Annotated in this window: 36 protein-coding genes and 2 pseudogenes (1 of these 38 cut by a window edge); 25 read left to right on the top strand and 13 right to left on the bottom strand. The window is 73.2% G+C overall.

Annotation, left to right across the window (positions count from 1 at the left end):
- The first annotated feature begins 67 nt into the window (after window positions 1–67).
- Window positions 68–1,042 carry an acyl-ACP desaturase gene (locus GV126_RS04225; RefSeq protein WP_159662804.1) on the top strand — a complete coding sequence of 325 codons (975 nt, stop codon included), beginning with the start codon at window positions 68–70 and terminating at the stop codon, window positions 1,040–1,042.
- A 131-nt stretch (window positions 1,043–1,173) separates the two neighbouring features.
- Here GV126_RS04225 and GV126_RS04220 read toward each other — a convergent pair whose 3' ends face one another.
- The gene (locus GV126_RS04220) at window positions 1,174–1,422 is read right to left on the bottom strand and encodes a WhiB family transcriptional regulator (protein ID WP_185947212.1); all 249 of its coding nucleotides are present in this window, start codon (window positions 1,420–1,422) and stop codon (window positions 1,174–1,176) included.
- A gap of 285 nt (window positions 1,423–1,707) precedes the next feature.
- Here GV126_RS04220 and GV126_RS04215 point away from each other — a divergent pair, with 285 nt between their 5' ends.
- Entirely contained in the window at window positions 1,708–2,502 is a 795-nt protein-coding gene (locus GV126_RS04215) for a VOC family protein (protein WP_159662800.1), read from the top strand.
- An 88-nt stretch (window positions 2,503–2,590) separates the two neighbouring features.
- Here GV126_RS04215 and GV126_RS04210 read toward each other — a convergent pair whose 3' ends face one another.
- A complete protein-coding gene (locus GV126_RS04210) occupies window positions 2,591–3,631 on the bottom strand; it encodes a LacI family DNA-binding transcriptional regulator (protein ID WP_159662798.1) in 1,041 nt (346 codons plus the stop codon).
- A gap of 100 nt (window positions 3,632–3,731) precedes the next feature.
- The gene (gene ligD, locus GV126_RS04205) at window positions 3,732–4,760 is read right to left on the bottom strand and encodes a non-homologous end-joining DNA ligase (protein ID WP_159662796.1); all 1,029 of its coding nucleotides are present in this window, start codon (window positions 4,758–4,760) and stop codon (window positions 3,732–3,734) included.
- Window positions 4,761–4,835: 75 nt separating this feature from the next.
- On the opposite strand from ligD, the gene GV126_RS04200 reads away from it, so the two are divergent.
- Window positions 4,836–5,915: an ATP-dependent DNA ligase gene (locus tag GV126_RS04200; protein WP_159662794.1), complete on the top strand. Its 1,080-nt coding sequence runs from the start codon at window positions 4,836–4,838 to the stop codon at window positions 5,913–5,915.
- A 42-nt stretch (window positions 5,916–5,957) separates the two neighbouring features.
- Here GV126_RS04200 and GV126_RS04195 read toward each other — a convergent pair whose 3' ends face one another.
- Both GV126_RS04195 and GV126_RS04190 read right to left on the bottom strand, forming a co-directional pair.
- Window positions 5,958–7,148, bottom strand: coding sequence for a zinc-dependent alcohol dehydrogenase (locus tag GV126_RS04195; RefSeq protein ID WP_159662792.1), 1,191 nt, complete (start codon window positions 7,146–7,148; stop codon window positions 5,958–5,960).
- A gap of 98 nt (window positions 7,149–7,246) precedes the next feature.
- Window positions 7,247–7,711 carry a MarR family winged helix-turn-helix transcriptional regulator gene (locus GV126_RS04190; RefSeq protein WP_159662790.1) on the bottom strand — a complete coding sequence of 155 codons (465 nt, stop codon included), beginning with the start codon at window positions 7,709–7,711 and terminating at the stop codon, window positions 7,247–7,249.
- A gap of 233 nt (window positions 7,712–7,944) precedes the next feature.
- Here GV126_RS04190 and GV126_RS04185 point away from each other — a divergent pair, with 233 nt between their 5' ends.
- The 8 genes from GV126_RS04185 (at window position 7,945) to GV126_RS04150 (ending at window position 15,308) form a co-directional block, all read left to right on the top strand.
- Window positions 7,945–8,727, top strand: a complete 783-nt coding sequence (locus tag GV126_RS04185; protein WP_159673299.1) for a CoA transferase subunit A — start codon at window positions 7,945–7,947, stop codon at window positions 8,725–8,727.
- Window positions 8,727–9,371, top strand: a complete 645-nt coding sequence (locus GV126_RS04180; RefSeq protein ID WP_159662788.1) for a CoA transferase subunit B — start codon at window positions 8,727–8,729, stop codon at window positions 9,369–9,371. Before GV126_RS04185 ends, GV126_RS04180 begins: the two co-directional genes overlap by 1 nt.
- A complete protein-coding gene (locus GV126_RS04175; RefSeq protein ID WP_159662786.1) occupies window positions 9,368–10,570 on the top strand; it encodes a thiolase family protein in 1,203 nt (400 codons plus the stop codon). The genes GV126_RS04180 and GV126_RS04175 overlap by 4 nt, the downstream gene beginning before the upstream one ends.
- A gap of 20 nt (window positions 10,571–10,590) precedes the next feature.
- Window positions 10,591–11,364 (top strand): protocatechuate 3,4-dioxygenase subunit beta, encoded by a 774-nt coding sequence (gene pcaH, locus GV126_RS04170; RefSeq protein ID WP_159662784.1) that lies wholly within the window; start codon window positions 10,591–10,593, stop codon window positions 11,362–11,364.
- A 6-nt stretch (window positions 11,365–11,370) separates the two neighbouring features.
- The gene (gene pcaG / locus GV126_RS04165; protein WP_159662782.1) at window positions 11,371–11,976 is read left to right on the top strand and encodes a protocatechuate 3,4-dioxygenase subunit alpha; all 606 of its coding nucleotides are present in this window, start codon (window positions 11,371–11,373) and stop codon (window positions 11,974–11,976) included.
- Complete coding sequence (gene pcaB / locus GV126_RS04160; RefSeq protein ID WP_159662781.1) at window positions 11,973–13,322, top strand: 3-carboxy-cis,cis-muconate cycloisomerase; 1,350 nt, start codon at window positions 11,973–11,975, stop codon at window positions 13,320–13,322. The genes pcaG and pcaB overlap by 4 nt, the downstream gene beginning before the upstream one ends.
- Window positions 13,319–14,452: a bifunctional 3-oxoadipate enol-lactonase/4-carboxymuconolactone decarboxylase PcaDC gene (pcaDC, locus tag GV126_RS04155; RefSeq protein WP_159662780.1), complete on the top strand. Its 1,134-nt coding sequence runs from the start codon at window positions 13,319–13,321 to the stop codon at window positions 14,450–14,452. Before pcaB ends, pcaDC begins: the two co-directional genes overlap by 4 nt.
- Window positions 14,453–14,516: 64 nt before the next feature.
- Window positions 14,517–15,308, top strand: coding sequence for an SDR family NAD(P)-dependent oxidoreductase (locus GV126_RS04150; protein WP_159662779.1), 792 nt, complete (start codon window positions 14,517–14,519; stop codon window positions 15,306–15,308).
- 117 nt (window positions 15,309–15,425) lie between these two features.
- Here the strand turns inward: GV126_RS04150 and GV126_RS04145 are convergent, their stop codons facing one another.
- Complete coding sequence (locus GV126_RS04145; RefSeq protein ID WP_159662778.1) at window positions 15,426–18,095, bottom strand: ATP-binding protein; 2,670 nt, start codon at window positions 18,093–18,095, stop codon at window positions 15,426–15,428.
- A 250-nt stretch (window positions 18,096–18,345) separates the two neighbouring features.
- Between GV126_RS04145 and GV126_RS37590 the strand changes: the two are divergent.
- Window positions 18,346–18,429 (top strand): annotated as a pseudogene (locus tag GV126_RS37590) (DUF2510 domain-containing protein); the annotation flags it as partial.
- 306 nt (window positions 18,430–18,735) lie between these two features.
- A complete protein-coding gene (locus tag GV126_RS04135) occupies window positions 18,736–19,893 on the top strand; it encodes a hypothetical protein (protein ID WP_419796023.1) in 1,158 nt (385 codons plus the stop codon).
- A 145-nt stretch (window positions 19,894–20,038) separates the two neighbouring features.
- Here GV126_RS04135 and GV126_RS04130 read toward each other — a convergent pair whose 3' ends face one another.
- Window positions 20,039–20,656: a TetR/AcrR family transcriptional regulator gene (locus GV126_RS04130; protein ID WP_159662777.1), complete on the bottom strand. Its 618-nt coding sequence runs from the start codon at window positions 20,654–20,656 to the stop codon at window positions 20,039–20,041.
- Between the two features lie 224 nt (window positions 20,657–20,880).
- On the opposite strand from GV126_RS04130, the gene GV126_RS04125 reads away from it, so the two are divergent.
- Both GV126_RS04125 and GV126_RS04120 read left to right on the top strand, forming a co-directional pair.
- Window positions 20,881–21,684, top strand: coding sequence for a phosphatase PAP2 family protein (locus GV126_RS04125; protein ID WP_159662776.1), 804 nt, complete (start codon window positions 20,881–20,883; stop codon window positions 21,682–21,684).
- Complete coding sequence (locus GV126_RS04120; protein ID WP_236569873.1) at window positions 21,681–22,910, top strand: DMT family protein; 1,230 nt, start codon at window positions 21,681–21,683, stop codon at window positions 22,908–22,910. Before GV126_RS04125 ends, GV126_RS04120 begins: the two co-directional genes overlap by 4 nt.
- Here the strand turns inward: GV126_RS04120 and GV126_RS04115 are convergent.
- Both GV126_RS04115 and GV126_RS04110 read right to left on the bottom strand, forming a co-directional pair.
- Window positions 22,893–23,750 carry an LURP-one-related family protein gene (locus GV126_RS04115; protein ID WP_159662775.1) on the bottom strand — a complete coding sequence of 286 codons (858 nt, stop codon included), beginning with the start codon at window positions 23,748–23,750 and terminating at the stop codon, window positions 22,893–22,895. The genes GV126_RS04120 and GV126_RS04115 overlap by 18 nt on opposite strands.
- A gap of 53 nt (window positions 23,751–23,803) precedes the next feature.
- Window positions 23,804–24,403, bottom strand: a pseudogene (locus GV126_RS04110) (phospholipase domain-containing protein); the annotation flags it as partial.
- An 89-nt stretch (window positions 24,404–24,492) separates the two neighbouring features.
- On the opposite strand from GV126_RS04110, the gene GV126_RS04105 reads away from it, so the two are divergent.
- Window positions 24,493–26,430, top strand: coding sequence for a glycoside hydrolase family 2 protein (locus GV126_RS04105; protein ID WP_500304198.1), 1,938 nt, complete (start codon window positions 24,493–24,495; stop codon window positions 26,428–26,430).
- Window positions 26,431–26,537: 107 nt separating this feature from the next.
- Window positions 26,538–28,199 carry a sialidase family protein gene (locus tag GV126_RS04100; RefSeq protein WP_159662773.1) on the top strand — a complete coding sequence of 554 codons (1,662 nt, stop codon included), beginning with the start codon at window positions 26,538–26,540 and terminating at the stop codon, window positions 28,197–28,199.
- A gap of 373 nt (window positions 28,200–28,572) precedes the next feature.
- On the opposite strand, the gene GV126_RS04095 is transcribed toward GV126_RS04100, so the two are convergent.
- The gene (locus GV126_RS04095) at window positions 28,573–29,007 is read right to left on the bottom strand and encodes an Rrf2 family transcriptional regulator (RefSeq protein WP_159662771.1); all 435 of its coding nucleotides are present in this window, start codon (window positions 29,005–29,007) and stop codon (window positions 28,573–28,575) included.
- A 129-nt stretch (window positions 29,008–29,136) separates the two neighbouring features.
- Between GV126_RS04095 and GV126_RS04090 the strand changes: the two genes are divergently transcribed.
- The 4 genes from GV126_RS04090 (at window position 29,137) to GV126_RS04075 (ending at window position 32,873) form a co-directional block, all read left to right on the top strand.
- A complete protein-coding gene (locus GV126_RS04090) occupies window positions 29,137–29,892 on the top strand; it encodes an SDR family NAD(P)-dependent oxidoreductase (RefSeq protein ID WP_159662769.1) in 756 nt (251 codons plus the stop codon).
- 258 nt (window positions 29,893–30,150) lie between these two features.
- Window positions 30,151–30,846 (top strand): response regulator transcription factor, encoded by a 696-nt coding sequence (locus GV126_RS04085; RefSeq protein WP_159662767.1) that lies wholly within the window; start codon window positions 30,151–30,153, stop codon window positions 30,844–30,846.
- The gene (locus GV126_RS04080; protein ID WP_159662765.1) at window positions 30,824–31,993 is read left to right on the top strand and encodes a sensor histidine kinase; all 1,170 of its coding nucleotides are present in this window, start codon (window positions 30,824–30,826) and stop codon (window positions 31,991–31,993) included. Before GV126_RS04085 ends, GV126_RS04080 begins: the two co-directional genes overlap by 23 nt.
- A gap of 154 nt (window positions 31,994–32,147) precedes the next feature.
- Window positions 32,148–32,873, top strand: coding sequence for a VanZ family protein (locus GV126_RS04075; protein WP_159662763.1), 726 nt, complete (start codon window positions 32,148–32,150; stop codon window positions 32,871–32,873).
- 110 nt (window positions 32,874–32,983) lie between these two features.
- Here the strand turns inward: GV126_RS04075 and GV126_RS04070 are convergent, their stop codons facing one another.
- Complete coding sequence (locus GV126_RS04070; RefSeq protein ID WP_159662761.1) at window positions 32,984–35,545, bottom strand: polysaccharide lyase family 8 super-sandwich domain-containing protein; 2,562 nt, start codon at window positions 35,543–35,545, stop codon at window positions 32,984–32,986.
- A gap of 331 nt (window positions 35,546–35,876) precedes the next feature.
- On the opposite strand from GV126_RS04070, the gene GV126_RS04065 reads away from it, so the two are divergent.
- Window positions 35,877–36,731, top strand: coding sequence for an alpha/beta fold hydrolase (locus tag GV126_RS04065; protein ID WP_159662759.1), 855 nt, complete (start codon window positions 35,877–35,879; stop codon window positions 36,729–36,731).
- 112 nt (window positions 36,732–36,843) lie between these two features.
- On the opposite strand, the gene GV126_RS04060 is transcribed toward GV126_RS04065, so the two are convergent.
- The gene (locus GV126_RS04060) at window positions 36,844–37,989 is read right to left on the bottom strand and encodes an FAD-dependent oxidoreductase (protein ID WP_159662757.1); all 1,146 of its coding nucleotides are present in this window, start codon (window positions 37,987–37,989) and stop codon (window positions 36,844–36,846) included.
- A gap of 247 nt (window positions 37,990–38,236) precedes the next feature.
- Here GV126_RS04060 and GV126_RS04055 point away from each other — a divergent pair, with 247 nt between their 5' ends.
- Window positions 38,237–38,845 (top strand): TetR/AcrR family transcriptional regulator, encoded by a 609-nt coding sequence (locus tag GV126_RS04055; protein ID WP_159662755.1) that lies wholly within the window; start codon window positions 38,237–38,239, stop codon window positions 38,843–38,845.
- Between the two features lie 117 nt (window positions 38,846–38,962).
- Here the strand turns inward: GV126_RS04055 and GV126_RS04050 are convergent, their stop codons facing one another.
- On the bottom strand, window positions 38,963–41,350 hold the full coding sequence (locus tag GV126_RS04050; protein WP_159662753.1) for a glycoside hydrolase family 65 protein: 2,388 nt from the start codon (window positions 41,348–41,350) through the stop codon (window positions 38,963–38,965).
- Between the two features lie 357 nt (window positions 41,351–41,707).
- Between GV126_RS04050 and GV126_RS04045 the strand changes: the two genes are divergently transcribed.
- Window positions 41,708–42,163, top strand: a complete 456-nt coding sequence (locus GV126_RS04045; RefSeq protein ID WP_159662751.1) for a Crp/Fnr family transcriptional regulator — start codon at window positions 41,708–41,710, stop codon at window positions 42,161–42,163.
- Window positions 42,164–42,420: 257 nt separating this feature from the next.
- Window positions 42,421–42,931, top strand: partial view of an MBL fold metallo-hydrolase gene (locus GV126_RS04040; RefSeq protein ID WP_159662749.1) — the 5' end (the start) only. 878 nt of this gene lie beyond the right edge of the window; the window shows 511 of its 1,389 coding nt (coding positions 1–511); the start codon lies at window positions 42,421–42,423; the stop codon falls past the right edge of the window.

Genomic DNA, 42,931 nt, shown 5'->3' with positions numbered 1-42,931 from the left:
ACCCACCCGTTCCCCCGCTCGCAGTCCGCTCCGGCGTCCGCCGGGGCGCGTCCCCCTGGAGTTTTGCGTGACGATCACTTCCCCTTCTCTCGCCGGCCCGTCCGTGTGGACCGACGCCCGGCTGCTGTACGCACTGGAAGAGGTGGTCGAAAAGGAACTCGACCGTCATCTGCGGGTCGCCAAGGACTGGATGCCGCACGAGTACGTCCCCTGGAGCGACGGCCGCAACTTCCCCGGCTTCTTCGAGGACGGCGAGTCCTGGGACAAGGAGCAGTCGAAGGTCACCGAGATCGGCCGCATCGCGCTGGTGGTGAACCTGCTGACCGAGGACAACCTCCCCAGCTACCACCACGAGATCGCCACGCTGTTCGGCCGCGACGGCGCCTGGGGCACCTGGGTGCACCGCTGGACCGCGGAGGAGGGCCGGCACGGCATCGTGATGCGCGACTACCTGCTGGCCTCGCGCGCGGTGGATCCCGACCAGCTGGAGCGCTTCCGCATGGCGCACATGAGCGAGGGCTTCCAGTCCGACAACCGGCACTCGATGCTGCACTCCGTCGCCTACGTCGCCTTCCAGGAACTGGCCACCCGCATCTCGCACCGCAACACCGGCCGCCAGTCCGGCGACCCGGTCTGCGACCGCATGCTGGCGCGCATCGCGACCGACGAGAACCTGCACATGGTCTTCTACCGCAACCTGCTCCAGGCGGCCTTCGAGATCGCCCCCGACCTGACGATGCGGGCGGTGCGGGACGTGGTGGTGAACTTCCGCATGCCGGGCCACGGCATCCCCGGCTTCGAACGGGCGGCGGCCCAGATGGCCATCGGCGAGGTGTACAACCTGCGCATCCACCACGACGACGTGCTGCAGCCGGTGCTGCGCTTTTTGAAGGTGATGGAGATCGACGGGCTCGGCCCCGAGGGGTGCCGGGCGCAGGAGGAACTGGGCCTGTTCCTGGGCGGCCTGGACACGGAGGCCAGCCGCTTCGACGAGAAGCTCGCCGCCCGCAAGGCCCGGATGGCGGCCCGCGCGGGCGCCTGACGCAGCACGGGCGCTTGACGCAGCACCGGTGCTTGACGCGGCACGGGTGCTTGACGCGGCACGGGTGCTTGACGCGGCACGGGTGCTTGACGCGGCACGGGTGCTTGACGCGCCGTGGGCGCGCCGGGCCGTCAGCGTGCCGCCGGGCGGCGCAGGTGCAGGCGTTCCTTCTCGGACAGGCCGCCCCAGACACCGAAGCGCTCGTCGTGGGCGAGGGCGTACTCCAGGCAGGCCGAGCGTGCCTCGCACATGCCGCAGATGCGCTTGGCCTCGCGCACGGAGCTGCCGGGTTCGGGGAAGAAGAAGTCGGCTCCGGTCTGCGCGCACAGGGCCTGCGTCTGCCAGGCGGGAAGGGCCGGGGTGAGGGTCTCGGTGTGCATGACCGACAGCGTGCCGAACGGCGAAAAACGTTCGCTCAACGCCGCATCAACACCGCCCGCCCGAACGGCCTGTACCGCCCCGGACCTCCGCGGTACCGCGCCCGGAACGCCGCGGACGGGGCCTGCGCCCCGGCCGGCAGCCCCGCCGTCGCCCCGCATGATGGCCCACGGGCCGGCCGGGGCGCACGGCGGCGCGCCCGAGGCGGGCGCTTCGGCGGCGGTTGTCGGTGGGCGGTGCGAGACTCGGCAGAGGCAGACAACGGGTCCCCGCGAAGGAGGGCGACGATGCTCACCACCCGTTTCGTCGACGGCGCGCCGAACTGGATCGACGTCGCAACCCCCGACCTCGACGGCACCCGCTCCTTCTACGGCGGGCTGTTCGGCTGGCAGTTCGAGTCCGCCGGGCCTCAGGCCGGCGGCTACGGCTTCTTCCGGTCGGACGGCCGGACCGTGGCCGGCGGGATGCCGGTCACGGCGGAGCAGGGCCCGCCCTCCTGGACGGTGTACTTCCGGACCGCCGACGCGGCGGCGACCGCCCAGGCGGCCGAGCGGGCGCACGGCAGGGTGCTGGTGCGCCCCATGGACGTGATGGGCGAGGGCCACATGGCGGTCCTGGCCGACCGGGCGGGTGTGCCGTTCGGCCTGTGGCAGCCGGGCCGGATCGAGGGGCTGGAGCGGGCCGGCGAGCCGGGGTCGCTGTGCTGGGTGGAGCTGTACACGCCGGACGTCGCGGCGGCCGCCGCGTTCTACCACCAGGTGCTGGGCCTGGAGACCTCGGGTGTCTCCTTCCCCGGCGGCACCTACACCTGCCTCAACCCGGCGGGGGCCGGGGAGGACGCCATGTTCGGCGGTGTGGTCCCGCTGGCCGACGATCCGGTCGCGGCCGAGGCCGGGCCGTCGTGGCTGGCCTACTTCGAGGTCGCGGACACGGACGCCACCGTGGACCGGGCCGTGGAGCTGGGCGGCACGGTCGCCCGGGCCGCCACCGACGTCCCGGGCGTCGGCCGCATCGCCCGGCTCACCGATCCCTACGGCGCCCGTTTCGCGGTGATCCGCAGCGCCCCGCAGCAGCAGGCGTGAGACGGACGGGCAGCCGGTTCCAGGGCGTGCTTCGAAAGGAGCGTCGTCCGCCCGGAGGGCGGGCCGGACGGGACTTTCGAAACCCGCCCTAGGCGGAAGCGCGCCGTACCAGGGTCGTGGGCAGGACGACACTGCGCGGTGCGGCGTCCTGCGGGTCCTGGCCCGTCTGCTCCCGGGCGAGCCGGCGCAGCAGCAGGCGGGCCATCAGGCGGCCCATGTGCTCGATGTCCTGACGCACGGTCGTCAGCGGCGGGTGGGTCTGCTCGGCGACGGGCAGCATGTCGTCGAAGCCGACCACGGCGACGTCCTCGGGGACCCGCAGTCCGCGCTCGCGCAGCACGCGCAGAGCGCCGGAGGCGGACAGGTCGTTGGCGGCGAACACGGCGTCCAGGCCGGGGCAGCGGTCCAGGAGGGCGCGCATGGCCCGCTCGCCGCCGGCGGGCGTGAAGTCGCCCTCGACGACGAGGTCGGGGTCGGCGCCGGGCAGGGCGTCGCGGAAGCCGTCGAGCCGGTCCACCGCCGAGGTCTGGTCGAGGGGGCCGGTGATGTGCCCGATCCGGCGCCGGCCGAGGGCGAGGAGATGCCGCACCGCCGCGCGGGCACCGCCCCGGTTGTCGCAGTCGACGTGGAGGACGTCCCCGGTGCCGTCGCTCCAGCCGGGGCGCCCGCCGAACACGGTCGGCACGCCCGCGCTCCGGATCAGTCCGGGCAGCGGGTCGTCCAGGTGGAGGGAGAAGACGAGCGCGCCGTCGACATGGCCGCCCGCGAGGTAGCGCCCGACGCGGGCGTGGTCGTCGCGTCCCTCCGTCAGCAGCAGCACCAGCTGGCAGTCGTGGGCGGTCAGTTCCTTGCTGATGCCGCGCAGCTGGAGGGCGAAGAAGGGGTCGGCGAAGACGCGGGTCTCCGGTTCGGCGACGACCACGGCGACGGCGTCGTGCCGCCGGGTCACCAGGGAGCGGGCCGCCTGGTTGGGCACGTATCCCAGTTCCTCCACGGCCCGTCTGACCCGCTCGGCCAGGGATGCGCGCACGCCGTGGGCGCCGTTGACCACCCGGGAGACCGTGGCCCTGGACACCCCCGCCCGCGCGGCCACGGCCTCCAGGGTCGGGCGCGGCGCTGTCTCGGTCACTTCGGCACTCCTCACCGGCGGGATCGCGGATCAGGATAGTCCGGCCCGGTGCCCGCCCGGTGGGCGCGGGGAAAGAGGGCGGGAACCGGTGCCCGCCCCGTCAGGACGCGGCGGGACCCTCCTCGCCCGCCCGGGCCCGGCTGGGCTGCACCCGCTTGGGCTCGCCCGGCATCTTCGGGTACTCCGGCGGGTAGGGCAGGTCGCCCAGGCCGTGGTCGCGCTCGTCGCGGGCGGCCAGCTCCAGCAGCGGTTCCAGGGAGTACGCGTGGTCGTCCATGTCGGCGTGCACGTCGCCGAGCTCGGCGAAGCGGGCGGGCATAGTGGCCAGATCGAAGTCCTGGGGGTGGGCGACTCCGACCTCCTCCCAGCGCAGGGGCGCGGAGACGGGGGCGTTCGGGCGGGGGCGCACCGAGTAGGCGGAGGCGATGGTGCGGTCCCGGGCGGTCTGGTTGTAGTCCAGGAAGATGCGGGCGCCGCGCTCCTCCTTCCACCACTTGATGGTGACCTGCTCGGGCATCCGGCGTTCCATCTCCCGCCCGACGGCGATGGCGGCCCGGCGCACCTGGGTGAAGGTCCAGCGGGGTTCGATCGGCACGAACACGTGCAGGCCGCGCCCACCGGAGGTCTTCGGCCAGCCCCGCACGCCGAACTCCTCCAGCACGGCGCGCAGTTCGTGGGCGGCGCGCACGGCGTCCTCGTAGTCGGTTCCGGGCTGGGGGTCGAGGTCGATGCGCAGTTCGTCGGGGTGGTCCACGTCGTCGCGCCGCACCGGCCAGGGGTGGAAGGTGAGCGTGCCGTACTGGGCGGCCCACACGACGGCGGCCTGTTCGGTGGGGCACATCTCGTCGGCGCTGCGGCCGCTGGGGAAGGTGATGTGGGCGGTGGGGATCCAGTCGGGCATGCCCTTGGGCGCGCGTTTTTGGAAGAACCACTCGCCGGTGATGCCGTCCGGGTAGCGCTCCAGGGTGGTGGGGCGCTCGCGCAGGGCGCGCAGGATGCCGGGGGCGACGGCCTGGTAGTAGCGGGCGACGTCCAGCTTGGTGTAGCCGCGCTCGGGGAAGAACACCTTGTCCGGGCTGGACAGCCGTACCGTCCGGCCGGCCACCTGAAGTTCCACCGCATCGCCCATGCGAGCCACGGTAGGCGTCCCCCGCACACCTCGCACACCGGGCGAACCCTGTCGGGTGCGCGCACAATCGCAGGCATGGACCTGCCGGTGATGCCGCCCGTGAAGCCGATGCTCGCCAAGTCGGTGGCGAGGATCCCGCTCGGCATGCAGTACGAGGCCAAGTGGGACGGGTTCCGGTCGATCGTGTTCCGCGACGGCGCCGAGGTCGAGCTGGGCAGCCGTACCGGCAAGCCGCTGACCCGGTACTTCCCCGAGCTGGTCGAGGCGCTGAAGGAGCGGGTGCCCGAGCGGTGTGTGCTGGACGGGGAGATCGTGATCGCACGGGAGGGGCGGCTGGACTTCGACGCGCTGACCGAGCGGATCCACCCGGCCGAGACGCGGGTGCGGATGCTGGCGGAGCGGACGCCGGCGTCGTTCGTGGCGTTCGATCTGCTCGCGCTGGACGACGAGTCGTTGCTCGACGTGCCGCTGTCGGACCGGCGGGCGTTGCTGGACCGGGCGCTCGCACACGTCACGGCGCCGGTGCACGTGGCGCCGGCGACGACGGACATCGAGGTGGCCCGGCAGTGGTTCGAGCAGTACGAGGGCGCCGGGCTGGACGGTGTGGTCGCCAAGCCGCCCGGGCTGCGCTATCTGCAGGACGAGCGGGCCATGTTCAAGATCAAGCACGAGCGGACGGCGGACGTGGTGGTCGCCGGGTACCGCCACCACAAGAGCGGGCCCGTCGTCGGCTCGCTGCTGCTCGGCCTGTACGACGACGCCGGCCGGCTGCAGCACGTGGGCGTGTCGGCGGCCTTCTCGATGAAGAAGCGCGCCGAGCTGATCGAGGAGCTCGAGCCGCTGCGGATGGACGACGTCGGCGGGCATCCGTGGGCGGCGTGGTCGGAGGAGGCCGCGCACGCCTCGGCCCGGCTGCCGGGCGCGCCGAGCCGCTGGTCGGGCAAGAAGGACCTGTCCTGGGTGCCGCTCCGGCCCGAGCGGGTGGCCGAGGTGGCCTACGACCACATGGAGAACGGGGAGCGGTTCCGGCACACGGCGCGTTTTCGCCGCTGGCGCCCGGACCGCACCCCGGACAGCTGCACCTACGCCCAGTTGGAGGAGCCGGTGCGCTACGACCTCGCACAGATCCTGGGCTCGCCGCCCCGCACCGCCTGACGCACCGCCTGGTTGTCCGCGGACACCCGCTCGGCGGGTCGCTCAGGGCGTCATCAGCACCTTGATCGCGCCGTCCTGCTTGCGCTGGAACATCTCGTACGCGTGCGGCGCGTCCGACAGCGGCACCCGGTGCGTGGCGAAGTCGTCGACGCCGAGCGGGTCCGCGTCCGTCAGGTAGGGAATGATCTCGTCGGTCCAGCGGCGGACGTTGGCCTGGCCCATCCGGATCTGCAGCTGCTTGTCGAACATGGTGAGCATCGGCAGCGGGTCGGCCGAGCCGCCGTACACGCCGGACAGGGAGATGGTGCCGCCGCGGCGCACCAGCTCGATGGCCATGTGGAAGGCGGCCAGCCGGTCGACGCTGAACCGTTCGGCGAGCGGGCCGCTCAGCGTGCGCGGCATGACCGCGGCGGCCTGCTGCACCATGCGGGCGGCGGCGCTGCCGTGCGCCTCGGTGCCGACCGCGTCGATCACGGCGTCCGGGCCGCGCCCCTCGGTCTCGTCCCGGATCGCGGCGACCAGGTCCTTCTCGTGGTCGAAGCCGCGCAGGTCGTAGGGCTGCACGCCGTCGCGGCGGGCCCGCGCCAGCCGCTCGGGGACCAGGTCCACGCCGAAGACCCGCTCGGCGCCGCGCGCCAGGGCGACCCGGCAGGCCATGTCGCCGATCGGGCCGAGCCCCAGCACGGCGACGGTGCCGCCGCGCGGGACGTCGGCGTAGGCGACGGCCTGCCAGGCGGTGGGCAGCACGTCGGAGAGGTAGACGAAGCGGTCGTCGGCCGGACCATGGGGGATCTTGATCGGGCCGTAGTGGGCCTGCGGCACGCGCAGGTACTGGGCCTGGGCGCCCGGGACGGCGCCGTACAGGCGGGTGGAGCCGAACAGGGGGGCGCCCCCGCCCTCCCTGGGGGCCTGGGGGGGCTCGCACTGGGGCTGCAGGCCCGCCGCGCACATGAAGCAGCGGCCGCAGGAGATCTGGAAGGGGACCACCACCCGGTCGCCCACCTGGAGGTTCGTCACCTCGGGGCCGACCTCCTCGACGATGCCGATCGGTTCGTGGCCGAGGATGTCGCCGGGTGTCATGAACGGGGTGAGCACTTCGTACAGGTGCAGGTCGGAGCCGCACAGGCCGGTCGAGGTGACCCGGATGACGGCGTCCGTCGGCTCCTGGATCTTCGGATCGGGGACGTCCTCCACCCGGACGTCGCGCTTGCCCTGCCAGGTGACTGCCTTCATCGTGTAGCGCCCCTTCGTTCGCGCTGCGTCGCCTTCGCAGGCGCCCGGGTCCCCGGGCGCCCGGCCGGCGAACCGCGGCGGGCGGGGGGCCGGGCCGCTCAGCGCTGGGCGACGCCGGGCTCCGCGGGGTGGCGCAGGTGCTCGGCGGCGTCCGCGACCCGCCGGATCAGGTCGAAGAACTGGGCCCGCTCCTCGGCGCTGAGCGGGCTGAGGAAGACCTGGTTCATGCGGGCCGTGCGCACGGTGAGCCTGCGGTGGGTGCGCTCGCCCTCGTCGGTCAGCCGCAGCAGGAAGCGCCGGCCGTCCTGCGGGTCGCGCACTTTGTCGAGCAGGCCGCGGCGGCCGAGGCGGCTGATGACCTCGGCGATGGTGGAGCGGTCCAGGCCCACCCGCTCCCCCACCGTGCGCTGGTCGAGCCCCGGCTCGGCGACCAGGGCGTTGAGGACCGCGAACTGCGGCGAGGTGATCTCCTCGGAGACCATCGTGTTCCACAGCAGGTAGTGGGCCTGCTGCAGCCGCCGGGCCAGGTGCCCGGGGTGGGTCGTGAGGTCCTCCGCGGCCATGTGCGCTCCTCGCATGGGTCGATCGCTGCGACGTCGGTATTTCGTAGGTGCACTGAACGATACAGGCACGGTCGCCCCTTCGGCCCGACCCGCTGTCCGCCGGGCGAACCCCATTTCATGGGGGTATTGACTGGCCAGCCGTCCAGTGGCAGCGTGAGGGAAACCTCGCGGAAATAATCAGTGCCCTGACTATCCGGGCGCTGAGACGCTCGGTAGAGATGAGGCTTGTTTCGATGGACAAGGTGGTCGCCACGGCCGTGGAGGCGGTGGCCGATGTGCCGGACGGCGCGTCGCTGGCGGTGGGCGGATTCGGGCTGAGCGGCGTGCCCAACGTGCTGATCCAGGCGCTGTACGAGCGCGGGGTCGGTGGGCTGTCGGTCGTGTCCAACAACTGCGGTGCGATGGAGTCCGGGCTGGCGGTGCTGCTGGCGGCGGGGCGGATCGCCCGGGTGACCGGTTCGTACATCGGCGCGAACAAGGAGTTCGCCCGCCAGTACCTGGCCGGTGAGCTGGAGGTCGAGCTGATCCCGCAGGGCACGCTCGCCGAGCGGCTGCGCGCGGGCGGTGCCGGGATCCCCGCCTTCTACACCCCGGCCGGGGTGGGCACGCAGGTCGCCGAGGGCGGGCTGCCCTGGCGTTACGACGGCAACGGCGGGGTGGCGCTGGCCTCGCCGCCCAAGGAGGTCCGTGCGTTCGACGGCGTCGAGTACGTCCTGGAGCGCGGGATCCGCACCGACTTCGCCCTGGTCCGGGCCGCGAAGGGCGACCGGCACGGCAACCTGGTCTTCAACAAGTCCTCCCGCAACTTCAACCCGCTGGCCGCGATGGCCGGCAAGGTGACGATCGCCGAGGTGGAGGAGCTGGTGGAGCCCGGCGAGATCGACCCGGACACGGTGCACCTGCCGGGCATCTTCGTGCAGCGCGTCCTGGCACTGACGCCCGAGCAGGTGGCGGACAAGAAGATCGAGAAGCGGACGGTGTCCACGCCCGCCGCGCAGGGGACGGAGGGCGCCTGATGGCCTGGACGCGTGAGGAGATGGCCGCCCGGGCGGCCCGGGAGCTGCGGGACGGCCAGTACGTCAACCTCGGCATCGGCCTGCCGACCCTCATCCCCAACTACCTGCCGAAGGGCGTGGAGGTGGTGCTGGAGTCGGAGAACGGCATCCTGGGCACCGGCCCCTACCCCACCGAGGACCAGGTCGACCCGGACCTGATCAACGCCGGCAAGGAGACCGTCACGGTCCTGCCCGGCGCGAGCTTCTTCGACTCCGCCCTGTCCTTCGGCATGATCCGCGGCGGGCACATCGACGTCGCCGTGCTCGGCGCCATGCAGGTCTCCGCCACGGGCGACCTGGCCAACTGGGCCATCCCCGGCAAGATGATCACCGGGATCGGCGGGGCGATGGACCTCGTCCACGGCGCCCGCACCGTCATCGTCGTCATGACCCACACCGCCAAGGACGGCTCCCCCAAGATCCTCAAGGAGTGCGCGCTGCCGCTGACCGGCAAGGGCTGCGTGAACCGGATCATCACCGACCTCGGCGTCCTGGACGTCACGCCGGACGGGCTCGTGCTGACCGAGTGCGCCCCGGGTGTGAGCGTGGAGGAGATCACCGCCAAGACCGACGCCGAGCTGACTGTCGCAAAGGACCTGCTGTGAAGGACGTCTACCTCGTCGATGCCGTCCGCACCCCGTTCGGCAAGTACAACGGCTCCCTGGCGGGCGTACGCCCCGACGACCTGGCCGCCCACACCGTCCGGGAGCTGCTGGCCCGCACCCCCGCCCTGGACCCGGCCCGGATCGACGACGTCTACTACGGCAACGCCAACGGCGCCGGCGAGGAGAACCGCAACGTCGCCCGCATGGCCGCCCTGCTCGCCGGCCTGCCCACCTCCGTGCCCGGCGCGACCGTCAACCGGCTGTGCGCCTCCGGCCTGGAGGCCGTGATCCAGGCCGCCCGTGCCATCGCCCTGGGCGACGCCTCGATCGCGCTGGCCGGCGGCGTGGAGTCCATGACCCGCGCCCCCTACGTCCTGCCCAAGAGCGACAAGCCCTTCCCGGCCGGGCACGCCGAGCTGTACTCCACCACGCTCGGCTGGCGCATGGTCAACCCGAGGATGAACCCGCAGTGGACCATCGCGCTCGGCGAGTCCGCGGAGCTGATCGCGGACAAGCACAAGATCGGCCGGGAGCAGCAGGACGAGTTCGCCCTGCACAGCCACGAGAAGGCCGCCCGGGCGCAGGCCGACGGCCTGTTCGACGCCGAGATCGTCCCGGTGAGCGTCCCGCAGCGCAAGGGCGAGCCGGCCGTCTTCGCCGCCGACGAGTGCGTACGCACGAACGCCTCCCTGGAGGCGATGGCCAAGCTCAAGCCGTCCTTCCGGAAGGAGAACGGCACCGTCACCGCGGGCAACGCCTCCCCGCTCAACGACGGCGCCGCCGCCCTCCTGCTCACCGACGAGGAGGGGCTGAAGGCCACCGGCCGCGAGCCGCTGGCCAGGATCTCGGCCACCGGGGTGTTCGCCACCGACCCGCAGTACTTCGGGCTGGCCCCCGTCGAGGCGGTCAACCGGGCGCTGGCCAAGGCCGGGAAGTCGTTCGCCGACCTGGACGTCCTGGAACTCAACGAGGCCTTCGCCGCGCAGGTGCTCGGCTGTGTGGCCGAGTGGCCCGAGTTCGACCCGGCGATCCTCAACCCGCAGGGCGGTGCCATCGCCCTGGGTCACCCGCTGGGCGCCTCCGGTGCCCGCCTCGCCGGCACCGTCGCCCACCAGCTCGCCCGCAAGGGCTCGGGCACCGGCGTCGCCACCCTCTGCATCGGCGTCGGCCAGGGCCTCGCCCTCGTCCTCGAACGCTAAGGAAGCGTCAGGTAACCGTCATGACCCTCACCCAGCACGACATCGACCAGGAGATCGCGGCCGAGCACGCCGCGTACGAGAAGCGGGTCGCCGAGGGCGCGCCCGTGGAGCACCACCCGCGGCGCGACTACGCCCCCTACCGCTCCTCCGTCCTGCGCCACCCCAAGCAGCCGCTGGTCGCCATCGACGTCAGCAAGGACCCGGAGCTGGTGGAGCTGTCCTCGCCGGCCTTCGGCGAGCGGGACATCACCGAGATCGACAACGACCTCACCCGCCAGCACGCCGGGGAGCCGATCGGTGAGCGGATCACCGTCTCCGGCCGGCTGCTCGACCGCGACGGGCGTCCGGTCCGGGGCCAGCTCGTCGAGATCTGGCAGGCCAACTCCGCGGGCCGCTACGCCCACCAGCGCGAGCAGCACGACGCCCCGCTGGACCCGAACTTCACCGGGGTCGGCCGCACCCTGACCGACGCCGAGGGCCGCTACCACTTCACCACCATCCAGCCCGGCCCCTACCCGTGGCGCAACCACCTCAACGCCTGGCGGCCCGCGCACATCCACTTCTCGGTGTTCGGCTCGGCCTTCACCCAGCGGCTCGTGACGCAGATGTACTTCCCCAACGACCCGCTCTTCCCGTACGACCCGATCCTGCAGTCCGTGACGGACGACGCCGCCCGGCAGCGGCTGGTCGCCACCTACGACCACAGCCTGTCGGTGCCGGAGTTCTCGCTGGGCTACCACTGGGACATCGTGCTGGACGGCCCGCACGCCACCTGGATCGAAGAAGGACGCTGACCCGCCATGACGAAGATCGACACGAGCAGCCCGGAGAACGTGCTGCCCACCCCGTCGCACACCGTGGGCCCGTTCTACGGCTACGCGCTGCCGTTCCGCGGCGGTGAGGACGTCGCCCCGCTCGGCCACCCGGACACCGTCACCGTGCACGGCTACGTCACCGACGGCGAGGGCAAGCCGCTGCCGGACGCCCTGGTGGAGGTGTGGGGAGCGGCCCCGGACGGCACGGTGCCCACCACCGACGGCTCGATGCGCCGCGACCCGGCCACCGGGGACTTCCTCGGCCGCAACGGGGTGGAGTTCACCGGCTTCGGACGGATCCAGACCGACACCGACGGCCACTGGTACGTGCGCACGCTGCGCCCCGGCGCACGTGGCGGCAGCGCCCCCTACCTCAGCGTGTGCGTGTTCGCGCGCGGCCTGCTGGTGCACCTGTTCACCCGGATCTACTTCCCCGGTGACGAGGCCGCCCTGGCCGCCGACCCGCTGCTCGCCCGGCTTCAGGACGAGCGGCGCGCCACGCTGATCGCCCGGGAGGAGAGCAGCGGCACGTACCGTTTCGACATCCGCCTTCAGGGCGAGGGCGAGACGGTCTTCCTGGAGTTCCGGTGACACACCCCGCACCACCTTCCGCCGACGCCGGGCTGCTCGGGCCCGGCTGGGCCGGCTCCGACGCCGCGGCCGCCACGGGCGACGCCGCCTTCCTGCAGGCGCTGCTGGACGCCGAGGCCGCCCTCACCCGGGCCCAGGCCGCGCTCGGCCTCGCCCCCGAGGCGGCGGCCGAGGCGGTGACCCGGACGGCCCGGGCGGACCGTTTCGACGCGGACGGGCTCGCCGAGCGCGCCCGCTCGGGCGGCAACCCCGTGATCCCCCTGGTCGCGGACCTGACGCAGGCGGTCGGCACGGAGTACGGCCCGTTCGTGCACCGGGGCGCGACCAGCCAGGACATCATGGACACCGCGATGATGCTGGTGGCCGCGCGCACCGTCGACCTGGTCCTGGCCGACCTGGCGCGCACGGAGGCGGCGCTGGCCCGGCTGGCCGCCGCCCACCGCGACACGGCGATGCCCGGCCGGACCCTGACCCAGCACGCCGTGCCGACCACGTTCGGTCTGAAGGCGGCCGGATGGCGGTCGCTGGTGCTGGACGCCCGGGACCGCCTGGTCCGCGTCCGCACGTCGCTGCCCGTGCAACTCGGCGGCGCGGCGGGCACGTTGGCGGCGTTCTCGGCGTACGGCGCGCCGGACGCGACCGCCCTGCCCGAGGCGTACGCCCGTGAGCTGGGCCTCGCCGCCCCCCTGCTGCCCTGGCACACCCTGCGCACCCCGGTCGCCGACCTCGCCGGCTGTCTCGCCTTCACGGCCGGGGCGCTGGGCAAGACGGCGGTGGACGTGCTCACACTGGCCCGTACGGAGATCGCCGAGCTGGCCGAGGGCAGCGGCGGCGGGTCCTCGGCCATGCCGCACAAGGCGAACCCGGTGCGGGCCACGCTGATCGCGGCAGCGGCCCGCCGCGCCCCGCAGCTCGCGGCCACGCTGTACGCGTCGATGGCGGCTGAGGACGAGCGTCCGGCGGGTGCCTGGCACGCCGAGTGGGAGCCGCTGAGGGACCTGCTGCGGCTGGTCGGCGGCGCCGCCCGCGACGCGGCCGAACTGGCCGAAGGGCTGCGGGTGGACGCCGACGCGATGCGCGCCCACCTGGACCTCACCCACGGCCTGATCGTCTCCGAGCGGCTGTCGGCCGCGCTGGCACCGCTGCTCGGCCGGGCCCGTGCCAAGGAACTGCTCACGGAGCTGGCCCGCCGCACCTACCGCGAAGGCCGCGCCCTCGGTGAACTCCTCGCCGAGCAGCCGGAGTTGAAGGACCGCGACGACCTGGATCCGGCCGAGCTGACCGACCCCACCCGCTACACCGGCTCCGCCGGAGCCCTCACCGACCGTGCTCTGGAGCGACGTTGACACTGCACCACCTCCTGGAAGGCCCCGCCTCGGCTCCCCCGCTGCTGCTCGGGCCGTCGCTGGGCACCTCCCTCGCCCTGTGGGACGAGGTCGCCCCCGAACTGGCGATCTCCCACCGCGTCGTGCGCTGGGACCTGCCCGGGCACGGCGGCTCGGCCGGGGACCTCCTCGGGCCCGGCGCCGCCGTCGCCGACCTGGCCGGGCTGGTACTGGACCTCGCGGACTCCCTCGGCATCGAGCGCTTCGCCTACGCGGGCGTGTCGCTGGGCGGCGCGGTGGGCCTGCACCTGGCCGTGCACCACCCCGAGCGGGTGACCTCGCTGGCGGTGATCTGCTCCTCCGCCCACTTCGACGGGACCCGGGCCTGGCAGGAGCGGGCCGAGCGGGTCCGCCGCGAGGGCCTTGAGTGGCTGGTGGAGAGCGCGGACGCCCGGTGGTTCGCCGGGGACTTCACCGTGCCGGAGCTGGTCCGCGACCACCGCGAGGCCGACCCGGAGGCGTACGCCGCCTGCTGCGACGCGCTGGCCGCGTTCGACCTGACCGAGCGGCTCACGGACATCGGTGCGCCCACGCTGCTGGTCGCCGGCCGCGAGGACCCGGCGACCCCGCCCGCGCATCTGCGGCAGATCGCCGACGCGGTCCCCGGCTCGACCCTGGTGGAGATCCCCGGCGCCTCGCACCTGGCGCCCGCGCAGTGCCCCGAGGCGGTGCTGGCGGCACTGCGCACCCACCTGGACGGCACGCCCCGGCGCGGTATGCGGGTGCGGCGCGCGGTGCTGGGCGACGCGCACGTGGACCGCGCGCAGGCCCGGCAGACGCCGTTCACGGCCCGGTTCCAGGACTTCATCTCCCGCTACGCCTGGGGCGAGATCTGGACCGACGACACGCTGACCCGGCGCGAGCGCAGCATGATCACCATGACCGCGCTGGTGGCGCACGGCCACTACGACGAACTGGCGATGCACGTGCGGGCGGCCCGCCGCAACGGGCTCAGCCACGAGGAGATCGGCGCGGTGCTGCTGCAGAGCGCGGTGTACTGCGGCGTCCCGGCGGCGAACTCGGCGTTCGCGGTGGCCCAGCGGGTGCTGGCGGAGGAGGCCGGGGAGACCGGGAAGCCCGAGGGAGAGTGACCCTGGTGGTCCTACCCTCACCGTAGGCACGCCGGCCGCGGCACGGTGTGCCTACGGTGGGGGCATGTCCACTGTTCTGATCACCGGCGCCACCTCCGGGCTGGGCCGGTACCTCGCCTTCGCCCTGGTCCGCTCGGGCCACGTCGTGCTGGCCCACGGCCGGGACGCGGCCCGCACCGACCGGCTGGTCCAGGAGCTGCGCGCCGAGGGCGAGGCGCAGGGGTTCGTCGCCGACCTCGCCTCGCTCGCGCAGGTCCGCGCGCTGGGCGCCGAGGTCGCCGCGGCCCGCCCGGACCTCGACGTGCTGATCAACAACGCCGGGGTGGGCAGCGGCGACCCCGGCGCGCCGCGCGAGGTCAGCGCGGACGGGCACGAGCTGCGGCTCGCGGTGAACTACCTGGCGCCCGTCGTGCTGACCCGGGCGCTGCTGCCGGTGCTGCGCGCGGGCGCGGCCGCCCGGATCGTCAACGTCGGCTCGGCCGGCCAGGAGCCGCTGGACTTCTCCGACCCCGAACTGACCCGCGGCTACAGCGGGGTGGCGGCCTACTGCCGCAGCAAGTTCGCGCTCGCCGCCCACACCTTCACCCTCGCCGAGGAACTGGCGGGCAGCGGCGTCGCGGTGAACGTGCTGCACCCGGCGACCTACATGGACACCGCCATGGTCCGGGAGGCCGGCATCGCCCCGTGGAACTCCGTCGCCGACGGCGCGGCGGCCGTGCTGGCCCTGGCCACCGGGGAGGTGGGCTCGGGCCGCTACTTCGACGGCACCCGCCCGGCCCGGGCGCACCAGGACGCCTACGACCCCGGGGTGCGCAGACGCCTGGCGGCGGTGACCGACCAGCTGCTCGGCCTGTGAGCCGGAGGTGACGGCACCTCCACTCGGACCGTGAGCCCGCAGGTGGCCGCCCAGCTGCTCGGATGGCGAGCCGGAGGTGACCGGCCGGCTGACGTCCGCGAGCGGCCGGGCCGCGGCTCAGCCCCGCACGGACTCCAGCACCTGGCGTGCCCGCGCCGCCAGCCCGTCCGCGCCGCACGAGCGGGCCAGTGCCAGCCCGCGGTCGAGTTCGGCGGCCGAGCGGGAGGCGATGCCGTACTCGACGCGGGCGGCGGCGTGTTCGTACTGGCAGGGGGAGGCCTCCAGGTAGGCGACGGCCTGGGCGGCCAGCCGGACCGCGCGCCGGCCGGTCTCCAGGGCCGCGGCGCAGCGCAGCGCCTCTCCTATGGCGGTGTCGGTGCCGAACCGCTCGGCCTGCCGGCGTACGTCGGCGGCGAGCGAGGCGGCCCGGGCCGGGTCCTCGCCGGCCAGGGCGCGGGCCAGGTCGGCGGCCCACGGCACCATCACCGGGTTGTGGTGGCCGCGGACGGCGGCGGCCTTCTCGGCGGCCTCCAGCTCGCTCACGCCCTCCTCGGTGCGGCCGGTGGCGAGCAGCAGCCGGCCGCGGGCGCTGCGCGGGTCGGGGATGACGATGGTGGCCGGGTAGGGCGGGGCGAACTCGTAGCGTTCGGCGACCTCCCAGGCCTCCTCGACGTGGCCGCGGGCCAGCAGGGTGTCGACGAGGTTGCAGGTGGCGGTCCAGTACAGGGGCAGGCCGCGGCCGACGCGTTCGGCCAGGCGCAGCGACTCGCGCAGGGACGCCTCGGCCTCCTTCAGCCGGCCGCGCCTGCGGTGCCCGAGGCCGACGTAGGCGTGGGCGAGGGCGAGGTGGCCGCCGCTCCAGCCGGCCCGCTCGTAGGCGCGCAGACCTTCGTTGTACAAAGCCTCGGCGCGGTCGAGGCGGTCGCAGTAGGCGTAGGCGCTGGCGAGCATCAGCAGCAGTTCGATGCCCCACTCGGGGTCGGTCCAGCCCAGTCCGGGCGCGAGGCGGCCGTTGACGAGGGCGCGGTCGCACAGTTCGACGACTTCCTCGGCGTTCTCGCCGCGGGTCATGGCGGCGAAGCCGCGCAGGATCAGCAGGGCGCGTTCGGAGTTGTCGCGGCCGGTGCAGTTCGCGGCGAGCGCGGCCAGCCGCTCGGAGCGGTCGGGCGAGACGGCCTCGCCGGCGTGCAGCCCCTCCCACATGTACTGCACGGCGTGCAGCCGCAGCCGGGTGGGGCCCGGTTCGTGCCGGGCCGCCTCGGCCTCGACGGTGCGGACGGCCTCGTGGAGCTGGTTGTTGTGCAGCAGCGCCTGGGACAGCCGCCACACGGCGTCCACGCGGGTGTCGCCGTCCAGTCCGGGCATGCTGAGCGCCATGTGCAGGTGCTCGATGGTGGTGGCGGGCGCGGTCAGCAGGGTGGCGCAGCCCAGTTCGTACAGCACGTGCGCGCGCAGTTCGGGCGGGGGCGGCTCCAGCAGGGCCCGCTCCAGGCAGCGGCGGGCCGCGTCGGGCGCCCCGACGGCGAGGTGTTCGCGGGCGGCCTGGCGCAGCTGCTCGACGAGTTCCTCGTCGTCGTCCGGGTGGACCTGCAGCAGGTGCCGGGAGGCCGCGGCGGCACCGAGCCCGGAGTCGGCGACGACCTGGGCGGCGATGCCGTGCATGGCGGTGCGCAGCGCGTCGGGGATGGAGTCGTAGACGGCGGTGGCGATCAGCGGGTGCACGAACTCCAGCTCGTCGCCGGCGGGCGCGGTCGCCGGGTCGGGTGCGGTGAGGATGCGGGCGCCGCGCAGGAGTTCGGCGCAGCGCAGCGCGTCCTCGCGGGACATGGTGGCCAGGCGGGCGACGAGGTCGACGGAGATGCCGGTGCCGAGGATGGCGGCGGCCCAGGCGAACCGGGTGGCGTCGATGCCGAGTTCCTCCAGGCGGGCGACGAGGCCGCCGCCGCGGGCGGAGCGGTTCAGCTCGCGCAGTTCGCCGGCCCGGGCCTCGACCGGCGGCAGTTCGCTGTCGCGGACCTTGGCGAGCAGTTCGACGGTCTCGTACGGGTTGCCGCCGGTGACCGCCCACACCTCGCGGCAGAACGCGGCGTCGGCGTGTGGGCCGAGAGCGCTGCGGGTGAGTCCGGCGGTGGCCTCGGGCGAGAGCGTGGTGAGGGTGCGCACGCCCGCGGCGGCGGCGACCTGGTCGAGCAGGACGGCGCCGGCCCCGTCCACCTCGCCGGGCCGACGCGTGACCACGACGAGCACGGACAGCTCCTTCAGACGCCCGGCGAACGCGGCGAGCCAGCGCAGGGTCTCCTCGTCGGCCCAGTGGGCGTCGTCGATCAGCAGCACCAGCGGCCACTCGCGTCCGGCCAGCCGGCTCACGGCGGCGACCAGGCCGTCGCACACGCCCTGCGGGTCCGCGTGCCGGTCCCCGGGGTCCGCTATGCCGAGGGCGGGGCCGGCGATGCCGTACCAGTCGCCGAGGTACTCGCGGGCCTCCTCCGGCATCAGGGAGATCAGCGCGGGCTGCAGCAACTGCCGTACGACGTTGAACGGCACGGAGCGCAGGATCTCGCCGCCGCGGGCCGACCACACGGTGCAGCCGCGCTCCTCGGCGATGCGCCGGGTCTCGGCCAGCAGGGCGGTCTTGCCGAGCCCCGCCTCGCCCTGGAACATCAGCAGCCCTCCGCGGGAGGACTGGTCGGCGCACAGCGTCTCCACCGCGCGCAGGACGGCGGTGACTTCCTCGTCGCGCTCCCACAGGGAAGCCGAGGCGGCCGCACCCGGCCGTACCTGCGTCATCCCGCTACCTCCCCAAGTCGCCCGAACGACGTACGGAACCCGAGCGTAGTCCCCCGACGGCCCGAGCGGAGGAAGGTCGCGCCACCTGTTGCCGTGACGGGTGACGATCGGGTACAGGGCCACGACGCGGCGATCCCGCGACCTGGGCGGCGGGTGGCCGAAAAGTCAACCCGCCCGTGGAGCCCGGGGAGTTCGGGCCGGGAAGGGATCCTCTCATCCGGCTTTCACCGACGCCTCATACGGTGGGGTCATGACGCAGGTGACTCCTCCCGGGTGGTACCCCGACCCCGGGCAGACAAGTGACGGTCCCGCCACCGAGCGCTGGTGGGACGGCAACGCGTGGACGGACCGGACCCGCCCGGCCGGGTCGGCCGCCGCATGGGGTCCGCCGGCGCAGCCGCCCGCCGGGCCGGCGGGTCCGGCGGCCGGACCGGACACCCGGGACGCGGATCCGGCCGCGCAGCCGCACGCCGGGCGGACCGGTGAGGGTGAGCCGGCCGGCGCGGCGGGGCAGACCGGTGAGGGCGAGCAGGCCGGTGGGCACGGGCAGGCCGGTGTGCACGGGCAGGACGTCGAGGCGGGACAGGCCGGTGGGGCCGGACGGACCGGTGAGGGCGGGCAGGCCGGGCAGGCCGGGCAGGTGGCCGCCCAAGGATCCGCCGGACTTCAGGGGCCGGCCGCCGGGCAGCAGGACGGCGCGGGGGCTCCGACGCCTCCCGGACCCGCGGGGTCTCCGGCGTCCCCGTACCAGCCGCACGCGCCCGGCCTTCCGGGCCACCCGGGCCAGCACGACCACCCGGCCTACTCAAGCCACCCGGCTCCTCCGCCGCACCCCGCGTATGCGGGCCACCCCGGCCACCCCGGTCAGCCCGGACCGGCCGGTCAGCCCGGCTACCCCTCGTACCCGGGCTACCCGCCGTACGCCGGTCACCCCGCCCCGCCGGCCGGTGGTCCGCGGCGCGGGCTGCGGACCGGTGTGGCCGTGGTGGCGGCGGCCGCGGTGCTGGCGAGCATCGGGATCGGGGTGTACGTGCTGAGCGAGGACGGCGGCGGGAGCGGCAACCGGGCCGGATCGCACCAGGGTCCCGGCGGGACGGGCGGCGGCTCCGGCGGCTGGGAGGGCCCCGGCGGGCAGGGCGGGCCGTTCGGCGGCCCGGGCGGCGACGGCGGGTCCGGTGGGTCCGGCGGTGACGGCGGCTCGGGCGGTGACGGGGGCTCAGGCGGGTCCGGTGGCTCCGGGGGGTCGGGCGGGTCCTCCGAGCCGCCGAAGATACGCAGCGGGTCGGTCTCCGACCCGCTCAGCGGCATCAGCCTGCCCGTCCCGGACGGCTGGTACGGCCAGCAGCTGCCCATGGCCGGTGCGATGGTCAACTCCGACGACACCTACAAGTGCCCCGGCGACACCTCCCTGACCTGCAACAAGGGCGGTGCCTCCTCCGCTCCCGCGCTGGCGCTGCAGACCTCGGGCGACACCCCCGAGGAGGTCGCCAAGGCCGACATCGAGGCCAACGCCGAGCAGTCCTACGGCAAGGCCTACGGCGGGATCACCTCACACCGAGTGCTGGCCTCCAAGGCGGTCACCGTGGCCGGGCAGAAGGGCTACCTGGTGCGCTGGAAGGCGGTCACCGGCAAGGGGTCCGACGGCTACGTCGAGTCGCTGGCCTTCCCCTCGCCCGGCACCGGGCAGATGGTCGTCGTCCGCTTCGGGGTGGACGTCGACCAGGGGACGTCCGTGATCGACGAGATCACCAAGGGCATCAAGAAGGCCTCGGGCGGCGGCTCCGGGCAGAGCGTCTGAGCGGTCGGCGAGCGCATGTCGGCCGGGTGGGGCGCCTCTCCGCTCCAGAGGAACCCCACCCGGCCGGGGGGTGCGCGCCGCCCCCGTCCCCACGGTGCGGCGCGATCAGGTCACCGTCCAGTCATCCCGTGGACGGCGGCCTGAGTCAGGGTGTGAGCCCGAGCGCGGGCAGCACACTGGTCTCCACGAACCGGACCATGTAGTCCGGGTCGGCGTACTCCCCCTCCAGCACGGGCCGGATGCGCAGCACACCGAACATCTGCGCGGGCACGTGCTCCAGCGCCGGGTTGTCGGCGCGGACCTCGCCGCGCTCGACCCCGCGCCGCAGGATCTCCCGCAGAGCGGCGACCTCCGGCTCCACCAGCGCCTCGCGCAGCGCCTTCTTCAGCTCCGCATCCTGCATGATGGCGTGGCCCAGGGCCTGCAGCAGCCGGGTGTCCTTGCCCGACCACTCGCCCGCGGCCCGTGCGGCCTGCCGCAGGTCCTCGGCGAGCGAGCCGGTGTCGATGCCGGCGAACCGCGTGCGGCGGTTGGCCCGCAGCGCGGCCACCACGAACTGCGGCTTGCTCCGCCACTGCCGGTAGAGCGTGGACTTGCTGCACCGGGTGCTGGCGGCGACGCCCTCCATGGTGACGGCGTCGTACCCGCACTCGCGGATCTGGTCGAGCACGGCGTCGAAGAACTCCCGCTCACGCTCGGGCGTGATCTTGGAGCGGCGCGAGGCGACAACCGTCTCCGGTCCGTCCGCGGCCTGCGACGTCATCGCTTCTTCTCCTCGCTCGAGGTCCCGTGGTCCTCCGGCGCTGTCCAGTGTGGCGCGCCGCCCGGGGGGTTCGCCTACCGATACGCCAGTGTACCGGTACTCGACCGTATCGGTACACTGACGTATCGGTACGCTACCGTATCGATGCCGTGGGGACGGACACACCGCCCTGCCCCGCAACGCGGCACCACGCACCACGCACACCGCCAGCGAGGGGACCGGGCATGACATCCCGAACCGAGGCCGCCGCGGCCGGGCCCACCAGGCCCGCACGGCCTCCGCTCGTACGCGAGCTGCTGCTCGTCGCGGGGCTGTTCCTCGTCTACAAGGCCGGCCGGCAGCTGGCCGCGGACCACACCGGCGAGGCCTTCCACAACGCGCATCACGTATGGGACGTCGAACGGGCGGTCCACCTGCCCGGCGAGGCCTCGGTGCAGTCCCTGCTGCTGCACGGCGACACCCTCGTGCACCTCGCGAACACCTACTACGCGACCGTGCACTTCCCGGCCACCGCGGGCCTGCTGATCTGGCTGTACCTGCGGCGTCCGGCCCATTACGTGTGGACCCGCCGCGTGCTGGCCGCGCTGACGGCCGCGGCCCTGGTGCTGCACCTGACCTTCCCGCTCGCGCCGCCGCGCATGCTCGGCGAGGCGGGGCTGATCGACACCGGGCGCGTGTACGGGCCGTCGGTGTACGGGCCGCCGAAGGCCGACCACCTGTCGAACCAGTTCGCGGCCATGCCGTCGCTGCACTTCGGCTGGGCGCTGATGGTGGCGATCGCGCTCGTCGTCGCCACCCGCTCGCGCTGGCGCTGGCTGTGGCTGCTGCATCCGCTGCTCACCCTGCTGGTGATCGTCGGCACCGCCAACCACTACTGGCTCGACGCCCTCGCGGCAACGGCGCTGCTCGGACTCGCCCTGCTGGTGGTACCCCTGCCGCGCCCCGTGCCGGCCACGACCGGCCGGCGCCGCAGGGCCGAGGCCGCCGTGGGCGCGGAGGACAACACCCTGGTGGGGGCGGCCCGATGAGCGCCGTGCTGCTCGCCGTCGTGCTGTCGCTGTTCTCGGCCGTGGCCTACGCGGCCGCCGCCGTCTTCCAGGAACGGCTCGCCGCGCGCGCCGGGGGCTCCGGCGCGCTGCGGCTGCTGCGCTCGGGCGCCTGGTGGTGGACCGTGGTCCTGAACGGATCGGCGGCCCTGCTGCACGTGGTGGCCCTCAAGTACGGCCCGCTCACGGTGGTGCAGCCGCTGGGGGCGCTCACCCTGGTGGCGGCCGTGCCCATGGGCGCGCGCATGGCGGGCCGACGGGTGGTGGCGGCCGAGTGGCGGGGCACCGTGTGCACGCTCGCCGGGCTGGCCGCCCTGCTGGTCGCGGCGGCCGGACCGGCGCCCCGGCAGGTGCTCAGCCCCGCCCAGGCGCTGGCCGTCGCGGGGGCCACGGCGGTCCTCATAGGCGCCCTGTCGCGACCCGGGGCGCGCCCGGGCCTGCGGCACGCCACCGCCTCCGGGGTCGCCTCGGGGGTGGCCTCGGCACTCACCCAGACCGTGACCGTGGCCGCCACGGACCACACCGGGCCGCTGCTGAGCGCCCGCGTGATCGTCGTCACCCTGCTCGTCGCGGCCTTCGCCACGGGCGGGCTGCTGCTGTCGCAGACCGCCTACCGGGGCGGCCTGGGCGCGCCGCTGGCGGTGGTGACGCTCGCCAACCCGGTGGCGGCCGCCGTGATCGGCATCACCCTGCTCGGTCAGGGCCTGCAGGGCGGCGCGGTGGGCGTGCTGCTCGCGCTGGTGGGCGCGGCGCTCGCCGCCTGGGGGGTCGTCGACCTGTCGCGGGCGCCCCGGCCCGGCACGCCCGGGGGTCCCACCCGCCCGGAACCCTCCCGTCCGGCCGCGGCCGGGCAGCCGGGTCCCGCGGCCGGCGAGCACGGGGGCGGCGAGCAGGAGACCGACGGGCCCGACAGCGACGGGCACGAGCGCGGGGAGTACGAGGGGGACGAGGCGCACCCCGTGGCCGCGGTCCTCGCCCTGGAGGCGGAGTCCGCGTCGCAGGAACCGGCGCTGCGCACCCGCCGGAACGCGGCGGGTCCGACTCCCCGGAACCCTGCGCCGCCGACGCCCCGGGACCGGGTGCTGCCCGCACCCCGGGGCCCGGTGCCGGCGGGTTCCGCACGGCCGGCCCCGCGCACGGCCGGGGATCCGGAGGAGGCGGCCCGCCGGGCCGAGCAGTCCCCGTCCTGCTCAGCCCAGACCGCGTGAGTCCTGCTTCAGGGCGGTGTCGACGGTCAGTGCCGTGGCCACCACCAGGCTCAGCAGCGGTTCGGGCAGCTGGTAGTGGATCTGCAGGACGTAGTTGTCGGCGGTCGTGAACATCGTCTTGGCCAGGCCCTCCCAGGTCTTGGTGATCCGGGCGACCTCGTGGTCGGCGTGGTCGACGATGGCGAAGTTCCAGGCCCGCCAGTTCTCCGCCTTGATCGCGCCGACCTGTGTGCCGCCCGCGTTCATCGCGAAGTTGATCTTGCCGAAGACGTTCTGCTGGACGATCTCGCCGACCTCGAAGCCGTCCGGGCGGGAGACGACCACCCGGGACTTGACGAGCTTGGCGGGCCGGGTGAGCACCAGCTGCGGCTGCCCGTAGGCGTCGCGGATCTCCAGCCGGTGCGTCATGAACTGGTCGAGGCTGGAGACGAACCGCAGCGCCTTCTTCAGGGCGCTCTGCCCGATCTCGGTGACCGTGCCGAGCTGATGGCCGTTCTGGTCGAAGACGCTGTACTCGTTGGTCAGCTCGATCAGCTTGGCCTTCTGGTTCACCACCAGCACCGGCTCGCTGAACAGGGTGCCGCCGCCGCGGCCGCTGGGGGCGACCCCGGCCTGCTGCTGGACCTGGTGCCGCACCCGCGGGTCCGCGGCGGCGCCCTGCACGGTGACCTGCGCCGGGGCCTGCGCGGCCGGCGGCTGCGGAACCTGCTGCGCCGCGGCGGCCCGGGGGTCGGCGTGGGTGTGCTCCGTCCACCGGGCGCCGTCCCAGTACCGCAGCGTCCCGTCCGCCGCGTGCGGGTCGGGGTACCAGCCTGCCGGTGTGTTCGATTGCGTGGTCACCGGGGCACACTACCGCGCGCCCGCCGCAGAGCAACCGCTTGCCGAAGGCGGCGTCAGGCGGTCGCGATCGCCGGGTCGCTCACGCCGGGCTGCCCGTTCTCGACATGTCCGGCGAACCGCCGCAGGAAGCCGGCGTCGGCCGGGGAGGTGACCGTCAGGTCGTACCAGCGCCGGCTCGCCGTGAGGTCGAAGCGGCGCCGCACGGTGGCGCCGGGCCGGACCGGCACGACCACCGGCTCCGCCCCGTAGCCGCAGGTCACCTTCAACGACACCGTGCCACTGCCCTTGTTGGTGAAGGTCAGCTCCACGTCCGCGCCGACGTGGCGCGCGGTGACCTCGGGCCCCGCCGTCCTCCCCGGGTTCCGGAACACGCGCAGGAAGCCGTTCGGGCCGTGCACGGTCAGGTCGTGCGAGCCGCCCGAGTACACCGAGTTCCACCTGTCGGAGACGGTCCGTGAGGCCTCGGTGGTGTACGTCCACGGGCCGTCGGTGCGGTTGCCGGAGGTGACGAGGAAGGCGGCCCCGGCCTCGGGTCCGGAGGCGAAGGTCAGCGCGAAGGTCCCGGCCGCCGGGTCCGCCGCACCGTCCACGTACGGCGCGTACTTCAGCGGGCGCGTGGGCCGCTGCCCGGGCTCCTGCCGGGGCAGGGCGCCCGAGCCTGAACGGCACCTGGGACTTCCGCGCCGACCCCGGCGGACGCCACGCAGCGGACCAGGCCGAGGGTTACGACCAGCGGATCACGGTGCCCTTCGCCTGGGAGACTCCCGCCTCGGGCATCGCCGCACACTGGCTGGAGACCGCGTGGTACCGGCGCACCTTCACGGTGCCGGCCGACTGGGCGGGACAGCGGGTCGTCCTGCACTTCGGCGCCGTCCACCACGCGGCCACGGTGTGGGTCAACGACACCGAGGTGGCCTGCCACGAGGGCGGCTACACGCCCTTCTCGGCCGATGTCACCGACGCGCTGGGTGACGGGGAGCAACTGCTCACCGTCCGCGTCCACGCCCCCTCCGACAAGCGGCACATCGCCCACGGCAAGCAGCGCAGCATGCCCCGCGACGACTACGACGGCGTCTGCTTCACCCCGTCCTCCGGCATCTGGCAGAGCGTGTGGCTGGAGCCCAGGCCGGCCACCCACCTGGCCGCCCTGCGGCTGCGCCCCACCGACGGTCTGACCGGCATCGCCGCCGAGGCCACCGTGCGCGGTCCGCACACCGCGACCGCCGTCCTGCGGCTGCGCGTACGCGGCGAGAGCACCACCGCGCGGCTGGAGGTCGGCCCCGACGGGCGGGCCACCGGCGAACTGCCGCTGGCCGCACCGCGCCTGTGGTCCCCCGAGGACCCGCACCTGTACTACGTCGACGCCGAACTGACCAGCGCCGACGGCAGCGACCGGGTCACCTGCTACACCGGCCTGCGGTCGATCACCGTCGACGGCGAGGCGCTGTACCTCAACGGTCAGCGGCTGTTCGTGCGCGGCGTGCTCGACCAGGGCTACTGGCCCGGCACCGGCATCACCGCGCCCGACGACGCCGCGCTGCGCCGTGACCTTCGGCTCGCCGCGGCGGCCGGCTACAACCTCGTACGCAAACACCTGAAGCTGGAGGACCCGCGTTTCGTCCACCATGCCGACACCCTCGGCATGCTCCTGTGGGCCGAACCCGCCTCACCCGGCCGCTTCTCGGACGCCTCCACCGCCGCGTTCGCCGAGCAGATCGACGCGATGGTGGAACGCGACGGCAACTCCCCCGCCATCGTCATCTGGGGCCTGTACAACGAGGAATGGGGCCTGGACTGGGACATCCCCGGTGACCCGGCCAAGCAGCGGGCGGTCATCGACGCCTACGACCGGCTCAAGGCCCTCGACTCCACCCGGCCCGCCGTGGACAACTCCGGCTGGACGCACGTGCGGACCGACCTGCTCGACTGGCACTACTACGACGAGAGCGCCGCCTCCTGGGCCACGACGATCGCCGATCTGCTCGCCGGGCGGCGCGACGACTTCCCCGTCCGGCTCGGCCCCGACCACCTGGTGCACAAGAAGCTCGCCGTGCCCGGCCAGCCGCTGCGCGGCCTGCCGAACCTCAACAGCGAGTACGGCGGCGGCTTCACCGCCCTGGAGCGGGCCTGGCACCTGCGCTGGCAGACCCAGGAGATGCGCCGCCACGACCGGCTCGCCGGATACGTCTACACCGAGCTGTACGACATCGAGCACGAGAGCGCCGGACTGCTGGACTTCAACCGCGAGGCCAAGGACCTCGCAGGCGTGGACCCGGCGCACGTGAACGCGCCGACCACGCTCGTCCTGGACGTCACCCCGGTGGCGCCGGGACGCGATCTGCTCACGGCGGAGCGGGAGTTCAGCCTCTCCGTGCGCGTCTCGCACCACGGCGGCGAACCCGTCACCGGGCTGCTGCACGCCGCGTGGACGCCGGTGTACGGGGCCACGCCCGAGGGCACCGGCGCGGCCGTGCCCGGCTGCCGTGCCGAGGCCAAGCCGTCCCCCCTGGGCGCGCCCGTCCCCGTCCCCGCCGCACTGCCCGAGGGATGGACCAGCGGGCGGCTGCACCTGGCGCTCGTCATGGACGGCACGGTCGTCGCCCGCGCCGCGCTCGACGTGGACACCCGCACCGAGCCGTACGTCGGCGACGACCCGCTGGCCCGCGCGGCCGCCCGCTGACCGGGCCCGCCCCGCCGGGCCCGTGCACCACCCGGGCGGGTGCCGCCTCCACAGCGGCATCCGCCCCGTCCCGCACCACTCGGCACCCACCGCAAAGGAGTCGATCCGTGCACACACACTCGCCCGGGCGCAGAGCGCCGGTCCTGCTCGGCGTGCTCGCGCTCGTCGCGGCCCTGCTGTCCCTGTGGGCCCCGGCCGCCACGGCCGCGCCCGCCGGCCAGGTACTGGCCTCCCCGGACCTGTCGGCCTACCCGCAGGGTGACGACAGCTACCCGCGGGCCGTCCGCCTCGACCACGACGGCTCGTCGGGCCGGACCATGCTCGCCACGTTCGCCCGGCGCAACCAGGGCGGCACCAACGCACTGCCGGTCTACCGCAGCACCGACGCCGGCCTGACCTGGAGCTCGACACCCCTGTCCACCATCACCTCCCACACCCCGGGCTGGGACATCGAGGCCCCCGTGCTGTACGAGGTGCCCCGCACCGCGAACGGACTGAACGCCGGCGATCTGCTGGCCGCCGGCACCGCCTGGCAGGTCGGCGACTACACCACCCAGAAGATCGAGGTCTTCAAGAGCACCGACCACGGTGTGACCTGGCAGTACCTGTCCGACTGCACCCGGACCAGCGGACTGCCCGACACCATCGGGCACGGCATCTGGGAACCCTGGTTCCTGCTCGCCCCGAACAACACCCTGGCCTGCTTCATCTCCGACGAGCGCCCCGCGAACAGCCCGGCCAACAACCAGATCATCGGCCACTACACCTCCACCGACGGCGGACGGACCTGGAGCTCCGCCCTCACCCAGGACGTGGCCTTCCCCTCCGACAACCTGGCCCGGCCGGGCATGTCGGTCGTGGTCCCGCTGCCCGACGGCACCTTCATGATGTCCTACGAGATGTGCCGCGACGCCACCGACGCCGACCACGCCTGCGAGGTGTACACCAAGACCAGCCCGGACGGCCTGAACTGGGCGCCCGCCGACAACCCGGGCACCCTGGTGCAGACCGCCGACGGCCGGCAGCTGCTGCACACCCCGTACCTCGCCTGGGTGCCCGGCGGCGGTGCGCAGGGCACACTCCTGCTGTCCGGGCAGCGCGTGGTGACCGGGCCCACCGGCAGCAAGTCCGTGATGACCGAGTCCGGGACCGTGGTGTTCGCCAACACCCACCTCGGCTCCGGCGAGTGGACCGAGATCGAGGCACCCGTCAAGACGGACCCGACCGGCGGCTACGACAGCGGTGAACCCTCCTGCCCCGGCTACAGCTCACCGATCGTGCCGCGCGCGGACGGCACCTCGTTCCTCTACCTGAGCGCCACCTGGCTCGGCACCGGCAACCAGTGCCAGGTCCGCTTCAACACGGGCGCCCTCGGCGGTCCCGTCGGGCAGGTCACCACCCCGTGGGTGTCCGGCAGGTGCCTCGACGTGGACACCAACATCAGTGGCAACGGCAAGGCCGTCCAGCTCTGGGACTGCAACACCGCCACCGGTCAGCGCTGGTCGGTGGCACCGGACGGCACACTGCGCGCGTTCGGCCGGTGTTTGGACATCGACGGCAACGGCACGGCGAACTTCACCAAGGTGCAGTTGTGGGACTGCAACGGCGCCGGCGGCCAGCAGTGGCGCCATCAGGCCGACGGTTCGCTGCTGAACCCGCAGTCCGGCCGCTGCCTGGACATCCCCTCCGGGGCCACGGCCAACGGCACCCGGCTGCAGATCTACGACTGCAACGGCCTGGGCACGCAGAAGTGGAACCTGCCCGCGTAGCCGCTCCGCACCTCCGGCCGCCGGCGCCGAAGGCGACCTGGGACCGTAGGTCCTCGGAAGCGTTCGACGCCGGCGTACGGCCGCGCGGACCGCACTGCGTCGGAGGGGGCGCGACGCCGATGACTGTCCCCGTGACCGACCGGCTCCGGCCTGCGAGGCACGAGACAGGAGGCACGACAGGAGGCGGCGGGGAGGCTAGGGCGTGTTTCGAAAGTCCCGTCTGGCCCGCGACGCCTGGCACGGCACCTCGCCGCGTTGCCGGGGCTCGTCCGCGTACGCCCCGTACGCGGACGACCCTCCGCCGTGCGATGCACCGCGCCGGGCGCCGCGGGCCCCGCCCTCCGGGCGGACGACGCTGCTTTCGAAACACGCCCTAGCGCGGTGCCGCGAGTACGTCCTGGAGCACTTTCTCCAGCGTGACGCGGGCCAGCTCGCGCCTCAGGGTCTGCTCGATGCCCTCGTAGATGCCCTGCATCGCCGGCTGGATGCCGTACCCCACCACGCACCCTTGATCCGGGGTGGTGCGGTGCATCGCGAACAGCGGGCCGGGCTCCACTGCCTCGTACACGTCGAGCAGGGTGATCGACTCCAGCTCGCGCGCCAGCGACCAGCCCGCGCCCACGCCCCGCCGGGACTCCACGAGCCCGGCCCTGCGCAGCTCGCCGAGCAGCCGTCTGATCACCACAGGGTTGGTGTTCGCGCTGGTCGCGATCTGCTCGGAGGTGGCGACCTCATGGCCCTGGCGCTGGTAGAGGCCGATCCAGGCCAGCGCATGGGCCGCAATGGTCAGCCTGCTGTTGGCGCTCATGCACCCCTCCTCTCGGACGCAACGCTTCATGTTACGACAGTCACTGTCGTAACAGAAAAAGTTGCATCAGCCTGTCGTAACAATTAGCGTTGCGACTGTCCGGAAGGATCGATCAACGAGGTGAGAAGAATGAGCAAGCCGCTCGCGGGCAAGGTCGCCCTGGTCACCGGGGGGTCGCGGGGGCTGGGAGCCGCGACCGTACGACTGCTGGCCGAACAGGGCGCCGACGTCGCCTTCACCTACGTCAACTCGGAGAAGCGGGCGCAGGCCGTGGTCGACGAGGTGCGCGGCAAGGGTGCGAAGGCCGTGGCCTTCCAGTCCGACCAGGCGGACACGAGTCGGGCGCCGGCGCTGATCGACAATGTGGTCGCGCACTTCGGCGGCCTGGACATCCTCGTCAACAACGCGGCGATCTCGGTGGAGCAGAGCCGCACGGTGGACGACCCGGACGCCGACACCGCCGCACTCGACCGGATGCACGCCACCAACTACCTCGGTGTGATCGCCGTCATCCGGGCCGCCTCCCGCGTGCTGCGCACGGGCGGCCGCATCATCACGGTGAGTTCCGGACTGGGTTCCCGGGTCGGCGCCCCGGGCCTTGCCGACTACGCGGCGACCAAGTCAGGGGTCGAGAGGTACACCATGGGGGTCGCACGGGACCTCGGGCCCCGGAACATCACCGCCAACGTCGTGGAGGCCGGACTGATGGAGGGCGGCATGGAAGGACCGGGCCCCGAGACGCTCAAGGCCCTGGTCAGCTCGCTGTCGCTGCAACGCATGGGGCGTCCCGAGGAGATCGCCGCGGCGATCGCCTTCCTGGCGAGCCCCGCCGCGTCGTACATCACGGGCGCGGTGCTGGACGCCCACGGCGGCTACAACGCCTGAACCGGAACCCCTGCCGTGCGCCCCGAAGGACACCGCGCCCTCGGGGCGCGCAGCGCCGCGGCACGTACAGTTCGACGCTCTCGCCAGGGTGGAGCCGCCGGATACCGGCGACCGCCCGCTTGGCCTCCATGGCGAGAACGCCGTCCAAGACCTTCAGGCCCCACTCGTTCAGGAGGCCGCCATGGATGGCGGTTGCAGGACCGGCTGGCGCACCCGTCGATACGCCGACGATATGCGCCGGCTCGTAGGATCGACCCTGTGCGTGTGTTGATCGTCGAGGACGAACCCTATATGGCGGAAGCCATCCGCGATGGCCTGCGCCTGGAGGCCATCGCGGCCGACATCGCAGGTGACGGCGACACCGCTTTGGACATGCTGGGGATCACCACCTACGACTTCGCCGTCCTCGACCGCGACATTCCCGGACCCTCCGGTGACGAGATCGCCCGACACATCGTCGCCTCGGGAAGCGGCACGCCGATCCTCATGCTCACCGCGGCCGACCGTCTCGACGACAAGGTCTCCGGGTTCGGACTCGGCGCCGACGACTACCTCACGAAGCCCTTCGAGATGCGGGAGCTGGTGCTCAGGCTCCGAGCACTGGACCGCAGGCGTGCGCACGCCAGGCCGCCCGTGCGCGAGATCGCGGGCCTGCGCCTGGATCCGTTCCGCAGAGAGGTCTACCGAGACGGCCGCTACGTGGCGCTCACCCGCAAGCAGTTCGCGGTGCTCGAAGTCCTCGTCGCTGCGGAGGGCGGCGTCGTCAGTGCCGAGGAACTGCTGGAACGTGCGTGGGACGAGCACGCGGACCCGTTCACCAACGCCGTGCGCATCACCGTCTCGGCACTGCGCAAACGGCTCGGCGAACCCTGGCTCATCACCACCGTGCCCGGCGTCGGCTACCGCATCGGCACAGCACCCGGCACCGCACATGAGGGAGCGGACCGTGGATAGGCCGCCCGGTCCGAGTGTTCGCCTCAAGCTCACGCTCAGTTACGCCGGATTCCTCCTGGTCGCGGGCGCCCTGCTGCTCGCGACCGTGTGGGAATTCGTCCTGCGCGACGTGCGCGTCGTATCCAGCAGGCCCGGTGAATTCGTGCCCATCCGCTCCGTCATCCTGCACGACTACGCCCCGGCGACAGCCGGGGTGCTGGCCTTCCTGCTGGTGTTCGGTCTCCTGGGAGGCTGGTTCCTCGCCGGCCGCATGCTCGCCCCGCTGAACCGCATCACCCGGGCCACCCGCACGGCCGCCGACGGATCGCTTTCCCACCGGATCCGGCTACCGGGCCGCCAGGACGAGTTCCGCGAACTCGCCGACGCCTTCGACACGATGCTCGCGCGGCTCGAAGCGCACCTCGCTGCACAGCAGAGATTCGCGGCGAACGCCTCCCACGAGCTGCGCACCCCGCTGTCGGTCACGAAGTCACTGCTCGATGTGGCCCGCGCCGATCCAAGGCGCGCCGACGACCCACTGATCGACCGCCTCCACACCGTCAACACCCGGGCCATCGACCTCACCGAAGCGTTGCTCCTGCTCAGCCGCGCCGACCGGCGGACCTTCAGCCGAGAACCCGTCGATCTGTCCCTCATGGCGGAAGAAGCCACCGAGACGCTCCTCCCCCTCGCGGAAAAGCATGGCGTCACCCTGGAGACCGACGGCGACGTCGCCCCCACGATCGGATCGCCGGCGCTCCTGCTGCAGCTGACCACGAACCTCGTGCACAACGCGATCGTCCACAACCTGCCGGAACACGGCAGCGTGTGGGTGACCACCGGGGTCCGCCCCAGGACCGTGGTGCTCACGGTCGAGAACACCGGCGAGCCGATCACCCCGGAGCTGGTCTCGACCCTCACCGAACCGTTCCAGCGCGGCACCGAGCGGGTGCGCACCGACCACGCGGGCGTCGGCCTCGGCCTGGCCATCGTCAAGACCATCACCCGCGCACACGACGGAATCCTCACCCTCACCCCGCGCTCCGCCGGCGGGCTGCGCGTCACGGTGGAACTGCCCGCAGCGTCCTCGCACCATGGCAGTGCGCCACCACGACCCCGGCCGGCACCGCCCGGACCCGAGCCGCGCTGGGATTCCGTTCCCCGTTGACACAACGCCGCGTTGGGCGCGGCGGCGTCGGTGTTCCGCACACGGAAGGGCGGGCGGCTCGCGCCTGCGATCCTTGCACGGGGGCGTCCGTGTATCGCGCGCGTATCGGAAACCGCATACGCCGCCGCAACAGCCCTCCGTATTCAGTAGAGGCATGGACCGGAACTCGAACTCACCACTGTCAGCCTCGGCCCGTCGGGTGCGGAGGATCGTCCGCTGGATCCTGCTCGCCGGCCTGGGTATCCCCGGCGCGATGGTCGCCGGGTTCGTGCTGCGGTTGTTCGCCAGGTCCGTGCCGCTGGTCATGCGCGGCGGCTGGCAGGCCTGGCTGCTCACCTTCAACGGGGTGATGCTCACCATGGTGGCCGCGCTGCCGTTGTCCGCGCTGGTGGTGTGGCTCCTGGCGCGCCACCGGAGGGCCGTGGGCACCGAGTCGGCCTGGGCGTGGCGCAAGTCGCTGGCCGAGGTCGGCATGGTCCACGGGACGGTGCCGTGGGTGTGGGTGATCCTGATGCCGGGCGCGCGGGCAGGCAAGGTTCCCGGCCGCCTCAGCCTGGTCCCGGTGGTGGACCTGCTCACGATGGGGCCGCTCGGGATCCTCGGCAACCTGCTGGTGTTCGCGGCGCTGGGCTTCTTCGCCCCGATGCGGTTCACGGCGCCGGCGTCGCTACCGCGGGCCCTGGCGCTCGGGGCGGGCTGCTCGGTCCTGGTCGAGACCCTCCAGTACATCCTGCGACTGGACCGGGTGTCCTCCGTGGACGACGTGCTGCTCAACGCCACCGGCGCCGCCCTGGCCGCCATGGCGTCCCGCCGCTGGTGGCGCGCCCCGGCCCCGGAGCCGGCCGACGCCCTCCGGTCGGCCCCGGTGTCGGCGAACTGATCCGCCCCCCCGCGGTCCGGCGGACCCGCCGGTCTCGGACTGCCGGGCGCCGGAGCCCCCGCCGTCATCACGCCCGGACGCCACCGGGCGATGCCACGTGCAACGGCGTCCTAAAGCAGTGTTGCCGTGAAGCTGCGGCCGTGGGCGTGACGCGTGGTGATGTCGAGCCGAGTACCGCCGCGGACCCGGCCGACCCTCACTCCGTCGTCCACCGAGACCGCCTTCATCCTCCGGCCGCGGACCGTGACCGATACCGCGTCCCGCTCCATCGTCGGGTCGGACACGGCGACCCTGATGGTGCCGTCGGGCGCCTCCTGAAGGATCACCGATGCCGGGCCGTCGGCCGAGAGCCGCCCGGCATGGTGCGTGCCCGGGGCGAAGACGTTGGCGGCCACCATCCGCAGTCCCGCGTGCTGCACGGCTTGGATCCGCGGGGTGTTGGCCAGGACGGTCACCGGGCCGCGGGCATAGGACGTCAACGCCGTCTCGGTAGCGTGCGGGACGAGGGCGTAGGCCATCGAGGTGGGTCGTGCGCCGGCCGCCTGGTCGACGGACACGGAGAAGACCTGCTTGCTCACCATGGTGTCCGGGTTGGAGGCGCGGACGAGGCGGCGGCTGCGGGTGACCGTCTCGAGCGCGACCGTCGGGTGCTGCGCGTCCAGGAAGACGTATCCGACCGCTGTGCCTTGATCGCGGTTGGCGTAGCGCAGCCAGGCCAGCGGGGCCGTACCCGGCCCGGACCAGGCCCGGCCGGTGCGCAGCTCTCCGGTGAGCGTGACGGCGTCCGACGGGGCGGCGATCCGGCTGTCGACGGTCGTCGTCACCGGGCGTCCCGCCGGGTCGCCCACCCCGGCGGCGAGGACGACGATCTCGTCGTCGAACATGAACCACGACTTCGTGGCCTCGGCGTTGCGGTAGACGACGAAGTCGTCGGGCAGGGTGCCGGCCTGTTTCGCGGCATACGCCGCGTCGTCGGCCTGGACGAGTCCGGCCGCGCCGTACGCGCCGAGACTCGCGCCCCCGGAGAAGGTGTTGGTGCCGCGCGGGAAGTACACGTAGGTGTTCTGCGACTCCGAGGAGGACGTGAACCCGCGCCCGGGGTTGTCGTACCACAAGGTGCCGTACAGTTCGGGGATCGTCCGGCGGTTCTCCACGGGTGCGGTGACGCCGGCGAGACGGTAGGGCGAGACGGCCGTGTAGTGGTCGACGCCGAAGACCTGGGTCTGGTCCTGGCCACGGAGGTAGAGGTGGTGGGCGCCGTCGCCCTGGAACCACGGCATGAGGTTCTCACCGCTCATGTACTCGTACTTGCTGATCCGCGTGGAGCTGCGGGCCAGGGCGAAGGCGTAGCCGGGCCGCCGGTGGACGGTCCTGTCCATCGCGTTGAACGCCACGTTGCGTTCCGCCGGGTTGAGGTCCTTCGCGGGAACCGACGCGTCGGCGAGGAGGGCGGCGTAGCGGGCGATGCTCACCGGGGAGACGAAGCTCTTCGGGTCGAGCACGGCCTTCGACGTCCGCTCGAGGTACTTGACGTAGCCCTTCAGGGCCGTGGCGTCGCTACCGGAGGCACAGCTGGAGAGATCGACGACGGCCTCGACGACGGCGGCGACCGAGTCGTACCCCGTGGCGGTCCGGGACACGGCACGGCCCTTGACCATGTCCATCATCCAGCCCTCGAAGATCAGCGGGGCGAAGCCGTCGACCACCCAGGTCCGGACGGTGTCGACGAGGCCGTCGATGTCCTGGGCGTAGCTCGTGCCGTCGAGGATCTTGAGGGTCTGGACGACGCGGGTCAGCAGTCCCGTGCCGTAGGAGCCGGTGTAGGCGACGGAGGCATGCTGGATGAACGAACCGTCGGCGTAGAAGCCGTCGGTGACGCCGTGGCGGGGGTGGTACGGGTCGACCGTCGCGAAGACGGTCAGCTGGTCGGCGATGGCCTTGCCGATGCGGGCGCCGTCGTCGAGCACGGCGCCCTGCAGGATCCGGTTCGTGGTGATGTCGGCGAGGTTGGCGCCGGTGTGGAAGCGCGAGTCGAGGTCGACGTCGCCGTCCTTGCCGTTGCGCAGGTAGGCGTCCATCGAGGCGACGTAGGCGGCGGTGAGCCCGGGCCGGTACTGCGCGAGGCGGTCCTTGAGCAGGACGAGGATCTTGCTCACGTGGGAGGAGATGCCGATCTCCCAGGTGAACCAGTTGCCGTAGTAGCCCTTCGACTGGGTGCCGTAGTAGTCGTCGTAGAGCCGGACCAGGCCGTCGACGACCCGTGTCTGGACGGCCACGTTGTCGCGGAGGCCGGACGCGGTGGTGCCGGGCGTGCGGGTCGCGAGGGCGATCTCGTAGAGGTACTGGAACGAGGTCGTCAGGTTCGTGTCGCTCGTGCCGAGGGGCACGCCCCGGAACAGCTCGCCCTGCCCGGCTCGGTCCAGCGCGGTCAGCCGGGCGCGGGCGGTCGCGTCGATGGCCGCGAGCTTGGCGCCGACCTCGGGCCGGGCGTTGGAGTCCGCGGTGCCGGCGAACATCGCCACGACGTTGCCGAGCAGGACGGCGTGGTCGGCGGCGGCGTCGGCCGCCGTCCCGGCCGGCGGGGACCCAGCCCATGCCTGGAGCGGCTGCGCCACTGCCAGCAGGGTCGCTGCGGGGAACAACGACAACAGAGCACGACGTGAGGTCTGCACGGGCCGCTCCAAGGTTCGACCGGAAAGCGCTTGCCGCATCCAACCAACTGTGAGTCGCCCTGTCACTAGTGGCGCTTCGTCAGGTTCCCCCAGTGATTCCGTTCGGATGAGTGGCCGACCGCCGGCCTCGGGTGGGCCAGGGGTCGGCCGCCGGCGACATCGTGGACGACATCGACCACCTGCCCGACCTGTTCGACGTACGGTGGTGGTGTGAGGACTTCGGTCACCGCGACCACGTCGTGCGAGAGGGGTGCGCGCCGCGCGCCGGGGCAGGCCGCGGCTACGTCTCCCCCGCAGCTTCTACCGCTGCTCGAACGGAACAGGAGTGCGCGTGGCATCCACCACGTCCGGGTTCGGCCCCGCAACCAGCGTGCGGGTCGGCGAGTTGACCTTCGATGTGGCAACGGCGGGGCCGCGGACCGGCACACCGGTCCTGTTGCTGCACGGGTTTCCGGAAACGAGCGCCTGCTGGCGCCCGATGGCGCCGATGCTGACCGCTGCGGGCCTGCGCCTCTACGCGCCCGATCAGCGCGGCTACTCCCCCGGTGCGCGTCCCGAGGAGGTCGACGCCTACCGCATCGAGCACCTCGTCGCCGATGTCATCGGGCTGCTGGACACACTCGGCATCGACCGGGCACACCTGGTCGGCCATGACTGGGGGGCCATCGTGGGATGGTTCGCCGCCGCCCGGCACCCCGACCGAGTACGGACCCTGACCGCCGTCTCCGTTCCCCATCCGGCGGCGTTCGGGTGGGCAGTGGCCCATGACGCCGACCAGCAGCAGCGGTCGGCCTACATCAAGGCCTTCCGCCGGCCCGGCACCGAAGACAAGCTGCTGGCCGACGACTGCCGTCGTCTGCGTGCCGGCTTCGGCGGCGACGTCGACCTCCCTCTCGTCGAGGAACACCTGCACCGCCTGTCCGAACCGGGCGCCCTGAGTGCGGCGCTGGCCTGGTACCGAGCCATGACGGCGGAGTTCGCCGCGCTCGATCCGGTCACCGTGCCCACCACGTACTTCTGGAGCGACGGCGACGCCTCCCTCGGCCGCGCCGGCGCTCTCCGCTGCGGCCGGTTCGTCTCCGGCCCCTACCGTTTCGTCGAACTTCCCGGGATCAGCCACTGGATCCCCGAACAGGCGCCGAATCGGCTGGCGGACGAGGTGCTGCGCCGGGTCGGCACCCCGTGACCGCCCGCCCGGATGCCCGAGCCGTCACGCACCGGGCAGTTCGTTCCCGTGAGGCGACATCGCGGACGGCGCCGTTCAGGGAACGCGGGCGACGGTCACGCCCCGCACCCCTTCACTGCGCGACCGTCCCCGCCTGGGCGAAGTCGGGCAGTTCGGGGGACAGCAGTTCATCGACGCCGTTGTCGAGGAGCTGCTGCATCCGAGCGGAGCGGGGCAGCATGGTCTTCTCGTAGGCGAGGACGGCGTCCTCGACGGTGTCGTGATGGACGATGGCGAGGGCGAGTTCGCAGGCGTCCAGCATGGCGAGGTTGACGCCGACGCCGAGTGGCGGCATGAGGTGCGCGGCGTCGCCCAGCAGGGTGAGGGTGGGGTTGTGCTCCCAGGTGTGGGGCACGGGCAGCGCGTGGATGCGGCGGTCGACATAAGGGCCGTCGTTGTCGGTGAGCAGCCGGCGCAGAGCCGGTGACCAGTGGCGGTACCGGTCCAGCAGGAGGGCACGGATGCCGTCGGTGTCGCCGATGGTGAGGCCGGCCGCGGTGATCCAGTCCGCGGGGACGCGCTGGATGACGTAGACGCGGATGTGGCCGCCGCTGTTGCGCTGGGCGAACAGACCACGGTCTCCGTCGGCCGCGGCGGCGCTGCCCTGGCCGACGAGTGCGGCGATGTCGGGGTGCCGGTGGTCGACGTCGTCGAACCAGGCTTCGAGGAGGCTGACGCCGGTGTACTGGGGGGTGGCGTCGGAGAGGGCACGGCGGACCGTGGACCAGGCACCGTCGGCACCGATGACGAGGTCGGCCTCGACGGTGGTGCCGTCGGCGAAGCGGAGCCGCCGGGGGCCTTGTGCGGGCCCCTCGACGCAGCGCAGGGTGTGGCCCCAGCGCACCGTGCCGGGCTGGAGCGAGTCCAGCAGGAGGCCGCGCAGCTGCCCTCGGTCGATCTCCGGCTTGAAGCGTTCGTCCTCCGCGGGAGTGTGGTGGAAGACGATCGTGCCGGACTTCGGGTCCCACTGGCGCATCTCCTGGCCCTCCGGGCGGGAGAGCCGGAAGAACTCCTCCAGCAGTCCCGCTTCGCGCAGGGCGACCTGGCCGTCGTCCTCGTGCAGGTCGAGGGAGCCACCCTGGTCGCGGGTCTCGGGGCCGGTCTCGCGGTCGTAGACGGCGGCAGTGAGGCCGTGTCGCTGGAGTATCCGGGCGCAGGTCAGGCCGCCGGGGCCGGCACCGATGATGGCGATGCGAGGTGTGGCCGGGATGGTGTTCACGGCGGTGTGCTCCTTTCGGAGAGCGCGGCAAGGGCGCGTTGCTGGGCTGAGTGGTCGGTGGGCAGCGGTGGTGCCTGGGGGCGTTGTGGTTCGGGTCGGAAGAAGAGCCGAAGAAGAGCAAGAAGAAGAGCAACGGGGAGCACGTCCGGGCAGGGCCTCACGACCGCCACCCCATGAGAGCACAACGACCCAACAAGTGCAACGAGTCAACTTTTGAAGTCGGGCAACCGAGAGGTAGAGTCGTGGCATGACGGACCCCGCCACCCAGACCGGCACCGCGCCGCCGACAGGGCGCCGCGAGCGCAAGAAGGCCGCCACCCGCCAGGCCATCGCCGACGCCGCACTGCGCCTGTTCCTGGAGCGGGGGTACGACGACGTCGGCATCCGCGAGATCGCGGACGCCGCCGACGTGTCCACCACCACGCTCTTCAAGCACTTCCCGGTCAAGGAAGCGCTGGTCTTCGACGAGGACGCCGATCAGGAGGCCCGCCTGCTCGCCGCCGTGCGCGAGCGCCCCGAGGGCCAGTCCATCCCCGCGGCCCTGCGCGAGCACGCGCTGCGCTCCCGTATCCTCGCCGCGGACGGCGACGCCCGCTTCACCGCGTGGTTCGACCTGATCAACAGCACCCCGGCCCTGCGCGACTACCTCCAGGGCATGTGGCTACGCCACGCCAACGCCCTGGCCCAGGTCATCGCCGAGGAGAGCGGACTCGCCGCGGACGACCCCGCGTGCACCGCGCTGGCCCACTTCGCCCTCGAAGCCCCGCGCGCCGCCCTCGCCCACGCCGACCCCCGCCAGGCCGTCACCCGCGCCTTCGACCTGCTCGAACACGGCTGGCTCGCCATCAGCGGATGACGGCCGCCGCCGACCGGTGCGGTGCACCGCCGGCAGCAGCCGGTGCACCGGCTCCCGCACGTCTGAAGCCGCCCGCGCCCCCGCCTCGGCAGGGTGTTGTGCCGCTGCGAGGAGTTCTTACTCAGGCAGCGCCAGGCTGCACTTCTCGCCCGGGGGGACGCGGACGGCGCAGCCGGGCAGGCGTACGTCGATCGGCGGGCGGTCGGACGGAGGCACCGCGATCTCCAATCGGCCGTGCTCCAGGCGTACCCCGACCCCCCAGTGGCCCCGGTAGCGCAGGCGGAAGCCGTAGGAGGACAGTTCCGGCAGCGGCACGGGGTCGAACCGGAGTGCGCCGTCACGGGTCTCCAGGCCGGGCAGTCCGCGCTGGACCAGGTCGAGGGTGCCGGCCATGGCGCCGAGGTGGATGCCCTCGCCGGTGGTGCCGCCCTGCAGATCGGCGATGTCACCGCGCAGGGCCTCCTGGACGAACGTCCACGCCTCCGCGCGGCGGGCCCTGGCCAGCACCCAGCCGTGGACCAGGCCGCTGAGGGTGGAGCCGTGACTGGTGCGGGCCAGGTAGTGGTCGACGCAGCGCTGCCAGGTCTCTTCGTCGAGCCGGTGACCCAGCCGGTGGAAGAGCCCCTGGAGTTCGGTCGGTGAGAACAGGTAGCCGAGCATGAGCACGTCCGCCTGCTTGGACGCCTTGTAGCGGTTGACGGTGTCGTCCTCGGCCTCCAGGATCCGGTCCAGGCGCCGGATGTCGCCGTAGCGGGCGCGGTAGTCGGCCCAGTCGAGTTCCTTCAGGTCGGCGTATCCCTCGAACTGACTGACGAGACCGTCGTGGAAGGGCACGTGCAGCGTGCGGGAGACCTCCTCCCAGCGCTGCAGCTCGCCGCCGTCGATGCCGTTGCGCTCGGTCAGTTCGCGTCGGCGCGGCTCGGGCAGGGCGTCGAGGGCGTCCAGGGTCCGGGTGAGGACCCAGGCGGCGGTGACGTTGGTGTACGTGTTGTCGTCCAGACCGGGGCGCTCGGCGTCCGGGTAGGCGTCGTGGTATTCGTCGGGGCCCACCACGCCGCGGATGCGGTGCCGTCCCAGGTGTGCGTCCCAGGTTGCCGAGTCGGCCCAGAAGCGGGCGATCTGCACCAGCATCTCCGCGCCCTGGGTGTGCAGGAACTCGGTGTCGCCGGTGGCCTCGCAGTACTGCCACACGTTGTAGGCGACGGCCGAGCCGACGTGCCGCTGCAGGTGGGAGTGGTCCGGCAGCCAGCGTCCGGAGCGGGGATTGAGGTGCAGCCGCTGGGTCTCCTCCCGTCCGTCGCTGCCGCTCTGCCACGGGTACATCGCCCCGCGCCGGCCCACCGCGCGCGCCGCGGCGCAGGCCGGTCCCAGGCGCCGGTGCCGGTAGCGCAGCAGGGCTCGGGAGACCTCGGGCAGGTGCAGGTTCAGATACGGCAGGACGAACAGCTCGTCCCAGAACACGTGCCCGCGGTACGCCTCGCCGTGCAGGCCGCGGGCGGGCACCCCGACGTCCAGGTCGGCGGTGTGCGGGGAGAGGGTCTGCAGCACGTGGAAGAGGTGCAGGCGCAGGATCCGGCCCGGCTCTCCGGCGACGTCGGGGGCGGACCGGCGCCACAGCCGGTCCCAGGCCGCCCGGTGGGTCGCCACCAGGTCGTCGAAGTGCGGCGCGGCGAGCACCCGGTCGGTCGCCGCGCGCAGCGGGTCGCCGATGGCCGGGTCGTGGGAGGTGTGCAGGGCCGCCGTCTTGTCGACGGTGACGGGGCGGCCGGGCGTCAGGCTCAGGGACAGGTGCTGGAGCGCGCGCAACGGTTCGTGCCGGGTGTGGACGGTGACGCCGCCGTCGGTCGTCACCCGGCCGGCCAGGCCGATGCCGATGTCGGAGGTGCGGGTCCGGCAGTGCAGCCAGACCGTGCCCGGTACAGCGGTCCCGGTGTGCACCTGGGTGAGGTGACGGCCGTCAAGCTCGCGGTAGCGCGGTACGCCGGCGTTGGTGACGCCGCCGTCCAGGGCCGCCTCCACCTCGAGTTCCAGCGGGCCGTCCTCGGCGGTGAACTCGGTGCGCAGGGCGGCCAGGTGTGGATCGCCCAGGTGCACGATCCGCCACTGGCGCACCGTCAACGCCCGTCCGCCGCCCACGCGGTAGCGGGTGCGGCGCTCCAGCAGGCCCGCGTCCAGGTGGAGGACCTGCCGGTGGTCGAGCACGGTCGCCGCCTCCGGGGTGAGCCAGGGGTCACCGGCCAGGCGGAAGCGCAGCGGCAGCCAGTTGGGGAGGTTGACCAGGTCCTCGTTCTCCACCTGGCGGCCGGCCACGTGAGAGACGAGCCGGTTGTAGCAGCCGGCCACATAGGTGCCCGGGTAGTGGACCTCGTCGGCAGCGCACTCCGGCAGCGCGCCGCGGGTGGCGAAGCAGCCGTTGCCGAGGGTGCACAGCGCCTCCCGCAGGCGCTCCTGCGCCGGGTCGTACCCCTCGTACTCCCATGTCCCGGGCCCTGCTGCCGAGGTCATCGGACGGTCACACCCGGAGCGTCCACCGCGGTCAGGCCGGCGTCCGATCCATCCGATCCGCCCACTCCCACCACTACAGGCAGCTCCATCCCTACCGCCACCTTTCCCGTCCGCTGTCGCGTCGAGCAGCCGACACTGCACTCCCCTCACCGTCGCATCCGACGTGCCCCGACGCGAGGGCGGAGCGGCCCCCGAGCCGGGACCGGGCGGCCCGTGGCGTTCCGCCCCGCTCGGGCGCAGGCTGGAAGCAGCGTCCCCCACGGTGTCCCGTGGGGCCGGCAGCAGTCGGGGGAACGCGGGCGGCACAGCCGACGGCCCTCTCGGCTCGGCGGCGTCGACGAAGAAGGAGCCCCTCCCATGACCTCCTCCCCCACCGTGACGGCGGCCCTGCCGGCCGAGCACCGTGCCCGTCTGATGTCCCTCGCCCGCGAGGTCTGCTTCGACGTCGGCACGCGTCTGTTCGAGGAGGGCCGGCACGCCGACCGGTTCTGGATCATCAAGACCGGGACGGTCGCGCTCGACCTGCACGTCCCCGGCCGCCGCGCCGCCGTCATCGAGTCGCTGGGCCACGGCGAGCTGGTCGGGTGGTCCTGGCACTTCCCGCCGCACCTCTGGCACCTGGGCGCGGAGGCCACCAGCCCGGTGCGGGCCTATGAGTTCGACGCGGCAACCGTGCGGTCGCTGTGCGAGCAGGATCCGCGGTTCGGCTGTGCCGTCGCCGTCTGGGTGGGCCGGGTCGTCGCCGACCGGCTGCACGCGACCCGTGTCCGCCTCCTCGACCTGTACGCCCCGTACGGCAGCGGCCGCGCCTGATGAGCGGGCTGCACGGCTCCTGACCGCTCGGCACGGCCGCAGAAGGTGGGGCGTCTGCGTCCGGCTGCCGCCCGGGTGCCGTCCTGCTGACGTCCGGCTGCGTTCTCCTGACGTCCTGCTGAGGTCCGAATGCAGGGTGCGCGATGGCTGCGAACGAGAGGGCCTTCTCTCGCCCCCGCTGATACCCCCGGGGGTACCCCTGTTAGAGTGGGCGCCGGATACCCCGGGGGGTACTTAGCTGGAGAGGAGTCACCGTCGTGTTCTTCGTCGACACCCTGGACGTCGAGGGTCTGGGCAATCGCAGCTACCTGGCCGGTGGCGGCAGGACCGCGCTGGTGGTGGACCCGCCTCGTGACATCGATCAGGTCATCGCCGCGGCCGCCCGGCACGGGGTGCGCATCGCACTGGTGGCCGAGACCCACCTGCACAACGACTACGTCAGCGGCGGTCTGGAGCTGGCCCGCGTGACCGGGGCCCGCTACCTGGTGCCGGCCGGGGCGTCGGTGGCCTTCGCCCGCACCCCGGTCGCCGACGGCGACACGTACGCCGTAGATGCGGGGCTGGCCGTGCGGGCGATCACCACTCCGGGTCACACCCCGCACCGCACCTCCTACGTGCTGGCCGACGACGGGCGCGAGGTCGCGGCCTTCACCGGCGGGTCGCTGCTGATCGGCACCGTGGGCCGGCCCGACCTGGTCGAGCCCCGGCTGACCGAACGGCTGGCCCGCGCCCAGCACGCCTCCGCCCGGCGCCTCGCCACCGAGCTGG

This window comes from Streptomyces mexicanus, from assembly GCF_902506575.1.
GTDB classification, from domain to species: domain Bacteria; phylum Actinomycetota; class Actinomycetes; order Streptomycetales; family Streptomycetaceae; genus Streptomyces; species Streptomyces mexicanus.
Note: the sequence above shows the minus strand (reverse complement) of the source record. Positions and strands in the feature narration are given on the sequence as shown.

Coding starts and splice junctions, on each gene's coding strand:
- GV126_RS04050 (WP_159662753.1), bottom strand. CDS start 41,350: ATGACCTCGGCAGCAGGGCCCGGGACATGGGAGTACGAGGGGTACGAC.
- ligD (WP_159662796.1), bottom strand. CDS start 4,760: ATGGGCGATGCGGTGGAACTTCAGGTGGCCGGCCGGACGGTACGGCTG.
- GV126_RS04180 (WP_159662788.1), top strand. CDS start 8,727: ATGGCCTGGACGCGTGAGGAGATGGCCGCCCGGGCGGCCCGGGAGCTG.
- GV126_RS04125 (WP_159662776.1), top strand. CDS start 20,881: ATGACATCCCGAACCGAGGCCGCCGCGGCCGGGCCCACCAGGCCCGCA.
- GV126_RS04190 (WP_159662790.1), bottom strand. CDS start 7,711: ATGGCCGCGGAGGACCTCACGACCCACCCCGGGCACCTGGCCCGGCGG.
- GV126_RS04195 (WP_159662792.1), bottom strand. CDS start 7,148: ATGAAGGCAGTCACCTGGCAGGGCAAGCGCGACGTCCGGGTGGAGGAC.
- GV126_RS04185 (WP_159673299.1), top strand. CDS start 7,945: ATGGACAAGGTGGTCGCCACGGCCGTGGAGGCGGTGGCCGATGTGCCG.
- GV126_RS04080 (WP_159662765.1), top strand. CDS start 30,824: ATGAGGGAGCGGACCGTGGATAGGCCGCCCGGTCCGAGTGTTCGCCTC.
- GV126_RS04215 (WP_159662800.1), top strand. CDS start 1,708: ATGCTCACCACCCGTTTCGTCGACGGCGCGCCGAACTGGATCGACGTC.
- GV126_RS04075 (WP_159662763.1), top strand. CDS start 32,148: ATGGACCGGAACTCGAACTCACCACTGTCAGCCTCGGCCCGTCGGGTG.
- GV126_RS04055 (WP_159662755.1), top strand. CDS start 38,237: ATGACGGACCCCGCCACCCAGACCGGCACCGCGCCGCCGACAGGGCGC.
- GV126_RS04130 (WP_159662777.1), bottom strand. CDS start 20,656: ATGACGTCGCAGGCCGCGGACGGACCGGAGACGGTTGTCGCCTCGCGC.
- pcaH (WP_159662784.1), top strand. CDS start 10,591: ATGACCCTCACCCAGCACGACATCGACCAGGAGATCGCGGCCGAGCAC.
- GV126_RS04095 (WP_159662771.1), bottom strand. CDS start 29,007: ATGAGCGCCAACAGCAGGCTGACCATTGCGGCCCATGCGCTGGCCTGG.
- GV126_RS04120 (WP_236569873.1), top strand. CDS start 21,681: ATGAGCGCCGTGCTGCTCGCCGTCGTGCTGTCGCTGTTCTCGGCCGTG.
- pcaG (WP_159662782.1), top strand. CDS start 11,371: ATGACGAAGATCGACACGAGCAGCCCGGAGAACGTGCTGCCCACCCCG.
- GV126_RS04200 (WP_159662794.1), top strand. CDS start 4,836: ATGGACCTGCCGGTGATGCCGCCCGTGAAGCCGATGCTCGCCAAGTCG.
- GV126_RS04220 (WP_185947212.1), bottom strand. CDS start 1,422: ATGCACACCGAGACCCTCACCCCGGCCCTTCCCGCCTGGCAGACGCAG.
- GV126_RS04090 (WP_159662769.1), top strand. CDS start 29,137: ATGAGCAAGCCGCTCGCGGGCAAGGTCGCCCTGGTCACCGGGGGGTCG.
- GV126_RS04145 (WP_159662778.1), bottom strand. CDS start 18,095: ATGACGCAGGTACGGCCGGGTGCGGCCGCCTCGGCTTCCCTGTGGGAG.
- GV126_RS04045 (WP_159662751.1), top strand. CDS start 41,708: ATGACCTCCTCCCCCACCGTGACGGCGGCCCTGCCGGCCGAGCACCGT.
- GV126_RS04150 (WP_159662779.1), top strand. CDS start 14,517: ATGTCCACTGTTCTGATCACCGGCGCCACCTCCGGGCTGGGCCGGTAC.